The sequence below is a fragment of the Serratia sp. KG1D genome, from assembly GCF_037150675.1.
GTDB classification, from domain to species: Bacteria; Pseudomonadota; Gammaproteobacteria; order Enterobacterales; family Enterobacteriaceae; genus Serratia; species Serratia nematodiphila.
This window is the reverse complement of sequence record NZ_JBAGIH010000004.1, coordinates 398,350-456,020: the sequence shown is the minus strand read 5'-3', so window position 1 is coordinate 456,020 and position 57,671 is coordinate 398,350. Positions and strand designations below refer to the sequence as shown.

The 57,671-nt window shown below is 60.6% G+C and carries 48 protein-coding genes and 1 riboswitch (2 of these 49 only partly in view); of the genes, 20 read left to right on the top strand and 28 right to left on the bottom strand.

Annotation, left to right across the window (positions count from 1 at the left end):
• On the bottom strand, nt 1-827 hold the 5' end (the start) of the coding sequence (secA, locus tag WFM45_RS20220) for a preprotein translocase subunit SecA (protein ID WP_046898126.1). It extends 1,882 nt beyond the left edge of the window; the window shows 827 of its 2,709 coding nt (coding positions 1-827); its start codon is at nt 825-827; the stop codon falls past the left edge of the window.
• Nucleotides 828-909: 82 nt separating this feature from the next.
• A complete protein-coding gene (gene secM, locus WFM45_RS20215) occupies nt 910-1,440 on the bottom strand; it encodes a secA translation cis-regulator SecM (protein ID WP_004932747.1) in 531 nt (176 codons plus the stop codon).
• 26 nt (nt 1,441-1,466) lie between these two features.
• Between secM and WFM45_RS20210 the strand changes: the two genes are divergently transcribed.
• A complete protein-coding gene (locus tag WFM45_RS20210; RefSeq protein ID WP_004932751.1) occupies nt 1,467-1,982 on the top strand; it encodes a DUF721 domain-containing protein in 516 nt (171 codons plus the stop codon).
• Between the two features lie 104 nt (nt 1,983-2,086).
• Here WFM45_RS20210 and lpxC read toward each other — a convergent pair whose 3' ends face one another.
• From lpxC to mraZ, 16 genes are all read right to left on the bottom strand, one after another.
• Nucleotides 2,087-3,004: a UDP-3-O-acyl-N-acetylglucosamine deacetylase gene (lpxC, locus tag WFM45_RS20205; protein WP_004932754.1), complete on the bottom strand. Its 918-nt coding sequence runs from the start codon at nt 3,002-3,004 to the stop codon at nt 2,087-2,089.
• Between the two features lie 103 nt (nt 3,005-3,107).
• On the bottom strand, nt 3,108-4,262 hold the full coding sequence (gene ftsZ / locus WFM45_RS20200; RefSeq protein WP_004932757.1) for a cell division protein FtsZ: 1,155 nt from the start codon (nt 4,260-4,262) through the stop codon (nt 3,108-3,110).
• Between the two features lie 74 nt (nt 4,263-4,336).
• Nucleotides 4,337-5,593, bottom strand: coding sequence for a cell division protein FtsA (gene ftsA / locus WFM45_RS20195; RefSeq protein WP_004932758.1), 1,257 nt, complete (start codon nt 5,591-5,593; stop codon nt 4,337-4,339).
• Nucleotides 5,590-6,441, bottom strand: coding sequence for a cell division protein FtsQ (gene ftsQ / locus WFM45_RS20190; protein WP_004932761.1), 852 nt, complete (start codon nt 6,439-6,441; stop codon nt 5,590-5,592). Before ftsQ ends, ftsA begins: the two co-directional genes overlap by 4 nt.
• A gap of 1 nt (nt 6,442) precedes the next feature.
• Nucleotides 6,443-7,363, bottom strand: a complete 921-nt coding sequence (locus WFM45_RS20185) for a D-alanine--D-alanine ligase (RefSeq protein ID WP_004932764.1) — start codon at nt 7,361-7,363, stop codon at nt 6,443-6,445.
• Nucleotides 7,356-8,831, bottom strand: coding sequence for a UDP-N-acetylmuramate--L-alanine ligase (gene murC / locus WFM45_RS20180; RefSeq protein WP_028127852.1), 1,476 nt, complete (start codon nt 8,829-8,831; stop codon nt 7,356-7,358). The genes WFM45_RS20185 and murC overlap by 8 nt, the downstream gene beginning before the upstream one ends.
• An 84-nt stretch (nt 8,832-8,915) precedes the next feature.
• A complete protein-coding gene (gene murG / locus WFM45_RS20175) occupies nt 8,916-9,980 on the bottom strand; it encodes an undecaprenyldiphospho-muramoylpentapeptide beta-N-acetylglucosaminyltransferase (protein ID WP_004932773.1) in 1,065 nt (354 codons plus the stop codon).
• Between the two features lie 3 nt (nt 9,981-9,983).
• Entirely contained in the window at nt 9,984-11,186 is a 1,203-nt protein-coding gene (ftsW, locus tag WFM45_RS20170) for a cell division protein FtsW (protein ID WP_004932776.1), read from the bottom strand.
• Complete coding sequence (gene murD / locus WFM45_RS20165; protein ID WP_033651671.1) at nt 11,183-12,502, bottom strand: UDP-N-acetylmuramoyl-L-alanine--D-glutamate ligase; 1,320 nt, start codon at nt 12,500-12,502, stop codon at nt 11,183-11,185. Before murD ends, ftsW begins: the two co-directional genes overlap by 4 nt.
• Before the next feature lie 2 nt (nt 12,503-12,504).
• Complete coding sequence (gene mraY / locus WFM45_RS20160; RefSeq protein WP_004932782.1) at nt 12,505-13,587, bottom strand: phospho-N-acetylmuramoyl-pentapeptide-transferase; 1,083 nt, start codon at nt 13,585-13,587, stop codon at nt 12,505-12,507.
• Nucleotides 13,581-14,942, bottom strand: a complete 1,362-nt coding sequence (gene murF / locus WFM45_RS20155) for a UDP-N-acetylmuramoyl-tripeptide--D-alanyl-D-alanine ligase (RefSeq protein WP_049277355.1) — start codon at nt 14,940-14,942, stop codon at nt 13,581-13,583. Before murF ends, mraY begins: the two co-directional genes overlap by 7 nt.
• Entirely contained in the window at nt 14,939-16,426 is a 1,488-nt protein-coding gene (murE, locus tag WFM45_RS20150; protein ID WP_015376646.1) for a UDP-N-acetylmuramoyl-L-alanyl-D-glutamate--2,6-diaminopimelate ligase, read from the bottom strand. The genes murF and murE overlap by 4 nt, the downstream gene beginning before the upstream one ends.
• Complete coding sequence (locus WFM45_RS20145) at nt 16,413-18,176, bottom strand: peptidoglycan glycosyltransferase FtsI (protein ID WP_004932790.1); 1,764 nt, start codon at nt 18,174-18,176, stop codon at nt 16,413-16,415. The genes murE and WFM45_RS20145 overlap by 14 nt, the downstream gene beginning before the upstream one ends.
• A gap of 42 nt (nt 18,177-18,218) precedes the next feature.
• Nucleotides 18,219-18,539 carry a cell division protein FtsL gene (gene ftsL, locus WFM45_RS20140; protein ID WP_015376645.1) on the bottom strand — a complete coding sequence of 107 codons (321 nt, stop codon included), beginning with the start codon at nt 18,537-18,539 and terminating at the stop codon, nt 18,219-18,221.
• A complete protein-coding gene (rsmH, locus tag WFM45_RS20135; RefSeq protein ID WP_004932794.1) occupies nt 18,536-19,477 on the bottom strand; it encodes a 16S rRNA (cytosine(1402)-N(4))-methyltransferase RsmH in 942 nt (313 codons plus the stop codon). The genes ftsL and rsmH overlap by 4 nt, the downstream gene beginning before the upstream one ends.
• 2 nt (nt 19,478-19,479) lie before the next feature.
• Nucleotides 19,480-19,938 (bottom strand): division/cell wall cluster transcriptional repressor MraZ, encoded by a 459-nt coding sequence (mraZ, locus tag WFM45_RS20130; protein ID WP_031300396.1) that lies wholly within the window; start codon nt 19,936-19,938, stop codon nt 19,480-19,482.
• Nucleotides 19,939-20,800: 862 nt separating this feature from the next.
• Here mraZ and WFM45_RS20125 point away from each other — a divergent pair.
• Complete coding sequence (locus WFM45_RS20125) at nt 20,801-21,241, top strand: L-alanine exporter AlaE (protein ID WP_004932798.1); 441 nt, start codon at nt 20,801-20,803, stop codon at nt 21,239-21,241.
• Between the two features lie 37 nt (nt 21,242-21,278).
• On the opposite strand, the gene cra is transcribed toward WFM45_RS20125, so the two are convergent.
• From cra to leuO, 5 genes are all read right to left on the bottom strand, one after another.
• Nucleotides 21,279-22,283: a catabolite repressor/activator gene (gene cra, locus WFM45_RS20120; RefSeq protein ID WP_004932801.1), complete on the bottom strand. Its 1,005-nt coding sequence runs from the start codon at nt 22,281-22,283 to the stop codon at nt 21,279-21,281.
• A 217-nt stretch (nt 22,284-22,500) separates the two neighbouring features.
• Nucleotides 22,501-22,992 carry an acetolactate synthase small subunit gene (gene ilvN / locus WFM45_RS20115; protein ID WP_004932806.1) on the bottom strand — a complete coding sequence of 164 codons (492 nt, stop codon included), beginning with the start codon at nt 22,990-22,992 and terminating at the stop codon, nt 22,501-22,503.
• A 2-nt stretch (nt 22,993-22,994) separates the two neighbouring features.
• Nucleotides 22,995-24,713 (bottom strand): acetolactate synthase 3 large subunit, encoded by a 1,719-nt coding sequence (gene ilvI, locus WFM45_RS20110; RefSeq protein WP_028127857.1) that lies wholly within the window; start codon nt 24,711-24,713, stop codon nt 22,995-22,997.
• Nucleotides 24,714-25,029: 316 nt separating this feature from the next.
• On the bottom strand, nt 25,030-26,838 hold the full coding sequence (locus tag WFM45_RS20105; RefSeq protein ID WP_033631781.1) for an AMP-dependent synthetase/ligase: 1,809 nt from the start codon (nt 26,836-26,838) through the stop codon (nt 25,030-25,032).
• 465 nt (nt 26,839-27,303) lie between these two features.
• Nucleotides 27,304-28,251, bottom strand: coding sequence for a transcriptional regulator LeuO (gene leuO, locus WFM45_RS20100; RefSeq protein WP_004932811.1), 948 nt, complete (start codon nt 28,249-28,251; stop codon nt 27,304-27,306).
• Between the two features lie 874 nt (nt 28,252-29,125).
• On the opposite strand from leuO, the gene leuA reads away from it, so the two are divergent.
• Genes leuA through leuD form a run of 4 tightly spaced genes read left to right on the top strand, consistent with a single transcriptional unit; the run spans nt 29,126 to nt 33,808 of the window.
• Nucleotides 29,126-30,700, top strand: coding sequence for a 2-isopropylmalate synthase (leuA, locus tag WFM45_RS20095; RefSeq protein ID WP_004932820.1), 1,575 nt, complete (start codon nt 29,126-29,128; stop codon nt 30,698-30,700).
• Nucleotides 30,701-30,702: 2 nt separating this feature from the next.
• Nucleotides 30,703-31,794, top strand: a complete 1,092-nt coding sequence (gene leuB, locus WFM45_RS20090; protein ID WP_004932823.1) for a 3-isopropylmalate dehydrogenase — start codon at nt 30,703-30,705, stop codon at nt 31,792-31,794.
• A gap of 1 nt (nt 31,795) precedes the next feature.
• The gene (leuC, locus tag WFM45_RS20085) at nt 31,796-33,196 is read left to right on the top strand and encodes a 3-isopropylmalate dehydratase large subunit (RefSeq protein WP_048326158.1); all 1,401 of its coding nucleotides are present in this window, start codon (nt 31,796-31,798) and stop codon (nt 33,194-33,196) included.
• Nucleotides 33,197-33,205: 9 nt separating this feature from the next.
• Nucleotides 33,206-33,808, top strand: a complete 603-nt coding sequence (gene leuD, locus WFM45_RS20080) for a 3-isopropylmalate dehydratase small subunit (RefSeq protein ID WP_049242028.1) — start codon at nt 33,206-33,208, stop codon at nt 33,806-33,808.
• Nucleotides 33,809-33,845: 37 nt separating this feature from the next.
• Here leuD and WFM45_RS20075 read toward each other — a convergent pair whose 3' ends face one another.
• The 3 genes from WFM45_RS20075 to sgrT all read right to left on the bottom strand — a co-directional run bounded on the left by WFM45_RS20075 (nt 33,846) and on the right by sgrT (nt 36,987).
• Entirely contained in the window at nt 33,846-35,318 is a 1,473-nt protein-coding gene (locus WFM45_RS20075) for a DASS family sodium-coupled anion symporter (protein ID WP_197798700.1), read from the bottom strand.
• A 144-nt stretch (nt 35,319-35,462) separates the two neighbouring features.
• Nucleotides 35,463-36,659 carry an MFS transporter gene (locus WFM45_RS20070; protein WP_033631778.1) on the bottom strand — a complete coding sequence of 399 codons (1,197 nt, stop codon included), beginning with the start codon at nt 36,657-36,659 and terminating at the stop codon, nt 35,463-35,465.
• Nucleotides 36,660-36,813: 154 nt separating this feature from the next.
• Nucleotides 36,814-36,987, bottom strand: coding sequence for a glucose uptake inhibitor SgrT (sgrT, locus tag WFM45_RS20065; protein ID WP_004932838.1), 174 nt, complete (start codon nt 36,985-36,987; stop codon nt 36,814-36,816).
• Between the two features lie 90 nt (nt 36,988-37,077).
• On the opposite strand from sgrT, the gene sgrR reads away from it, so the two are divergent.
• The 7 genes from sgrR to ilvN (WFM45_RS20030) all read left to right on the top strand — a co-directional run bounded on the left by sgrR (nt 37,078) and on the right by ilvN (WFM45_RS20030) (nt 44,518).
• Nucleotides 37,078-38,739: an HTH-type transcriptional regulator SgrR gene (gene sgrR, locus WFM45_RS20060; protein ID WP_015376637.1), complete on the top strand. Its 1,662-nt coding sequence runs from the start codon at nt 37,078-37,080 to the stop codon at nt 38,737-38,739.
• A 37-nt stretch (nt 38,740-38,776) separates the two neighbouring features.
• Nucleotides 38,777-38,895, top strand: a riboswitch (TPP riboswitch).
• A gap of 57 nt (nt 38,896-38,952) precedes the next feature.
• On the top strand, nt 38,953-39,939 hold the full coding sequence (gene thiB, locus WFM45_RS20055; RefSeq protein ID WP_033641247.1) for a thiamine ABC transporter substrate binding subunit: 987 nt from the start codon (nt 38,953-38,955) through the stop codon (nt 39,937-39,939).
• Nucleotides 39,915-41,522 carry a thiamine/thiamine pyrophosphate ABC transporter permease ThiP gene (thiP, locus tag WFM45_RS20050; protein WP_336957019.1) on the top strand — a complete coding sequence of 536 codons (1,608 nt, stop codon included), beginning with the start codon at nt 39,915-39,917 and terminating at the stop codon, nt 41,520-41,522. Before thiB ends, thiP begins: the two co-directional genes overlap by 25 nt.
• Nucleotides 41,509-42,213, top strand: a complete 705-nt coding sequence (thiQ, locus tag WFM45_RS20045; protein WP_336957017.1) for a thiamine ABC transporter ATP-binding protein ThiQ — start codon at nt 41,509-41,511, stop codon at nt 42,211-42,213. The genes thiP and thiQ overlap by 14 nt, the downstream gene beginning before the upstream one ends.
• A gap of 88 nt (nt 42,214-42,301) precedes the next feature.
• Entirely contained in the window at nt 42,302-42,415 is a 114-nt protein-coding gene (gene ivbL / locus WFM45_RS20040) for an ilvB operon leader peptide IvbL (protein WP_154747116.1), read from the top strand.
• Nucleotides 42,416-42,526: 111 nt separating this feature from the next.
• Nucleotides 42,527-44,221 carry an acetolactate synthase large subunit gene (gene ilvB, locus WFM45_RS20035; protein ID WP_336957015.1) on the top strand — a complete coding sequence of 565 codons (1,695 nt, stop codon included), beginning with the start codon at nt 42,527-42,529 and terminating at the stop codon, nt 44,219-44,221.
• A 3-nt stretch (nt 44,222-44,224) separates the two neighbouring features.
• Nucleotides 44,225-44,518, top strand: coding sequence for an acetolactate synthase small subunit (ilvN, locus tag WFM45_RS20030; RefSeq protein WP_004932856.1), 294 nt, complete (start codon nt 44,225-44,227; stop codon nt 44,516-44,518).
• 27 nt (nt 44,519-44,545) lie between these two features.
• Here the strand turns inward: ilvN (WFM45_RS20030) and WFM45_RS20025 are convergent, their stop codons facing one another.
• Complete coding sequence (locus WFM45_RS20025) at nt 44,546-45,316, bottom strand: DedA family protein (protein ID WP_016929111.1); 771 nt, start codon at nt 45,314-45,316, stop codon at nt 44,546-44,548.
• A 215-nt stretch (nt 45,317-45,531) separates the two neighbouring features.
• Between WFM45_RS20025 and WFM45_RS20020 the strand changes: the two genes are divergently transcribed.
• The 3 genes from WFM45_RS20020 (at nt 45,532) to rluA (ending at nt 51,760) form a co-directional block, all read left to right on the top strand.
• A complete protein-coding gene (locus WFM45_RS20020; protein ID WP_336957012.1) occupies nt 45,532-47,898 on the top strand; it encodes a DNA polymerase II in 2,367 nt (788 codons plus the stop codon).
• Nucleotides 47,899-48,145: 247 nt separating this feature from the next.
• Nucleotides 48,146-51,052 carry an RNA polymerase-associated protein RapA gene (gene rapA, locus WFM45_RS20015; protein WP_015376629.1) on the top strand — a complete coding sequence of 969 codons (2,907 nt, stop codon included), beginning with the start codon at nt 48,146-48,148 and terminating at the stop codon, nt 51,050-51,052.
• Between the two features lie 57 nt (nt 51,053-51,109).
• Complete coding sequence (gene rluA, locus WFM45_RS20010; protein ID WP_004932866.1) at nt 51,110-51,760, top strand: bifunctional tRNA pseudouridine(32) synthase/23S rRNA pseudouridine(746) synthase RluA; 651 nt, start codon at nt 51,110-51,112, stop codon at nt 51,758-51,760.
• A 143-nt stretch (nt 51,761-51,903) separates the two neighbouring features.
• Here rluA and djlA read toward each other — a convergent pair whose 3' ends face one another.
• Nucleotides 51,904-52,725, bottom strand: coding sequence for a co-chaperone DjlA (gene djlA, locus WFM45_RS20005; RefSeq protein ID WP_015376627.1), 822 nt, complete (start codon nt 52,723-52,725; stop codon nt 51,904-51,906).
• 228 nt (nt 52,726-52,953) lie between these two features.
• Here djlA and lptD point away from each other — a divergent pair, with 228 nt between their 5' ends.
• From lptD to rsmA, 4 genes are all read left to right on the top strand, one after another.
• On the top strand, nt 52,954-55,314 hold the full coding sequence (gene lptD, locus WFM45_RS20000) for an LPS assembly protein LptD (protein WP_048326136.1): 2,361 nt from the start codon (nt 52,954-52,956) through the stop codon (nt 55,312-55,314).
• A 65-nt stretch (nt 55,315-55,379) separates the two neighbouring features.
• Nucleotides 55,380-56,681 (top strand): peptidylprolyl isomerase SurA, encoded by a 1,302-nt coding sequence (gene surA, locus WFM45_RS19995; RefSeq protein WP_033631769.1) that lies wholly within the window; start codon nt 55,380-55,382, stop codon nt 56,679-56,681.
• Nucleotides 56,659-57,660: a 4-hydroxythreonine-4-phosphate dehydrogenase PdxA gene (pdxA, locus tag WFM45_RS19990; RefSeq protein WP_370531233.1), complete on the top strand. Its 1,002-nt coding sequence runs from the start codon at nt 56,659-56,661 to the stop codon at nt 57,658-57,660. The genes surA and pdxA overlap by 23 nt, the downstream gene beginning before the upstream one ends.
• On the top strand, nt 57,653-57,671 hold the start of the coding sequence (gene rsmA, locus WFM45_RS19985) for a 16S rRNA (adenine(1518)-N(6)/adenine(1519)-N(6))-dimethyltransferase RsmA (RefSeq protein ID WP_004932881.1). 800 nt of this gene lie beyond the right edge of the window; 19 of the gene's 819 nt are visible here — the first part of the coding sequence; it begins with the start codon at nt 57,653-57,655; the stop codon falls past the right edge of the window. The genes pdxA and rsmA overlap by 8 nt, the downstream gene beginning before the upstream one ends.

The window sequence follows — 57,671 nt, the reverse complement described above, 5'->3', positions numbered from 1 at the left end:
TCGGTCAGGTGGACCTGGCGCGCCTTCTCATCCACCGAGAAGTGCCCTTCACCCTTGAAGGTGTCGGAGTCTTCTTTTTCCTGGCGGATCAGTTTAGGGATCAGCTTGTTGACCTTGATGTACATCTCGGAGCTGTCTTCGGCCGGGCCGGAGATGATCAGCGGCGTACGCGCTTCATCGATCAGGATGGAGTCCACCTCATCCACCAGCGCATAGTGCAGTTTGCGCTGCACGCGCTCTTCCGGGCTGAACGCCATGTTGTCGCGCAGGTAGTCGAAGCCGTATTCGTTGTTGGTGCCGTAGGTGATGTCGGCGGCGTAAGCTTCACGCTTGGCCGGCGCCGGCATGCCCGGCAGGTTGATGCCGATGCTCAGGCCGAGGAACTCGAACAGCGGGCGGTTGTTTTCGGCGTCACGCTGCGCCAGATAGTCGTTGACGGTCACCACGTGCACGCCGCGGCCGCTCAGGGCGTTCAGGTAGGCCGGCAGCGTCGCGGTCAGGGTTTTACCTTCACCGGTACGCATCTCAGCGATGCAGCGGTCGTTCAGCACCATGCCGCCCAGCAGCTGCACGTCGAAGTGACGCATGCCGAACACGCGCTTGCTCGCCTCGCGCACCACGGCGAAGGCTTCCGGGATCAGGCTTTCCAGCGACTCGCCTTTTTCCAGGCGTGCGCGGAACTCGTTGGTTTTCGCTTTCAGCTCGTCATCGGACAGTTTTTCCATGTCCGGTTCCATGCGGTTGATCTGCTCAACCACTTTGCGCATGCGGCGCAGGGTACGATCGTTACGGCTGCCAAAAACTTTGGTTAATAATTTCACTAACATGATGTTTGATATCTCTGTCATGACGGCCGAATGCGGCAGTCAACTTGCTATTATTTATGGTTTTTATGCCCTAAGGGCGGAGTCAGACGAGAACGACGGGCCCGGCGCGAATGCCTTGCACCTGAGCCACCCACAGGCCGGTCTGGTGCCGCGCCAGCGTTGGCAGCACCTCAAGGTGGGTGTGGCGAATGATGGTCGGCGGCTTCGGCTCATGCGTCAGCAGCGCATTGAGGGTAGACAGCAACGCCAGTTGCGCTACCTGCAAAGGCGGTTCCGCTTCGGCTTCGCTCTCCTGTACCCGCGCATAAACCGCCTGCGGCGCCAGCGCGAAAGAGAGGTGACGAATGACGGTGCGCAGTGCATGCTGCTGCCAATAATCTACGCTGAAGGTAGGGCGGCGGTGCGCGTCCTGCAGCAGGGCCAGGCTGTTGAAGGTGCCGTTGGCCGAATTTTGCCGGTTAAGGCTGGACGACGTATTCGGCAGCGCGGCCTGATCGGGAGCGCCGGACAAATTGGAAGACGCGCCAAGCGTGGCCGCAACCATCCCTAACAGGAGATGGGGCCAGAAATAACGTCTGCCAAATTGTCGCCAACGATTTAGAATACCGATCACGAGTTTATAATCCGCCGGAGCCCATTATGCGCGATAGCCGTCCACAATTATTAGATGTCCTGTTCGACGACGCGTCTGCCGGCAGCAAAGGGCCGCTGCATAACGTCCAGCAACGCGCGGTGGCGCTGCTCAAGCTTAACCGTGCAGTGAAGGGCCTGTTGCCCGCTCCCCTGCATCCCTGGTGCCGCGTCGCGAATTTCCGACAGGGTATTTTAGTGCTCGAAACGGCAAATGCCAGTTGGATGATGCGCTTGCGCTACGAACAACCCGCTTTGCTGTCTGCACTACGAGCGCAAATTCTACCATCATTGTCGTCGATCGACATCAGGATTAATCCGGCCTTGATGGCGAAAGGCAGCAACCAGGTGCAAAACGCCGAGAAAGCGCCGGAAAAACCCGTGCCGATGCGGCATTTGAGTCTGGAAAGTGCGGAAGAGCTGAGAGGATTGGCGAGCCGTAGCCCGGAGAAACTGCGCAAGATATTGGAACGGCTGGCTGCATTGGCCGGAGAGGGTACCAACACAACCAGTCGTGATAAGTAATCAGCGACACAACTGCAAAACATCAGACGGCATCACGAGCCTGAATTCTCAGGCTCTCAGAGGATGCGCCTGCCGTTATTCGCAGCAGGCGAGGAATTCAGACCTTACGCCAATACGGTAGACGGTGCCTTGAATGCCAACGGCATTTCGGCTTCGTCCTGGAAGGTCACGTATTCCCACGCTTCCTGCTTGGCCAGTACGGCCTGCAGCAGTTTGTTGTTCAGCGCGTGCCCAGACTTGAACGCGGTGAACGCGCCAATGATGTTGTGGCCGCACATGAACAGGTCGCCGATGGCGTCCAGCATTTTGTGACGTACGAACTCGTCTTCGAAACGCAGACCGTCTTCGTTCAGCACGCGGTAGTCATCTACCACGATGGCGCAATCGAAGCTGCCGCCCAGGGCCAAGCCGCGGGACTGCAGATATTCGATATCGCGCATGAACCCGAAGGTGCGCGCGCGGCTGATTTGACGCACGAACGACTCAGCCGAGAAATCAAGACGGTAGCGCTGAGAGCTGGCGTCGATAGCCGGGTGGTTGAAGTCGATGGTGAAGTCCAGGCGGAACCCGTTATGCGGGGACAGCTCGGCCCATTTGTCGCCATCTTCAACACGCACGGTCTCTTTCAGACGCAGGAATTTCTTCGCCGAGTTCAGTTCTTCGATGCCGGCATCCAGCAGCAAGAACACGAACGGACTGGCGCTGCCGTCCATGATTGGGATTTCAGCGGCGTCGACTTCGATGACGATATTGTCGATGCCCAGCCCAGCCAGCGCGGCGTTGAGGTGCTCAACGGTCGAAATACGCACGTCATGCTCATTCACCAGGCAAGTACAGAGCATGGTATCACGCACGGATTTTGCATCAGCCGGAAAATCAACCGGTGGATTCAAGTCAGTGCGACGATAGATGACCCCGGTATTAGCCGGCGCTGGGCGCATTGTCAGCGTGACTTTCTTGCCGGTATGCAAACCGACGCCAGTCGCCTGAACAATACGTTTTAATGTCCTTTGTTTGATCATCGTTTTATCTCGCAATGTTATCCATCCTACCAGCCAAGCATACAGCATGGCCGGCGGGACAGTTTAGCACAAAGAGCGGAGATTCCAAATTCTCAGGATATTCTTAGTCTGCCTGTTTACGCAGGAAGGCTGGAATATCAAGATAGTCGGGCTCTTTATTCGGCTGCGCAGCTTGGTCGTTGACCACCTTGGCGGCAGGTTTCACTTCCTGCGGCAGAGGCGACATGCCGTGCTGCTGATAACGGTGATCCATCACTGGCTGGCTGGCCTGCTTATTGGTCACCAGAGTGATTTCAGGACGCTTGTCCATACCGATACCGGTTGCAACCACGGTAACGCGCAGTTCGTCGTTCATTTCCGGATCCAGCGAGGTACCGATAACCACGGTAGCGTTGTCGGAAGCGAACGCACGGATGGTGTTACCCACAGTTTCGAACTCATCCAGACGCAGATCGAAGCCAGCGGTAATGTTGACCAGCACGCCGCGCGCGCCGGACAGGTCGATGTCTTCCAGCAGCGGGCTGGAGATCGCCATTTCGGCCGCTTCTTCGGCACGGTCTTCACCGCAAGCCACGCCGGAACCCATCATCGCGTAGCCCATTTCGGACATCACGGTGCGCACGTCGGCGAAGTCGACGTTCATCAGGCCCGGACGGGTGATCAGCTCGGCGATACCCTGCACCGCGCCTTTCAGCACGTCGTTGGCCGCGCCGAACGCGTCCAGCAGAGAGATGCCGCGCCCCAGAACTTTCAACAGCTTGTCGTTCGGGATGGTGATCAGCGAGTCCACGTGTTTGGACAGTTCAGCGATACCCTGCTCCGCGAATGCCATGCGCTTCTTGCCTTCGAAGTTGAAAGGCTTGGTCACCACGGCCACGGTCAGAATACCCAAATCTTTAGCCACTTCAGCCACCACTGGCGCCGCACCGGTACCGGTACCGCCGCCCATGCCGGCTGCGATGAAGACCATGTCTGCGCCGTCCAGCGCTGCGCGCAGGGCTTCGCGGTCTTCTTCCGCTGAATTGCGACCCACCTCAGGGTTCGCGCCCGCCCCCAGACCTTTGGTAATACCGCTACCAATCTGGATGGTTTGGCCAACCGCCGTTTTGCGGAGCGCCTGGGCGTCCGTGTTCACAGCGAAGAATTCAACACCTTCGATGCGCTCGCGCACCATGTGTTCAACGGCGTTGCCACCGCCGCCGCCGACGCCGATGACTTTAATCACCGCGTCATTGGTTAGTTCCATTGGTTCAAACATAGTTTCTCTCCGTTTTGTGCCTGTCGCTGCGAGATCATAAAAAGATTACTCAGCATGATCTCTTTGTTGAAACATTAAAACTCTTTTCTCAGCCAGCTATTGATGCGTTTAAACCAATTGCCCACCGAGGCGCGTTTTTCTACTTCTGTCTCACCGCTCAGGTGAGACTCTTTTCCATAGTGCAGCAGACCTACCGCCGTCGAGTAGTAAGGCTCCTGCGCATAATCCGTCAGACCCGTGATGTTCAAGGGTTGGCCGATGCGTACCTGAGTGTGGAACACCCGTTGCGCACAGGCTGCCAGGCCATCAATCTGGGCGGCGCCACCGGTCAGCACGATACCTGCCGCCAGATGATGCTTCACCCCTTGCTGACGCAGTTGCTCCTGCAATTGCAAAATTTCATCGTTAACCAGATTCAACAGTTCGGTGTAGCGTGGCTCAATGACTTCAGCCAGCGTCTGTCTTTGCAGACTGCGCGGAGGACGTCCCCCGACGCTAGGCACCTCTACATTCTCATCCTTGCTAACAATCGACCCAAGCGCACAACCGTGTCGAACTTTAATCGCTTCCGCGTCGGTCGGCGGCGTGCCGAAGGCGTAGGCGATATCGCTGGTGACCACGTTCCCGGCATAAGGGATCACTTTGGTGTGGCGCAGCGCACCGCCGGTATACACCGCCATATCCATGGTGCCGCCGCCGATATCCACCACGCAAACGCCGAGTTCGCGTTCATCTTCGGTCAGCACCGCGTAGCTCGCGGCCAGACCGGCGAAAATAAGTTGGTCAACTTTCAGGCCGCAACGTTCCACGGCCTTGACGATGTTCTTCGCCATATCGTTATGGCAGGTAATCAGATGCACCTTGGCCTGCATGCGCACGCCGGACAGCCCAACCGGGTTTTTGATGCCTTCCTGATAATCGATGGCGTATTCCTGAGGGATCACGTGCAGGATACGGTGTTCGTCGCGCACGCGCACCGATTTGGCGGTGTGCACCACATTCTCCACGTCATCCTGCGTCACTTCCTCTTCCGAGATCGGCACCATGCCGATTTCGTTCTGGCAGCTGATGTGTTTGCCCGACAGCGCCAGGTACACCGAAGAGATCTGGCAGTCCGCCATCAGCTCGGCCTGATCGATGGCGCGCTGTACGCACTTCACCACCGATTCCAGGTCGTTTACGCCACCCTTATCCATACCGCGAGACGGGCAGCTGCCCACCCCGATAATGTTGACCATGCCATCGGGCAGAACTTCCCCTACCAACGCGGAGACTTTTGCAGTACCGATCTCCAGTCCAACTACCAGTTTTCTGTCCGTCGACTTGATCATTGTTGTTTTGCCTGTGCCTGATTCTGTTGCTGATTACTGTTTTGCTGACCGCCAAGCGCCTGCGGATCGACCAACACCGGAGCCCACCCTACCGAAGCGCCGGACTCGTAGCGCAGATCGACATAGCTGACACGCTTGCTCTCCGCCTGGCCCTGCTGCTGCAATACCGGGTAAAGCTCGATAAACCGCTGCAAACGCCCGTTGCGGTCATCGCGCCCCAGCTCAAGCCGGACATCGTTGTCCAGCGCCAGCTGCCAGGAATGGCGCGCGGTCATCGCCGCCATTTTCAGCGTATATTTGCTGGCCGCCAACGTGGCGCTCATCGCCCGATAGCCTTCCAGCACATCCTGCTCGCTCCCTTCCGGCCCGTAGAGCAGCGGCAACTTCTGCTTGCCCGCCCGCTCCGCCGGCACGCTGAACGCTTTGCCCTCGGCGTCCACCATGTGCAAATCGTTCCAGCGCGCCACCGGGACGTACTCCACCAGATGGATCTTCAGCTCATCCGGCCATTGTTTGCGCACGCTGGCCTGCTTGATCCACGGCAGACGTTCGATCTGCTGCTGGATGACGTCCACATCCTGCGTCATAAAGGTGCCGGGTGCGCCCAGCGCCAGGATCGCCTGACGAATATCATCGTTGGTGGTGTAATGGCGTTCGCCGGTCACCACCAGCCTTGAGAGCGGCAGGCGGCTGGCGTCTTTCATCCAGCCAAGCACCGCCCAACCGCTCCACACGACCGTTCCCAACACCATCAGCAGGAAAATCATTCCCGCCAACTGGGTTCCATTGCTGCGACGCGGGCCGTTATCCACCTCGCGATCGCGCGCATTCAGGGCAGCTTGCGACATATCAGTCGGCCAACTCCAAAATTCTCGCCACCAACTGCGAGAAGCTTAATCCAAACTGGCGCGCCGCCATCGGCACCAGGCTATGACTGGTCATGCCCGGAGAGGTGTTCACCTCAAGCAGATAGAAGCGGCCATCGCTGTCTTGCATCACGTCGACGCGGCCCCAGCCGCTGCAGTCCAGACCGCGGTAGGCGCGCAGCGCCAACGCCGCCATCTCGGCTTCCTGCTCGGCGCTCAAACCGCTCGGGCAGAAGTACTGCGTATCGTCCGAAATGTACTTGGCCTGATAGTCGTAAAACACGCCGGCCGGCTGGATGCGGATCGATGGCAGAACCTGGTCGCCCAGCATCGCCACGGTGTATTCCGGGCCGCTCAACCACTTCTCCACCAGCACATCGTCGTCATGGCGGAAGGCCTCTTCCAACGCCGCTTCCAACGCAGCGCTTTCGGTGACCTTGCTCATGCCGACGCTGGAGCCTTCACGGCTCGGCTTGACGATCAGCGGCAAACCGAGATCCGCCACACGCGCCAGCAGCGCCGCTTTTTCGGCGCCGAGGTACAGCTGGCGATTCAGCGCCACGTAAGGCGCCACCGGCAAGCCCATCGACTGCCACACCATCTTGGTGCGCCATTTGTCCATGGTCAGCGCCGAGGCCATCACGCCGCTGCCGGTATAAGGCAGTTCGAGGAACTCCAGCAGCCCTTGCAGGGTGCCGTCCTCGCCGCCGCGCCCGTGCAGCGCGATAAACACTTTGGTGAACCCCTGCTCTTTCAGCTGGGTCGCCGGGAAATCGCGGGTATCGACGCCGTGCGCATCGATACCGGCTTCGCGCAGCCCGGCTAGCACCGCGGCGCCGGACTGCAGGGAAACTTCGCGTTCGGCGGAGGTGCCGCCCAGCAGAACTGCAACTTTATCAGCCATGGTGCTCCTCCTCTTTCTTCGGCGGCTGCAGCTTCAGCTCGGCCAGTTTACGGGCGATTTTGCCCACGTTGCCGGCGCCCTGCACCAGCACCAAGTCTTCATCCTGCAGCAGCTGCGCCAGGGTTTCCGGCACGCTATCGGCATCGGAAACCAGGATCGGATCCAGCTTGCCGCGGCTGCGGATGGTGCGGCACAGCGAACGGCTGTCCGCGCCCGGGATCGGCGCTTCGCCGGCGGCGTACACGTCGAGCATCAGCAGCACATCCACCTGCGACAGCACGTTGGCGAAATCGTCGTACAGATCGCGGGTGCGCGTATAACGGTGCGGCTGGAAGATCATCACCAAACGCTTGTCCGGCCAACCGGCGCGCGCCGCCTTCAGCGTGGCGTCCACCTCGGTCGGATGGTGGCCGTAATCGTCCACCAGCATCGCGCTGCCCGCTTTGCCGTTGACCGGTTCCAGCGGGAACTCGCCGAGGAAATCGAAGCGGCGCCCGGTGCCCTGGAAGCCCGCCAGCGCGCGCAGGATATCTTCGTCGTCGATGCCTTCTTCGGTCGCTACCGCCACCGCCGCCGCTGCGTTCAACGCATTGTGGCGGCCCGGCGCGTTCAGCGTCACCGTCAGCAACGGCTTATCCTGGCGGCTCAGGGTAAAATGCCCCTGCGGCCCAATCTGCCGGTAGTCTTCGATGCGCACGTCGGCATCCTCACTGAAGCCGTAGGTGGTGATATGGCGACCCACGCGCGGCAACAGCTCACGCACCACCGGATCGTCAATGCACATCACCGCGCGGCCGTAGAACGGCAGGTTGTGCAAGAAATTGATAAACGTCTGTTTCAGGTTCTCGAAGTCGCCCTGGTAGGTGTCCATATGGTCGGCTTCGATGTTGGTGACCACGGCCACCATCGGCTGCAGATGCAGGAACGACGCATCGCTCTCATCCGCTTCCGCGATCAGATAACGGCTGGACCCCAGTCGCGCGTGGGTGCCCGCCGCCTTCACCAGCCCGCCGTTGACGAAGGTCGGGTCAAGGCGGGCTTCGGCATAAATGCTCGAGACCATCGCCGTGGTGGTGGTTTTGCCGTGCGTGCCGGCAATAGCGATGCCGTGACGAAAACGCATCAGCTCCGCCAGCATTTCAGCGCGGCGGATCACCGGGATGCGCGCTTCACGAGCGGCGACGATCTCCGGGTTGTCGGCGGAGATGGCGGTAGAGACCACCACCACGCTCGCATCCAGCACGTTTTCCGGGCGGTGATTGAAGTAAATCGTCGCTCCGAGCGCGCTCAACTGTTGGGTCACCGGATTCGGCGCCAGGTCGGAGCCGCTGATCTGATACCCTTCGTTTGCCAACACTTCGGCGATACCACCCATGCCGGCGCCACCGATGCCGACAAAGTGAATGTGCCGGACGCGACGCATCTCGGGCACGATAGTACGTAGTTTCGCCAGTTGTTGTGTATTCATCACTCTCTCTAATCCGGACCCGGTACCCCGGCCCTACATCACATTGCTTTTATTCAGGTTCGGCGCACCGAACCCCTGCACTCGTTACTTGGCGAGCCGCACCAGCTCCGCCGCCACGCGCTCGGTGGCGTCCGGAATGGCGACCGCGCGCGCTTTCTCGGCCATGGCCAGCAGCGTCTTGCGATCCCAGCTCGCCAGCAGTTCGGCCACCACATCGGCGTTAAACTGCGGCTGTTCGATAATTTTCGCCGCGCCGGCTTCTTCCAGTGGACGCGCATTCCAGTACTGCTGACGATCCTTATGCATGAACGGCACGAAGATCGCCGGCAGCCCCGCCGCCGCGATTTCGCTGACGGTCAACGCGCCGGAGCGGCAGACCACCACGTCGGCCCAGGCATAGGCGGCGGCCATGTCATCGATGAACTCGGTCACCTTGTGCTGCGTCTGCCCTACCCTTTCGTAGTCGCGCAGCACCGTTTCCAGCGCGCCCTTGCCAACCTGATGCCAGAGCGTAATTCTATCGCCCAAACGCGCCGCGACTTCAGGAACTGTCTGATTCAGCACGCGCGCGCCCTGACTTCCGCCAATCACCAACACACGGATCGGGCCTTCGCGCCCTTGCAACCGCTCCGCCGGCAGTGGCAGCGCCAACACGTCGGTGCGCACCGGGTTGCCCACCACCTCGGCGTTCGGGAACGCGCCGGGGAAGGCCTGCATCACTTTGGCGGCGATGCGCGCCAGCCAGCGGTTGGTCAAACCGGCGATGCCGTTCTGCTCGTGCAGCACCACCGGAATGCCGCACTGCCAGGCCGCCAGGCCGCCGGGGCCGGAAACGTAACCGCCCATCCCCAGCACCACATCCGGCTGATAACTGCGCATAATGGCTTTCGCCTGACGCACCGCCTGCCAGATCCGCAGCGGCGCCGTCAACTGGGCCTTCAGGCCCTTGCCGCGCAGGCCGGAGATGCGGATAAAATCAATCTCGATCCCGTGCTTCGGCACCAGATCGGCTTCCATTCGGTCTGCGGTTCCGAGCCAGCGCACCTGCCAGCCCTGCGCCATCAGATGATGCGCGACCGCCAGCCCCGGGAACACGTGCCCACCGGTACCGCCTGCCATCACCATTAAACGCTTAGGTTTCCCGCTCATTCCTTACCTCTTCACAAACGCCTGAGCCTTGGTCAGGCGCGTTTCATAATCAATTCGCAGCAACAGCACGATCGCCGTCGACATAATCAGCAGGCTCGAGCCGCCGTAACTGATCAGCGGCAGCGTCAGACCTTTGGTCGGCAGCATGCCTGCGGCGGCGCCGACGTTAACCAGCGCCTGGAAGCTGAACCACACGCCGATCGCGCAGGCCAGGAAGCCGGAGAAGCGTTGGTCGATCTCCAGCGCGCGGCGCCCGATGGACATCGCGCGAAAAGCGACGAAGAATACCATTAACAGGGCTAAAACCACACCGATATAGCCCAGTTCTTCACCCAAAATGGAGAAGATGAAGTCGGTGTGCGCTTCCGGCAAATACTCCAGTTTCTGCACCGAGTTGCCGAGCCCCTGCCCCCAGAACTCACCGCGGCCGAATGCCATCAGCGACTGGGTCAGCTGGTAGCCGCTGCCGAACGGGTCGGCCCACGGGTTCCAGAACGAGGTCACGCGGCGCATACGGTAGGGTTCCGCGATAATCAGCAGCACCACGGCGAACACGCCGGAGCCGATGATCGCCAGGAACTGCCACATTTTCGCGCCGGCCAGGAACAGCATCGCCAGCGTGGTGATGAACAGCACCACCACGGTGCCGAGATCCGGTTGCGCCAGCAGCAGCACCGCCAGCACCACCATGACGCCCATCGGTTTACAGAAGCCCCAGAAGTTGCTGCGCACCTCTTCCACCTTGCGCACCAGATAGCTCGCCAGATAGCAGAACAGCGACAGCTTGGACAGCTCCGCCGGCTGAATACGCAGCGGGCCGAGCGCGATCCAGCGCGAGGCCCCGTTTACCGAGCTCCCCACCACCAGGACGATCAGCAGCATCACGATCGACATCAGCAGCATCACGTTGCTGTAGCGCTGCCAAACTTCCATCGGGATGCGCAGCGTCACCAGCGACAGGCCGAACGCCAGGCCGAGGTACAACGCATCACGCTTGGCGAACAGGAACGGATCGTCCGCCAGGCGTTGGCCGATCGGCATCGACGCCGAAGTCACCATCACGAAGCCGATGATCGCCAACCCGAAGGTCAGCCACAGCAGAGTGCGATCGTACAGCACCATGTTGACCGCGTCGTTATCGCGCGCGCCGGTCACCCAGTCTTTCATCCGTTCTGTCAGCCCGAAGTTCGGCAAGCGTAGTTTCATCCGCCAAGCTCCTGCGCCAGGCGGGCGAACTCATCGCCGCGCACTTCAAAATTACGGAACTGATCGAGACTGGCGCAGGCCGGCGACAACAACACCATATCGCCGGGCTGTACGCGGCCGGCGATGGTGCGCATCGCCTGCTCCATGGTCTCGGTCAGCGTCGCCACTTCCGGCCGCAGCTGCGCCAGCTGGGCGCCGTCGCGGCCAAAGCAATACAGACGCACGTTGTCACCCTGCAGATAGCGCGCCAGCGGTGAGAAATCGGCGGATTTGCCGTCGCCGCCCAGCAGCAGATGCAGCGTGCCGTCCACCTGCAGGCCGTTCAACGCCGCTTCGGTGCTGCCGACGTTGGTGGCTTTGGAATCGTTGATCCAACGCACGCCGTTGTTCTCCCAGGCCAGCTGGAAACGGTGCGCCAGGCCGGTAAAGGTGGTCAGCGCCTTCAGGCTGGAGGCACGCGGGATATTGACCGCATCCGCCAACGCCAGCGCCGCCAGGGCGTTGGTGTAATTGTGGCGGCCGGTCAGCTTCATCTCGCGCGTATTCAGCACCTTCTCACCGCGCACCCGCAGCCAGGTTTCCCCCTGCTGACGGTTCAGGTGATAGTCGCCCACGTCCGCGCCGAAGCTCACGCAGCGCTCGTCGGCGCCGCGCACCGGCATGGTCAGCGCATCGTCCGCGTTCACCACGCACACCGCGGCGTTTTCATACACGCGCAGCTTGGCGCCGCGATACTGCTGCAGGCCAAATGGATAACGATCCATATGATCTTCGGTCACGTTCAGGATGGTCGCCGCCGCCGCCCGCAGGCTATGCGTCGTTTCAAGCTGGAAGCTGGACAGCTCCAGCACGTACAGCTGACATTCCTGACGCAACAGGCTCAGCGCCGGCAGGCCGATATTGCCGCCCACGCCTACCGCCCAACCGGCGGCTTTCGCCATTTCGCCCACCAGGGTGGTGACGGTGCTTTTGCCGTTGGAGCCGGTGATCGCCACGATCGGCGCCTGCGCCTCGCGGCAGAACAGTTCGACGTCGCCGACGATTTCCACGCCAGCGTCCGCTGCGGCGCTCAATGCCGGGGTCGCCAACGCGACGCCCGGGCTGGCGACGATCAGATCCGCCGCCAGCAGCCAGTCCTGGTTCAAATCGCCCAGATGGCGCTCCACGCTTTCAGGCAGTTTGTCCAACCCTGGCGGCGCGATACGGGTATCCATCACGCGCGGCGTTACGCCGCGCGCCATGAAGAAATCGACACAGGACAGGCCGGTGAGGCCCAACCCGATGATGACGACTTTTCTACCCTGATAGTCTGCCATGATTAACGCACCTTCAGCGTTGCCAGGCCAATCAGCACCAGCATCAGCGAAATGATCCAGAAGCGCACGATCACGCGCGGTTCCGGCCAGCCTTTCAATTCATAGTGGTGGTGAATCGGCGCCATGCGGAAAATGCGTTGTCCGCGCAGCTTGAACGATCCCACCTGCAGGATCACCGACAGCGTCTCTACTACGAACACGCCGCCCATGATCACCAACAAGAACTCCTGGCGCAGCAGCACCGCGATGGTGCCCAGCGCGCCGCCCAGCGCCAGCGAACCGACGTCGCCCATAAACACCTGAGCCGGGTAGGTATTGAACCACAGGAACCCGAGGCCGGCGCCGACGATGGCGGTGCAGACGATCACCAACTCACCGGCATGACGCAGATACGGAATATGCAGGTAGTTGGCGAAGTTCATGTTACCGGTCGCCCAGGCCACCAGCGCGAAACCGGCCGCCACGAATACCGTCGGCATAATCGCCAGGCCGTCCAGGCCGTCGGTCAGATTGACCGCGTTGCTGGTGCCGACGATGACGAAATAGGCCAGCAGGATGTACAGCAGACCCAGCTGCGGCATCACGTCCTTAAAGAACGGCACAACCAGCTCGGTGGCTGGCGTGTCTTTTCCTACGGCGTACATGGCGAATGCGACAATCAGCGCAATCACCGACTGCCAGAAATACTTCCAGCGGGCGATCAGTCCTTTGGTGTCCTTACGCACCACCTTGCGGTAGTCGTCGACGAAACCGACGATGCCGTAACCCACCAGCACAAACAGCACGCACCAGACATACGGGTTGGACGGGTAAGCCCACATCAGCACCGAAATGGTGATGGAGGTCAGGATCATGATGCCGCCCATGGTCGGCGTGCCGCGCTTGCTGAAGTGCGACTCGGGGCCGTCGTTGCGCACCACCTGACCGAAGGACATTTCTTGCAGGCGCTTGATCACCCGCGGGCCCATCCACAGCGACAGGAACAGCGCGGTCAGCAGGCTGACAATGGCTCGGAACGTCAGATAAGAAAAGACGTTGAAGCCTGAGTAATATTTGACCAAATGCTCGGCCAGCCAAACTAACATGGTGCTTTCTCCTGTAACGCGCGTACTACCTGCTCCATTGCGGCACTACGTGAACCTTTGATTAACACGGTGATGACCGCATGTTCCGACAGTAATTCCGCCACGCGCGCGATCACTGCTGTCTTGTCCTGATAATGTTCGCCGTTGCCGGAGGCTTCGCTCAGCACGCGGCTCAACCCGCCGACGCTGATCACTTTGTCGACCCCGGCCAGACGGGCGGCTTCGCCCACCTGACGGTGGCACTCTTCCGCTTCTGCGCCCAGCTCGGCCATATCGCCGACCACCATCACGCGGTAGCCCGGCATCTCCGCCAGCACCTGCGCCGCCGCGGTCATCGACCCGACGTTGGCGTTGTAGCTGTCGTCCAGCAGCAGCTTGCTTTCGGCCAGCGCCACCGGGAACAAACGTCCCGGCACCGCCTGCAATTGTTTTAACCCCTGACGCACCGCTTCCAGGGTGGCGCCTACCGACATCGCCAGCGCCGTGGCCGCCAGCGCGTTGGCCACGTTGTGGCGTCCCGGCAGCGGCAGTGCGATCTCGGCGCTGCCGAACGGGCTGTGCAGCGTAAACTGCGTGCCTGCGCCGTTCACCCGCACGTCGTCCGCGAAGAAGTCCACGCCTTCGGCGGCCTGTGGCGAGAAGCGCCAGACGGTTTTGCCGCCCAGCATGCTCTGCCAGTGCGGCCAGTCGTTGTTATCGGCGTTGATGATCGCCACGCCGTCGGCCGGCAGGCCGGTAAAGATTTCACCTTTCGCCTGGGCGACGCCGGCCAGCGAGCCGAAGCCTTCCAGGTGCGCGGCCGCCAGGTTGTTCACCAAAGCGGTCTGCGGACGCGTCAATGCGGTGGTGTAAGCAATTTCGCCAATGTGGTTAGCGCCCAGCTCTATCACGGCAAAATCATGCTGCGGCTCCAGACGCAACAGCGTCAGCGGCACGCCGATGTCGTTATTGAAGTTGCCGGCGGTATACAGCACTTCGCCGCATTCACGCAGAATGGCGGCGGTCATTTCTTTCACCGATGTCTTGCCCGAGGAACCGGTCAGCGCTACCACGCGCGCCGGCACCTGTTGACGCACCCAGGCGCCAAGCTGGCCCAGCGCCAGACGGGTGTCTTGCACCACCAGCTGCGGCGCGTCCACTGATAAGCGCTTACTGACCAGCAGCGCCCCGGCGCCTGCGGCTACGGCATCCGCCGCGAAGTCGTGCGCGTCGAAACGCTCGCCTTTCAGCGCCACAAACAGGCAACCGGCGGTCACCTTGCGGGTGTCTGTCGTCACCTCGACAATTTGGCAATCGGCGCCCACCAGTTCAGCGCTCAATACCTCAGCCAGTGTCTGAAGAGAGACAGGGATCATGCCAGCACCCCCAGCAGTCGGGCGACCGTCGTGCGGTCGGAGTAATCCAGGCGGCGGTTGCCCACCAGCTGATAATCTTCGTGGCCTTTGCCCGCCACCAGCACCACATCCTGCTCCTGCGCCTGCATGATGGCGCTGGTCACCGCTTCGGCGCGGCCGTGGATCACCAGCGCCTGCCCGGCGTCCAGCAATCCGGTCAGGATGTCGTTGATAATCGCGCGCGGCTCTTCGGTGCGCGGGTTGTCATCGGTGATCACCACGCGATCGGCGAACTGCTCGGCGATGCCGCCCATCAGCGGACGCTTGCCCTTGTCGCGATCGCCGCCGCAGCCGAACACACACCACAGCTGCCCCTGGCAGTGCAGACGCGCGGCTTCCAGCGCTTTCTCCAGCGCATCCGGCGTGTGGGCGTAATCCACCACTACCGTCGGTTTGCCCGGCGCGTTAAACACTTCCATGCGGCCGCAGACCGGCTGCAGACGGCTGCCGGTTTCCACCAGCGCCTCCAGCGGGTAGCCCAACGACAGCAGCGTCGCCAATGCCAACAGCAGGTTGCTGACGTTGAACGCGCCCATCAGGCGGCTTTCGATCTCGCCGTCGCCCCAGCTGGAGCTGAAACGAACAGTCGCGCCGTTGTCGTGATAGTCGACCGCCGTGGTTTTCAGCCAGCGGCCGTGGCAGCCCGGCTGCAGGTTGTCCTGCATCGTCACCGCTACCGCATCCGGCAATTTGCCGAGCCAGCGCTGACCGACTTCATCGTCGGCGTTGATGATCGCCTGCCCCACGTTGTGGGCGGCGAACAGCGACCATTTGGCCGCTTCGTAATTGGCCATATCACCGTGGTAATCCAGGTGATCGCGACTCAGGTTGGTGAAGACCGCCGCAGCGAACGGCAGCGCCGCTACCCGGTGTTGCACCAAACCGTGGGAAGAAACTTCCATGGCGGCGAAGGTCGCGCCCTGTTCCGCCAACTCGTTTAATACGTGTTGAACATCCACCGCAGAACCGGTGGTATTCTCGGTCGGACACACCTGGCCCAGCAGGCCGTTGCCGACGGTGCCCATCACCGCGCTGGTTTCGCCCAGCAGTTGGCTCCACTGCGCCAGCAGCTGCGTGGTGGTGGTTTTGCCGTTGGTGCCGGTCACGCCGACCAGGCGCAAGCGCTCGCCCGGCTGATGGTAAAAACGCCCGGCCAGCGCGGAAAGGCGCTGGTTCAGTTGGCTCAGGTAGATCACCGGCACGCCGTGCATCTCAACGATGGCGCCGTCTTCGGCCTGACCGTCAGCCTCGGCGATCACAGCGGCGACGCCCTGCGCGATGGCCTGCGGAATATAGCGGCGCCCATCCGTTTGATGGCCGACCACGGCGACAAACAGATCCCCGGCAGCCGCCACACGGCTGTCTAATGTCATTTCCCGCAGCGCGCGCCCGGGTGCCGTCGGCACCCACGGGGCGAGTAAGTCGCGCAAATTACGATCTGCCACCTGAACCCTCTTTCTTGTTAATCACTAATTCGCTTTTGTCACCGGTGGGCAACGCGTCAGGCTCGACGTTCATGGTGCGCAATACGCCGCCCATGATGGCGCCGAACACCGGCGCGGAGATTGCGCCACCATAGTATTTCCCACCCTGCGGGTCGTTGATGACGACCACCAGGGCAAAACGGGGGTTACTTGCCGGCGCGACGCCGGCGGTATAAGCGATGTATCGGTTGACGTATTTGCCGTCCGGGCCCACTTTTTTCGCAGTACCGGTTTTGATGGCGATACGGTATCCCTTGATGGCGGCTTTTACGCCGCCGCCGCCCGGCAAGGCCACGCTTTCCATCATGTGCACCACGGTGCGCACCAGAGGTTCAGGGAAAACGCGCTCGCCGGCGACCGGAGGGTCAACCTTGGTGATCGACAATGGGCGATACACGCCCAGGCTGCCGATCGTTGCATAGACTCGCGCCAACTGTAACGGAGTTACCATCAGCCCGTAGCCGAAAGAGAAGGTGGCCCTCTCTATGTCAGACCACCGTTGTTTTTTTGGGTATATGCCACTGCTTTCTCCGACCAGCCCCAAATTGGTCGCTTTTCCCAGCCCAAAACGAGAGTAAGTATCTACTAACGCTGAGGACGGCATCGCTAACGCCAGCTTTGAAACACCGACGTTACTCGACTTCTGCAAGATCCCGGTCAATGACAGCTCCGAGTACCGCGCCACGTCTTTGATCTCGTGGCCCTGAATGCGATACGGGATGGTGTTCAGCACGCTGTTTTCTCTCACCACGCCGTTTTGCAGCGCGGTCATCACCACCATTGGCTTCACGGTTGAACCGGGTTCAAAAATATCGGTGATGGCGCGGTTACGCATGGTTTCTTTCGGCGTACCGGCCATGTTGTTCGGGTTGTAAGACGGGCTGTTGGCCATCGCCAGCACTTCGCCGGTGTTCACATCGATCAGCACCGCAGTGCCCGATTCGGCCTTGTTGAACGCCACCGCATTGTTCAGCTCGCGATACACCAGCGCCTGCAGGCGCTCATCGACGCTCAGCACCAGGTTGTGCGCCGCCTGGCTGTCGACGGAGGAGATGTCTTCGATCACCCGGCCGAAACGATCCTTACGCACCGTTCTCTCGCCCGGTTGCCCGGTCAGCCAGCGGTCGAAGCTCTTCTCGACGCCTTCGATGCCTTGCCCGTCGATGTTGGTCACGCCGATGATGTGCGACGTCACCTGCCCTGCCGGATAGTAACGGCGCGACTCCTGCCGCAGGTAGATCCCCGGCAGCTTGAGTTTGTGGATGTAGTCGCCGATCGCCGGGTTAACCTGGCGCGCCAGATAAACGAAGCGCCCTTTCGGGTTGGCGTTGATGCGGTTGGAGAGTTGGTCCAGCGGGATGTTCAGCGCATCGGAAAGCGCTTTCCAACGGCTGTCCAGCGTGATGCCGCCGCGCTCGTTCAGCTCTTTCGGATCGGCCCACACCGCATTCACCGGCACGCTGACCGCCAACGGACGGCCGGCGCGATCGCTGATCATGCCGCGCGCGGTCGGCACTTCCTGCACGCGCAGCGAACGCATGTCGCCTTCTTTCACCAGACGATCGGGGTTGATGACCTGCAGGTACGCGACGCGCAACATCAGGCCAACCATCGCCAGCAAAATGCAGCCGCACAGCAACGCAAAACGCCAGCTGACAAAGCTGGCCTGATCTTCCTGGCGTCTCAACTTACCGGGGCGCGCTGCTTTCATGCGTTTCCTTTCTACTCCGTGTCATTATTCCGGTTAAACCATTCATTGTTTAACGATGATATTTTCCTGCGATGGATCAACGTGTTGCATCTGCAGTTTTTCTGTCGCGATACGTTCAACCCGGCTGTGATCGCCGAGGGCGTTCTCTTCTAAAATCAGGTTGCGCCACTCGATATCCAGCGCATCGCGCTCCAGAACCAGCTGTTCACGCTCGGCGGTCAGCAGGCGGGTGCGGTGCGCGGTAGTCACCACGAAAATCGCGGAGACCAGTGACGCAATCAGTAAAATCAGGGGGATCTTGGCGTTGCGCAGCAGATCGCCGCCAATCACCCCGACCAGGCCGTGACGTTCGTTGCCAATCACGCGGGCATCCTCTCAGCAATACGCAGCACCGAGCTGCGCGCACGCGGGTTGTCCGCCACTTCCGCTTCCGACGGCATCATTTTGCCCAGCGCTTTCAGCGTCCGGCCGCCCATGCCGCGCAGCTGCTCTTCGGTCAACGGAATGCCGGCCGGCACCTGGGCGCCGCGGCTGTGGTGACGCATAAAACGTTTGACGATGCGGTCTTCCAGCGAGTGGAAGCTGATGATCGACAAACGGCCCTGCGGGGCCAGCACTTCCAGCGCGCCGTCGAGCGCACGCTCGATCTCTTCCAGCTCGCTGTTGATATAGATGCGGATCGCCTGGAAGCTGCGCGTCGCCGGGTGCTTGTGCTTTTCCCGGAACGGACTGGCATCGGCGATCAGATCCGCCAGCTCTTTGGTGCGCGTCATCGGCTCCACGCGGTTTCTTTCCACGATGGCGCGCGCGATGCGCTTGGCGAAACGCTCCTCGCCAAAGGTTTTCAGCACCCAGGCGATGTCGTCCGCTTCGGCCTTCATCAGCCATTCCGCGGCGGACAGGCCGGTGGACGGATCCATGCGCATGTCCAGCGGGCCATCGCGCATAAAGGAGAACCCGCGCTCCGCGTCGTCAAGCTGCGGCGAGGAAACGCCCAGATCGAGCAGAACGCCGTCGATCTTGCCCACCAGCTCGCGCTCCCGCACATAGTGCGACAACTCGGAAAATGGGCCGTGTACGATGGTAAAACGAGGATCTTCAATAGATTTGGCGGCTGCAATCGCCTGAGGGTCACGGTCAATCGCCAGCAAACGCCCTTCCGGCCCCAGCTGGGACAGAATCAGACGAGAATGGCCACCGCGACCAAAAGTACCGTCGATATATATGCCGTTACTGCGGATGTTGAGGCCGTTGACGGCTTCGTCCAGCAGGACGGTGGTGTGTTTATAGTTTTCCAACATGCTTATAGCGACAAGTCCTGTAGCCGCTCAGACAACGGTTCCTGAGCCGACTGTTCAGCGTCAATATCATCCTTGACTTGTTGATACCAGGTCTGTTCATCCCACAGTTCAAACTTGTTGAACTGACCGACCAGCATCACTTCTTTCGTGAGCCCGGCGTGTTGCCGCAGCGTACTGGCTAACAGCAAACGACCGGCACTATCCATCTGACACTCACTGGCATGCCCCAACAGCAGGCGCTGAACGCGGCGCTCGGCGGGATTCATGCTCGACAGACGTGATAATTTTTGTTCAATAATTTCCCATTCGGGCAAAGGATAAAGCAGCAGACAGGGCTGATGGAGGTCAATGGTACAGACCATTTGGCCTTGCGATTCCTCGTTGAGCAATTCCCGATATCGGGTAGGTACGGCGAGCCGCCCTTTGCTGTCGAGGTTGACCATCGTCGCTCCACGGAACATTCCTGAGCTACCCCTTAGTGACCGTTTTCACCACTTTACCCCACAAATTCCCACACAATGGAGTTTACGGAGGGTATGAAAACCTTGTCAAGCCAGAGCGCCAGCGCTTTGGCAATATTTCTCTGGTCATTTTGGGAGCTGACTCGCGAAAGAAACTCTGATTATTCGACGATTAAAAATTAACACCATGATAAACGGAGAGAATTTTCTAAGCGGAAAGAATCTGATTAAAAACCTGACGAACTGGCGATTAATTAACTCATTACTTCCTTCTGCAAGCCATGTCTCATTTTTCAGCTCGGCAATCTCAGGGCGGTAACCGCTGGCGAGCCGCGCCCGCCAAGGCTCGGCGCCAGGCGAACCGATCGCGGAATAAGGCCATAACTCCTTGAGTTAATAACGCTCAATCGTTATTCACCGTAAAACCGGGCGCTATTTTACTTCAATTTGCACCGCCGTGATGAGGCCGCGATAAAAATAAATGGCTCGGATATTACGAGCAGAAGTAATTTCGATTCAAATCAACTTGGTAAGATTATTCCCAAAATACCTGTTTACAATTATGGTTTCATTTTCTTACACCTTTATTTCCACAATTTTTGCCGGAAAAAATCCCCTTCAAAAACGAAAAATCGCAACCTTATGTTTTTAATCGATTTATTTAAAAACGCCGATTTTAATCTCTCCGCTCCATCCTACGCCCCTGTTCTGCGGGACAAAAAGCGAACAAATGTTAAAAATAAAAATATAAACCTAGTTAAAAAACATAATCCAGATGAGTACACTATAAAAAAGGCAAAAAACCAGCCTTAACATCCAACAACGAATGATTTAACAGAGTTTTAACCATAAGGGGTGACACATGCTTTCGCCCGCTACTCACTGGCGTAGCGCCGCTGCCGATACGTTCGCACTGGTGGTGTATTGCTTTATCGCCGGCATGGCGATAGAAGTGTTGATCTCAGGCATGAGCTTCCAGCAATCCCTCTCTTCACGCCTGTTGTCGATCCCGGTCAACATCCTGATCGCCTGGCCTTACGGCCGCTATCGCGATCTGTTTATCCGCACGGCGCGCCGCTGCCCGCGCGGCCAGTTCCTGCTGCGCAACCTCGCCGATCTGCTGGCCTACGTCAGCTTCCAGTCGCCGGTTTATGCCGCCATTCTATGGAGCGTAGGCGCCGACGGCCAACAAATGCTGGCGGCGGTAACCAGCAATGCGCTGGTATCCATGGCGATGGGCGTGGTGTATGGCTATTTCCTGGAATACTGCCGGCGGCTGTTCCGGGTGGCGGACTACGTCTAAAGCAGGAGCCCGCCAACGCGGGCCCCTGTCAGGCAAACTACTTGCGGCTCAGGCTGCCGCGGCGGAACAGATTGCGGCGAATGCGCGTCAGCCCCGGCTTGGGTTTACGCGGTTCGTCCAGGCTGGCCAGCACCAGTTCCAGCACGCGCTCGGCCACGTCGCGATGGCGCTGCGCTACCGCCAATACCGGGCACTCCAGGAAATCCAACAGTTCATGATCGCCGAAGGTGGCGATCGCCAGATCGGTCGGCAAGCGGCCGCGTTGCTTCAGCGTCACGTCCATCACGCCCTGCAATAAAGAGAACGACGTGGTAAACAGCGCCTGCGGCATCGGGTGCGTTTTCAGCCATTCGGCAAACAGCGCGCCGGCGGCTTCGCGTTCATAGCTGTTGGCGTACAGGTAATCGACGTGGCGGGGATCCTCTTGCCAGGCCTGACGGAAGCCCTGCTCACGCAGGAAGCTCACCGAAAGCTCCGGCAAGGCGCCCAGATACAGCACCGATTCAGCCGGGAAGGTGCGCAGCTCCTGCGCCAGCGCAAAGGCATCTTCCTGATCGGCGCCCACAACGCTGATGAAATGCTCGCGATCCAGCGCACGGTCCAGCGCGATGATCGGCAGCGGATCGTTGGCCCAGCGTTGATAGAAAGGATGTTCCGGCGGCAAGGCGGTGGAGACGATAATGGCATCCACCTGACGCTGCAGCAGGTGCTCAATGCAGCGCATTTCGTTGTCCGGCTGATCTTCGGAACAGGCGATCAGCAATTGGTAACCCCGCTGGCGCGCCTGGCGCTCCAGGTAGTTGGCGATGCGGGTATAGCTGGTATTTTCCAGATCCGGGATCACCAGGCCGATAGAACGGGTGCGCCCGGCGCGCAGCCCCGCCGCGACGGCATTCGGGTGATAGTTATGCTCCCTGACCACGGCCATCACTTTCTCGACGGTTTTATCGCTGACACGATACTGCTTCGCCTTGCCGTTGATGACATAACTGGCCGTCGTGCGCGAAACGCCCGCGAGACGCGCGATTTCATCCAGTTTCACATTAACCCCTTAATGACGCTGAAAATAGAAGTGAAGGCTGTGCTCGGATTAACCATGACATCCCGTACGGTTATTCAATCCAGCCTCTGCGATCTAACAGCAGAAAACACTGCCTAGCAACCGCTTTTGCCGAAAGGTGCCAGCAATCGGGCAAAAAATACCGAAAAACAAAGGGCGCAGCCACGCCGCGCCCCGATTATTCGCCGCCAGATCGCGCTCAGCGCATGATTTTGTCGCCGCGCGACACGCCGACCACGCCGGAACGCGCCACTTCCACGATCTCCGCCACTTCACGCACCGCGCTCAGGAAGGCGTCGAGCTTGTCGCTGGTGCCGGCCAGCTGCACCGTATACAGCGTCGCCGTCACATCAACGATCTGGCCGCGGAAAATGTCGGCGCAGCGCTTCACCTCTTCACGGCCGTAGCCGCTGGCCTGCAGCTTCACCAGCATGATCTCGCGCTCGACGTGGGCGCCCTGCACCAGTTCGCTGACGCGCAGCACGTCCACCAGCTTGTGCAACTGCTTCTCAATCTGCTCCAGCACTTTCTCATCGCCGACGGTCTGGATAGTCATGCGCGACAGCGTCGGATCGTCGGTCGGCGCCACCGTCAGGCTCTCGATGTTGTAACCGCGCTGGGAGAACAAGCCCACCACGCGCGACAGGGCGCCGGATTCGTTTTCCAGCAAGACAGATAAAATACGGCGCATGATCAGGTCCTCTCCGTTTTGCTAAGCCACATTTCGTCCATGCTTCCGCCGCGGATCTGCATCGGGTAGACATGTTCGGTTTCATCGACGGTCACGTCGACGAACACCAGCCGCTCTTTTTCCGCCAGCGCCTGCGCCAGCTTGCTTTCCAGCTCATCCGGCGTGCGGATGGCGATGCCGACATGGCCGTAAGCCTCGGCCAGCTTGACGAAGTCCGGCAGTGAATCCATGTAAGACTGCGAATGACGGCCGGAATAAATCATGTCCTGCCACTGCTTGACCATGCCCAGATAGCGGTTGTTGAGGTTCACCACCACCACCGGCAGGTTATATTGCAGCGCGGTGGACAGCTCCTGAATATTCATCTGAATGCTGCCGTCGCCGGTCACGCACACCACGGTTTCCTCCGGCAGCGCCAGCTTGACGCCCAATGCCGCCGGCAGGCCGAAGCCCATGGTGCCGAGGCCGCCGGAGTTGATCCAACGGCGTGGTTTGTCGAACGGATAATAGAGCGCGGCGAACATTTGGTGCTGGCCGACGTCCGAGGTCACATAGGCGTCGCCTTTGGTCAGGCGATGCAGGGTTTCAATCACCGCCTGCGGCTTGATGGTGCCGCTGTTTTTGTCGTAGCCCAGGCAGTCGCGGGCGCGCCACTGCTCGATAGACTGCCACCAATCGCGCAGCGCATCGTGATCCTGCGCTTTCTCGTCCTGCGCCAGCAGCTCCAGCATCTGCACCAGCACCTGTTTGGCATCGCCGACGATCGGGATATCGGCGTCCACCGTTTTGGAGATCGAGGTCGGATCGATATCGATGTGCAGCACGGTGGCATCCGGGCAGTATTTGGCCAGATTGTTGGTCGTACGATCGTCGAAACGCACGCCGACGGCGAAGATCACGTCGGCATGGTGCATGGTTTTATTGGCTTCATAGGTGCCGTGCATGCCGAGCATGCCAACGCTCTGGCGATGAGTGCCGGGGAAGGCCCCCAACCCCATCAGGCTGCTGGTCACCGGCAGGTTCAACTGCTCCGCCAACGCCAACAGTTCGGCTTCGCAACCGGCGTTGATCGCGCCGCCGCCGACGTACATCACCGGCTTTTTGGCCGCCAGGATGGTTTGCAACGCGCGTTTGATCTGCCCGCGATGGCCCTGCACCGTCGGGTTGTAGGAACGCATGCTCACGTCCTGCGGATAGGCATAAGGCATCCGCACCGCCGGGCCGACGATGTCTTTCGGCAGATCGATCACCACCGGGCCGGGGCGGCCGCTGGAAGCCAGGTAAAAGGCCTTCTTCAACACCGCCGGGATGTCTTCGGTACGTTTCACCAGGAAGCTGTGTTTCACCACCGGCCGAGAAATCCCCACCATATCGCACTCCTGGAAGGCGTCGTAGCCGATCAGTGAGCTGGGCACCTGCCCCGACAGGACGACCATCGGGATCGAGTCCATATAGGCGGTGGCGATGCCGGTAATGGCGTTGGTGGCGCCGGGGCCGGAGGTCACCAGCACCACGCCCACTTCGCCGGTGGCGCGCGCGTAGCCGTCGGCCATGTGCACCGCACCTTGCTCGTGGCGCACCAGAATATGATCGATCCCTCCGACCGTATGCAGGGCGTCGTAGATATCGAGCACCGCCCCGCCGGGGTAGCCGAATACATGTTTAACGCCCTGATCGATCAACGATCGGACGACCATCTCGGCTCCTGACAACATCTCCATGGGTTTGCCTCCAGGCTTGCTTATTCTTCTCTGGCGCCGGAACGTAGCGCCTGCTGCGGGGCAATGCCCCAAAGTTTTTATGGGTTGTCGCTATCGAATTAACATAACGTCAGAATTTGGGGCAGGCAAACGGCAAAATGGCTTAACGGTGGCGGGGTTATTGCCAAGCGGCTGGAGATCGCAGCTTTATAAAAACAATGCGCTAGCCTCAGGGTTGTCGGGCTAGGCATTGTTTCGAACAGGAGGGAAATTACAGAACTAAATCAGGTGATGGATATGCCGCTTTTTTCGCCGGGCACATGGCCCGGCGGCGGCGTCAGGCCTGTTCCTGGTACATCGAGTCGATTTCGCGCTGATAGCGCTGCAGGATCACTTTGCGGCGCAGCTTCAGCGTGGGCGTCAACTCCCCCAACTCCATGGAAAAAGCCGCCGGCAGCAGCGTGAACTTCTTCACCTGCTCGAAACGCGCCAGCTCCTTTTGCATCTCGCGCAGACGCTTTTCGAACATCGCGAGGATCTCACCGTTGCGCAGCAGCTCCAGGCGATCCTGGTATTTCAGGTTGACTGACTTCGCGTACTCTTCCAGCGACTCAAAGCACGGCACGATCAGCGCGGAAACGAACTTGCGCGCATCGGCGATGATTGCCACCTGCTCGATAAAGCGGTCCTGCGCCAGCGTGCCTTCCAGCATCTGCGGCGCTATGTATTTGCCGCCGGAGGTTTTCATCAAATCTTTCAGGCGCTCGGTGATGAACAGATTGCCCTCTTCATCGATCGCCCCGGCGTCGCCGGTTTTCAGCCAGCCATCGGCGGTAAAGGTCGCGGCGGTTTCCAACGGTTTGTTGAAATAGCCGCGCATCACGATCGGCCCGCGCACCTGAATTTCATTTTCTTCACCGATGCGCACCTCGACCTCCGGCAGCGGTTTACCGATAGAGCCGAAGCGGAAATGCCCCTCTTCCCAGCAGGACACGGTCGCACAGGTTTCGGTCATGCCGTAGCCGTACTTGATGTTGACGCCCATCGCCTGGAAAAACAGGATCACATTGTCATCCAGCTTGGCACCCGCTGCCGGCAAGAAACGCACCCGGCCACCGAGAATGCCGCGCAGCTTGCTCAATACCAGCTTGTCGGCCCAGCGGTGAGAGAGTTCGAACAGTTTGCCCAACGGTTTGCCGGCCCGCTCTTGCAGGAACTTGCGCTCCCCGCAGACGATCGCCCAGTGGAACAGCGCACGGCGCAACCAAGGGGCACGCGCCACTTTTTCATGCACCGCGCTGAAAATCTTCTCGTAGAAACGCGGTACCGCGCACATTAACGTCGGCCGCACCTGCCCCATCGCTTCCCGTACCCAGTCGGTGTTCGGCAGGAAAACATTCTGCGCGCCGGAATGCATGACAAAGAAGCTCCAGGCACGCTCGAACACGTGCGACAGCGGCAGGAAACTGAGCGACACATCCTCTTCGCCGACCGTCAGTCTCTCATCATGCAGGTAGAGCTGCGCCGCCAGGTTGCGGTAGTCCAGCATTACCCCTTTCGGTTCGCCGGTGGTGCCCGAGGTATAGATCAGGGTAAAGAGATCCTGCAGGTCGCACTCTTCAATGCGCTGCCGACGTTGAGCGACAAAAGCCGCCGGATCGGCAGCGCGCTCGAAGGCGCCCAGGTGTTGTGCGATCTCGCAGCCGCGCAGATCGGTGCCCTCGTCGAACACGATGATATGACTCAGCTGTGGGCAGACGCCACGCAGTGCGATGGCGGCATCCAGCTGCGCCTGCTCGCCGACGAACAGGATGCGAATGTCAGCGTCGTTGATGACGAAGGCCGCCTGCGCCGGCGTATTGGTGGAATAGAGCGGTACGCTGACGCCACGCAGGTGCAGGATCGCGAGATCGGTCAACGACCAGGCCATCGTGTTATTGGCGAAGATACCGATACGTTCTTGCACTTCGGCGCCCAGCGCCAGCAGCCCGGCGGCAATGCGATCAATGCGGGCAGCCGCCGCTCCCCAGGTCAGTTGAAACTCGCCGTTGGGCGACCATTGGCGAAATGCTGTGCGATCGGCTCGGTGGGTGATTTGATGCTGTATACGATGGATCAAATGGTATTGCAGCAGATTAGTGATCATAGTGCTCTAAGCCTGAAATGAATCATACAGTTAAGCCTGAACGATGCCTTGCGGCCCTCATCTCAGCTTACACGTGTTTACTTTTTTCCGCGCAGTCTACCTACTCTCAGGCAGGGGGAAAAGCAATTTCAGCGTAGAAGTGTGAGCCAAAACTCAGGCCGGCTTTCGCGCTTTCATGGGTTGGACAAAACGGGAAGGAAAAGGTTTGATGGCGGCCATAAAACGCGGCCCGTTCGGGCCGCCACATCGAGTTAGTTTAAAATTCCAGCTGGAAAGTAAAAATCAGAATATTAATTTATATTAATTGTTTTCGCTAAATGAACAAATTTATCCTGAGAATAAGTTATTCTATCGCCGCAAAACCAAGAAATATCTTAATAAAAACGCAGATAGTTCTTAGTTTTTATCATGAGAAAAAAACGCTCAGTTGAATATTATCTTTATATAGTTCCCATTTTTATCGCTTTACTTTGGGTTACCCGCCTCAATCAGGACAGATTTCATCCACTGGTGGCCTTTATCCCGCTCTGAGGATTCATGCCAGGAGAGGTAGCAGGTGGCTTTATTATCGTTGCCACATAAAGGAACCGCCTTTATTTTCAACGCCTCCGTCTGCTGTCGCACCAACCAGGCGGGCGCAATCGCTACCATTTCCGTTTGCGACACCATATTCAACACGCTGTAAAGATCCGTGCACTGCTGCGTCACGGCGCGCAGCATCGGTTCGTCTAAATAAAAAGGTTTACTGAACGATCCAAAACTTTCCAGGGAAACTGCAGCATGCTGCTCGGCCAGCATGTGTTCCGGCGTCACCTCCTCGCCTATTCTCGGGTGCGCCTGCGCAACCGCCAGCACTAATTCGTCGTCGAACATCGCCAGGCTGCGAAACTCCGCCGACTCGAAACGGCTGTAGCCGATGACAAACTCCACGTCCTGATAACGTAATTGACGTTCAATATTATTGTTAATGTATGACTTTATTTGCAGGTTAAGCTGCGGCGCTATCTGTTTGACGTGATTGATTATCCCGGCGCCCAGACGCAAATCGAGCGGGCTGCACAGCGACAGGGAGAACGCTCGCGTGCTGGTCAGCGGCTCAAACTCAGATCCCGGCAACTCATTCTGCACCAGCTGCAGCGCTTGCCGCACCGGCCCGAACAGCTGCCTGGCCCGCATGGTGGGCTGGATCCCGCGGCCGCAGCGCACGAACAGTTCGTCGTTGAACATCACCTTCAGGCGCGCTACCGCGTTGCTCACCGCCGGCTGCGACATCCCTAACGAATTAGCGGCTCGCGTAATATTTTGCATTTGCATCACGGCGTCAAACACCGTCAGTAAATTAAGATCGACGCTGCGCAAATGGATGTCCGCCGGTTCTTTGACCATGGCGATTTCTGAATCATATTCAGCCATATTTCACTCCACTAAATCCTGTGTAAATAATCTAATCCTTATGCTCGACAAACAATGAAACGCCGCATTGTCTTATCTTTGCACGACAAATCCTGCCATTACCGTCATCAATCGATAAAAAACCTCGTGTTATCGACACGATATAAGTCGTATATGGAATACATGTCAGCAGCTTCCCCCGTCAGCGAGAAGAATGCCACCTGGGTAGTACTAATAATTAGGTATCAACAATGATTAATACAATTGAACAACGTCGCCGCACTGTATGAGACAAACTATAAAAACACATCATAAGCAATCAAACCATCTAAAAACACCGCTCACTTTGTGTAAAAACGCATTATTTTGTTATATTATGACTAAAACAATCAATTATTCATATGAGTTAAATTTAAACCATTTGTATTGAAAATGTTATTTTATTGCTCCCCGTGATTAATCCCTCTTGCTTTTTTCATCACAAATCTTAACGCAACGAAATCCAGAAGCAATTAGCGCAGTATATATTCGATTCGTTTATGCTAAGCAGCACGCAAACTGGCCCCATTTTTTTCTCTAAGGCGTCGTTTTTTTGCCGAATGATCCTCTGTTTAGCTAATGGGATGATGCATTGTCCCCGCATTCAATCAGGTGTTGACATCGCCAGGCCAATCACGTATCAAATTAGGCAGACACCCAATTTAAGAGAAGCTGAACCCTTATGAACCGTACTCACCGTCTACTAGGCCTACTACTCAACGCATCTTGTTTGCGCGGTATGCCTGTGGACGACGTTCGGAGCTGACTCAGCCGATCACCCATAAGAAACCCGCGCTACTGCGCGGGTTTTTTTTTGCCCGCTTAGCGTGAAATCAACACGATAAGGAATGCACCGATGAGCCAACAAGTCATTATTTTCGATACCACGCTGCGTGATGGCGAGCAGGCGCTGCAGGCCAGCCTGAGCGTAAAAGAGAAGATTCAGATTGCGCTGGCGCTGGAAAGAATGGGCGTTGACGTGATGGAAGTCGGCTTCCCGGTCTCTTCGCCGGGCGACTTCGAGTCGGTGCAAACCATCGCGCGCCAGATCAAGAACAGCCGCGTCTGTGGCCTGGCCCGCTGCGTGGACAAAGACATCGACGTGGCCGCCGAAGCGCTGCGCGTCGCCGAAGCGTTCCGCATCCACGTATTCCTGGCCACCTCAACCCTGCACATCGAATCGAAGCTGAAGCGCTCGTTCGACGAAGTGCTGGAGATGGCGGTACGATCGGTAAAACGCGCCCGCAACTACACCGACGACGTGGAGTTCTCCTGTGAAGACGCCGGCCGCACGCCGATCGACAATCTGTGTCGCGTGGTCGAAGCCGCCATCAACGCCGGCGCTACCACCATCAATATCCCGGACACCGTCGGCTACACCACCCCGAACCAGTTCGGCGGCATCATCACTACCCTGTATGACCGCGTGCCGAACATCGACAAAGCCATCATCTCCGTGCACTGCCACGACGATTTGGGCATGGCGGTCGGCAACTCCATCGCCGCAGTGCAAGCCGGAGCCCGCCAGGTGGAAGGCACCCTGAACGGCATTGGTGAACGCGCCGGCAACTGTTCGCTGGAGGAAGTGATCATGGCGATTAAAGTGCGCCAGGACATCATGAACGTGCACACCAACATCAACCACCAGGAAATCTTCCGCACCAGCCAGATCGTCAGCCAGCTGTGCAACATGCCGATCCCGGCCAACAAGGCGATCGTCGGCTCCAACGCCTTCGCCCACTCCTCCGGCATTCACCAGGACGGCGTGCTGAAGAACCGCGAAAACTACGAAATCATGACCCCGCAGTCGATCGGCCTGAAAGACGTGCAGTTAAACCTGACCTCCCGCTCCGGCCGCGCGGCGGTGAAACACCGCATGGAAGAGATGGGCTACCAGGAGCAGGACTACAACCTGGATACCCTGTACGCCGCCTTCCTGAAACTGGCCGACAAAAAGGGCCAGGTGTTCGACTACGATCTGGAGGCGCTGGCCTTCATCAACAAACAGCAGGAAGAGCCGGAGCACTTCAGCCTGGGTTACTTCAGCGTGCAATCCGGCAGCAGCATCATGGCCACCGCCTCGGTGAAACTGATCTGCGGCGGCGAAGAGAAAGCCGAAGCCGCCACCGGCAACGGCCCGGTCGATGCGGTTTATCAGGCGATCAATCGCATCACCGACTACCCGATCGAGCTGGTGAAGTACCAATTGACCGCCAAGGGCCATGGCCGCGACGCGCTGGGCCAGGTGGATATCGTGGTCTCTTACAACGGCCGCCGCTTCCATGGCGTGGGTCTGGCGACCGACATCGTCGAATCCTCCGCCAAGGCGATGGTGCACGTGTTGAACAATATTTGGCGCTCACAGCAGGTAGAAAAAGAAAAGCAGCGCCTGCAGCAAAACAAACATCAAAATAATCAGGAAACGGTGTGAACATGACGAAGACTTATCACATTGCCGTCTTGCCCGGAGACGGCATCGGCCCGGAAGTAATGGCTCAGGCGCGCAAAGTGTTGGACGCAGTGCGTCAACGCTTTGACATTCGCATCACCACCGCCGAGTACGACGTCGGCGGCATCGCCATCGATCGCCACGGCAGCCCGCTGCCGGCGGCGACCGTCGCCGGCTGCGAGCAGGCCGACGCCATCCTGTTCGGATCGGTGGGCGGCCCGAAATGGGAACATCTGCCGCCGGCCGAGCAGCCGGAACGCGGCGCGCTGTTGCCGCTGCGCAAGCACTTCAAACTGTTCAGCAACCTGCGCCCGGCGCGCCTGTATCAAGGGTTGGAGGCGTTCTGCCCGCTGCGCGCCGACATCGCCGCCCGCGGCTTCGACATTCTGTGCGTGCGCGAATTGACCGGCGGCATCTACTTCGGCCAGCCGAAAGGCCGCGAAGGCCAGGGCATGCAGGAACGCGCCTTCGATACCGAGGTGTATCACCGTTTCGAGATTGAACGCATCGCGCGCATCGCCTTCGAATCCGCCCGCAAGCGCCGCCACAAGGTGACGTCGATCGACAAGGCCAACGTGCTGCAAAGCTCCATCCTGTGGCGTGAAGTGGTCAATCAGGTCGCCAGGGATTACCCGGACGTGTCGCTGTCGCACATGTATATCGACAACGCCACCATGCAGTTGATCAAGGATCCGTCCCAGTTCGACGTGCTGCTGTGCTCCAATCTGTTCGGTGACATCCTGTCCGACGAGTGCGCGATGATCACCGGTTCGATGGGCATGCTGCCGTCCGCCAGCCTGAATGAGCAAGGCTTCGGCCTGTACGAACCGGCGGGCGGTTCCGCGCCGGATATTGCCGGCAAAGGCATCGCCAACCCGATTGCGCAGATCCTGTCCGCCACTCTGCTGCTGCGTTACAGCCTGGGCGCCGATGAAGCGGCCGACGCCGTGGAGCGCGCCATCAACCAGGCGTTGGAACAGGGCTACCGCACCGCCGATCTGGCCGGTGACGGCAAAGCCGTCAGCACCGATGAAATGGGCGATATCATCGCCCGCTTTGTAGCTCAGGGGGCATAACATGGCCAAGACCTTATACCAGAAGCTGTACGACGCCCACGTGGTGCACGAAGCGCCGAACGAAACGCCGTTGCTGTATATCGACCGTCACCTGGTGCACGAAGTCACCTCGCCGCAGGCGTTCGACGGCCTGCGCGCCATGGGCCGTAAGGTGCGCCAACCCGGCAAAACCTTCGCCACCATGGATCACAACGTGTCGACCCAGACCAAAGACATCAACGCCAGCGGCGAAATGGCGCGCATCCAGATGCAGGAGCTGATCAAGAACTGCGCGGAATTCGGCGTTTCGCTGTATGACCTGAATCACCCGTTCCAGGGCATCGTGCACGTGATCGGGCCTGAGCAAGGCATGACGCTGCCGGGCATGACCATCGTCTGCGGCGACTCACACACCGCCACCCACGGCGCTTTCGGCTCATTGGCGTTCGGCATCGGCACCTCCGAAGTGGAACACGTGCTGGCGACCCAGACCCTGAAACAGGGCCGGGCCAAAACCATGAAGATTGAAGTCACCGGCGACGCCGCCGAGGGCATTACCGCCAAAGACATCGTGCTGGCGGTGATCGGCAAAACCGGCAGCGCAGGCGGCACCGGCCACGTGGTGGAGTTCTGCGGCAAGGCGATCGAGGCATTGAGCATGGAAGGGCGTATGACCCTGTGCAACATGGCGATCGAAATGGGCGCCAAAGCCGGGTTGGTCGCGCCGGACGACACCACCTTCGCCTACCTGAAGGGGCGTCAGTTCGCACCGACCGGCGAAAACTGGGAGCAGGCGGTCGCTTACTGGCGCACGCTGAAGTCCGACGCCGACGCCCAGTTCGATACCGTGGTGACGCTGCGCGCCGAAGAGATCGCGCCGCAGGTCACCTGGGGCACCAACCCTGGCCAGGTGATCGCCGTCAATCAGGCGATCCCGGCGCCGGAATCGTTCAGCGATCCGGTTGAGCGCGCCTCCGCCGAAAAAGCGCTGGCCTACATGGATTTGAAGCCGGGTATCAAATTGACCGAAGTGCCGATCGACAAGGTGTTCATCGGTTCCTGCACCAACTCGCGCATCGAAGATCTGCGCGCGGCGGCGGCGATCGCCAAGGGGCGCAAGGTCGCCAACGGCGTGCAGGCCATCGTGGTGCCGGGCTCCGGCCCGGTGAAGGCCCAGGCGGAAGCCGAAGGGTTGGACAAAATCTTTATTGAAGCCGGTTTCGAATGGCGCTTGCCGGGTTGCTCGATGTGCCTGGCGATGAACAACGACCGTCTGAATCCGGGCGAGCGCTGCGCGTCCACCAGTAACCGTAACTTCGAAGGGCGCCAGGGCCGCGGTGGGCGCACCCACCTGGTCAGCCCGGCAATGGCCGCCGCGGCCGCCGTCGCCGGTCACTTCGCTGACATCCGTGATATTCACTAAGGGGCTAACGTGGCTAAATTTACTCAACATACCGGCTTAGTGGTGCCTTTGGATGCGGCCAACGTCGACACCGACGCCATTATTCCCAAGCAGTTTTTACAGAAGGTGACCCGCACCGGTTTCGGCCAGCACCTGTTCAACGACTGGCGCTTCCTCGACGACGCCGGCCAGCAGCCGAACCCGGCGTTCGTGCTGAACAAACCGCGCTATAAAGGCGCCAGCATCCTGTTGGCGCGCGAAAACTTCGGCTGCGGCTCTTCGCGCGAACACGCCCCCTGGGCGCTGACCGACTACGGGTTCAAAGTGGTGATTGCGCCGAGCTTTGCCGATATCTTCTATGGCAACTCGTTCAACAACCAGCTGTTGCCGGTGACGCTGAGCGAGCAGCAGGTGGATGAGCTGTTCAAGCTGGTGGACGCCAACGAGGGCATGGAGTTCGTGGTGGATCTGGAGAACCAGACGGTCAACGCCGGCGGCAAAAGCTATCCGTTCGAAATAGACAGCTTCCGCCGCCACTGCATGATCAACGGGCTGGACAGCATCGGCCTGACGCTGCAGCACGAAGCGGACATCTCCCGCTACGAAGCGCAGCAGCCGGCGTTTCTGAATTAATCCCCTTCACCCGCCGCCCGGCGGGTGAATTTTTTCCTCACCAGTAGCCCAGCAGCTTCCACCATGCGCCGCCGATCACTATCCAGATCAGCAGGTTAACCACACTCATCACCCATCCCGCTTTCCACCACTCCCCCAGCGTCACGTAGCCGGAGCCAAAGATGATCGGCGCGGTGCCGGTGCCGTAATGCGTCAGCGACATCATCAGCGAGGAAGAAAACGCCAGGATCAGGCCCAGCAGTGCCGGTGGCGCGCCAAGCGCGATGCCGGCAGCGAAGAAGGCGGCGAACATCGCCGTCACGTGCGCGGTGGTGCTGGCGAAGAAATAGTGTGAATACAAATAGATGAGTGTCAGCAAGATCGTGCCGCCCACCCAGCTCATGCCCATACGGTCGATGCCGTTGCCGACGGTTTGCGACAGCCAGCCGATCAGCCCCAGCTTGCCGAGGAAGCTGGCCATCATCACCAGCGCCGAGAACCACACCACGGTGTCCCAGGCCCCTTTATGCTTCAGCACATCCTCCCAGCTCAGCACGCCGGTGGCCAGCAGCACCGCCAGGCCTATCAGCGCCGCGGTGGTAGGATTGACCGCCAGCGCCGGGCCGAAGATCATCGCCGGAATGCCGGCCCACAGCACCAGCAGCAGCGCAAATACCCCGAGAGTAATTTTCTCCGGCAGCGTCACCGGCCCCAGCGCCTGCAGCTTTTCGCGGGCGAAACGCGGCGCATCCGGCGTACTTTTCACCTCCGGGGGGTACAGCAGATAAATCACCAGCGGCATCACGATCAGCGAGCACAGCCCTGGCACCAGGGCGGCGACCGCCCACATCGACCAGGACAGCTCGAAGCTGCCGTGGGTGCCTTTGGCGATCAGGCTAACGATCAGCGGGTTAGGCGCGGTGGCGGTGATAAACATCGCCGAGGTGACCGGGTTGATGTTGTAGTTCACCAGCGACAGGTAGCGGCCAATCTTGCCGGAGGTATTGAGCTCGGGTTTGGAGCCGAAGCTGTCGGCGATCGACTTCATGATCGGGTGAATGATGCCGCCGCCGCGCGCGGTATTGCTCGGCGTCACCGGCGCCAGCGTGGTTTCCGCCAACGTCAATGCGTAGGCGATGCCGAGCGTTTTTTTACCGAACAGCGAGATAAAGTAGTAGCCGATGCGCGCGCCCAGCCCGGTTTTGTTCAGGCTGAGGGAGATCATGATAGAAAAGCCGATCAGCCAGATCAGTTGGTTGGAAAAGCCGCTGAGCGCGTCGTCCAGCGCGGCGCCCGGCTTGCCGGGGTTGGTGACGCCGGTCACCGCCACCAGAGCGATGGCGATCACCGAGACCGCACCGATCGGCATCGCCTTGCCGATGATGGCGATGATGGTGCCGATAAACAGCGCCAGCAGCTGCCAGGCATTGGGCGCAACGCCCTCCGGCACGGGAATGAGGAACCAGATAATCAGCGTGGCGCCAAGGGCGCACAGGGAAGGAAGCGGTTTGAGCGGTGTGAGTTTATCCATAACGTTCCCACTGTTCTAAACGACAGGGCGGCATCTCAATAGCGAGACGGGCGTGGGCGCAACGATCGCGCGCCATATGCCTTCAGCTTGAGCGCCCGGCTTAGCCTTCTCAATGACTTGCATCAAGAATGCCGTCGTTTAACCTCACACTTCACGCACTTTGGCGCTCATCCCGAGCGCCGCCAGCGCCAACAGCGCCGCCATCCAATACACCGAACCATGACCGAAATTCTCCACCAGCGCGCCCTGCAGCACCCCGGCCAGGATCACCCCGGTAGAGATGCTGTTGGTGAACAGCGTGGTGGCGGCGCCCGGCCGGCCCGGCATCAAATCCTGAAAATAGAGCATGCCGATACCGGCGACGATGCCGATAAACACCGCGTTGAGCAGCTGCAGCGCGATCAGGGCCGGCTTGGCCGCCAACACCGTCAGCCCGAGATAAAACAGCACGCCCGCCGCCACCGCCAGCAGCATCATGTTGCGTTTGCCGAAGCGTTTGACGTAATAACCGGCCAGCAGCATTGCCGGGATTTCCAACCCGGCGGCGGTGCCCATCAGCACCCCGGCCAGCCCTTCCGGCAGCCCGAGATCGGCGGTGATATACAGCGGCATATCGATGATATACAAGGTATTGCAGGTCCACATCAGCATCGAAGCGATGAACAGCAGCCGCACATCGCGATTGCGCCAGGCGCTGGCGGGCGCGATCGGCGCAGACATCCCGCCCTGCAGCTCCCCATTCTCCGCCGCACGCGGCACCGAAGGCAGCATAACCCCTACCAGCAGCACGCAAACCGCGAAGGTGGCGGCGGCGATCAGGAACATCACGGTGAACCCATAGTTCAGCGCCAGCGCAAACGACAGCGGCGGGCCGATCACCCACGCCAGCGAAAGCTGGGCGCGCATCACCGAGCTGAACATCACCACCTCACGCGCCTCGCTGTCGGCGTATTCCCGCGCCAACGCGAAAATCTGCGGCATGGCGGTGTTGGCAACGGCGGACATCAGCACCCCGGCGGTGATCAGCGTCAGGTAGTCGCGGTTAAAGGCGAACAGCAGGCAGTTACCGACCGCCATCAGGCAGCACAGCAGGATCAGCCTGCGCCGATCGCCGCGGGTATCGGAGCGCTTGGCGAGCAGAAAACTGACCACGATGCCGGCCACGGCGTTGGCGGTGTAAAACAGCCCTACCCACAGCGGCCGCACTTTGACCTCGGTGGTCAGAAACAGACTGAGCGTCGGCGTCAGCAACGCGCCGGCGATGCCGGAGAGAAAAGCGATCAGCAGGAATGCGGCAAAGATGGGGTTAATACGCAGTGACAACCGGCTCAGGCGTTGCATATCGTCTTCCCTGACCTCAAAGCAGAAGAAAGAACCTTAGGCCACGGCGAGAAAAATGCAAGCGCATCGCCATGACCGCGCATAAAAAAACCAGTGGGTCGCCCCACTGGCTGGTGAAACAGCACCATTACTCAGAAACTTGTTGCCGCAGCCCCTACAGGTGCTCGCGATACTGCTTATCGGTCATCTCTTTAATGTCCCATTGCGTCAGGTGCGCCAGCATCGCCAGCCGCGCCTGTTCGGGCACCACGCTCAGCCAGTCGGCTCGCTGGCGGCGCACCGCGCTGAAATAGCGCTGATAGAACTGCCTGGATAAGAAAGCTTTCATGATTACGCCCTCCCCTTTCATTGATGAAAATTATCGGCGTAATATAGGGAAAGAAAAATTGACGAGTTGAAGCGGGAGCGTTCCTCTTTTATGTCCACGTCCAGATTGCAGCAGCAGTTCATCCGCCTGTGGCAGCGCTGCCACGGTGAAACCACCGACACCACGCTGCAGGATCTGGCGGAGGTGCTCAGCTGCTCGCGGCGCCACGTGCGCTCCCTGCTGAGCGCCATGCAGCGGGAAGGCTGGCTCACCTGGCAGGCGGAGTCGGGGCGCGGCAAGCGTTCGCGGCTAACCTTCCACTACACCGGCCTGGCGCTGCAGCAACAGCGGGCCGAGGAGCTGCTGGAACAGGATCGCATCGATCAACTGGTGCAACTGGTGGGCGACAAAAACGTGGTGCGCCAGATGCTGCTGTCGCAGCTGGGGCGTAGCTTCCGCCAGGGGAAACACATCCTGCGGGTGCTCTACTACCGGCAGTTGTACAACCTGCTGCCCGGCTCGGCGCTGCGGCGTTCGGAAACCCATCTGGCGCGCCAGATCTTCAACGGCCTGACACGCATAAATGAGGAAAACGGGGAACTGGAGTCCGATCTGTCTCACCATTGGCAGGCGTTGACGCCACTGCACTGGCGTTTTTACCTGCGCCCGGCGATCCATTTTCATCACGGCCGCGAGCTGGAGATGGCGGACGTCATTACTTCTCTCTCGCGTCTGACCTCGCAACCGCTGTTCTCGCATATCGAGAGCGTCACCTCGCCGACGCCATTCGTGATTGATGTGCATCTGCGCAGCCCCGACCACTGGCTGCCCTGGCTGCTGGGCAGCGTGCACGCCATGATCCTGCCGCGCGAATGGCGCGAACTGCCGGATTTCGCCCGCCATCCGATCGGCACCGGCCCCTATCGCGTAGTGCGCAATCTCCCCAGCCAGATGAAGATCCACGCCTTCGACGACTATTTTGGCTACCGGGCGCTGATCGACGAGGTGAATATCTGGGTGCTGCCGGAGTTCTCCGAAGAACTGGTGCATTCCGGCGTACAGCTGCAGGGCGATGAAACCGGCAACAACGAACTGGAAAGCCGGCTGGAAGAGGGCTGCTATTTCCTGCTGTTCGACCGGCGCTCCCCGCTGGCCGCCGATCCCGCCATTCGCAGCTGGCTGTGCGAATTGATCAATCCCATTTCGCTGCTGAGCCACGCCGGGCCGCTCTACCAACGCTACTGGTCGCCGGCGTACGGCCTGCTGCCCCGTTGGCACCACAACCGCGCGCTGGCGCAGCAGCCCAAGCCGGCGGGGCTGACCGAACTGACGATGACCCACTTCAATGAGCATTCGGAGTTTCACGCCATCCGTCAGGCGATCGAGCCGCTGCTGGCGCAGCACGGCATCCGCCTGATCGTGCAAAGCGTGGATTACGCCACCTGGCACCAGGGCGACGCGCGCAGCGATCTGTGGCTCGGCAGCGCCAACTTCTATCTGCCGCTGGAGTTTTCGCTGTTCGCCACGCTGTACGAACTGCCGCTGATGCAGCACTGCATGAACGAAGATCTGGCGCAGGACGCAGCGCTGTGGCGCGCCAACCGCTTGCCGCTGGCGGAGTTCTGCCAGCGTCTGGTCAGCAACCACCAGCTGCATCCGCTGTTCCACCACTGGCTGCAGCTGCACGGCCAGCGCAGCATGCGCGGCGTGCGGATGAACACCCTCGGCTGGTTCGACTTCAAGTCCGCCTGGTTTGCCCCGCCGGAGACATAAGCGCCTTTCGCCCAAGTCGGTTAATCTTTACAATAGCGCCGTCTCAACGGGGTGCGGAGAGCCGGGCCGCCTAATAAGCCCGATTTTCCGCTGAGAGCACACCCGTCGAACCTGATCCGGTCAATACCGGCGGAGGGATTTGAGCCCAGCGAACCGGCGACGCCGCCTCGCCCCCTCAGATGCCCTTGCCCCCTTATTTTTCAGGAGTGCAACGTGGTCAAAAAATATCTGCCCTGCTTATTGCTGCTGTGCGCCGCGCCGGCGTTCGCCAAGCCGACGCTGACGGTTTACACCTATGATTCCTTCGCCGCCGACTGGGGCCCTGGCCCGGCGGTGAAAAAAGCCTTCGAAGCCGAATGCGGCTGTGAACTGAAGTTCGTCGCGCTGGAAGACGGCGTCTCGCTGCTGAACCGCCTGCGCATGGAAGGCAAAAACAGCGCCGCCGACGTGGTGCTGGGGCTGGACAACAACCTGCTGCAGGCGGCGCAGCAAACCGGCCTGTTCGCGCCGAGCGGCGTCGACACCGCCAAGCTGACGGTGCCGGGCGGCTGGCAGGACGCGACCTTCGTGCCTTACGACTACGGGTACTTCGCCTTCGTCTACAACAAAGAAAAACTGAAGAACCCGCCGAAAAGCCTGCAGGAGCTGGTCAGCGGCGACCGCAACTGGAAAGTGATCTACGAAGATCCGCGCACCAGCACGCCGGGGCTCGGCCTGCTGCTGTGGATGCAAAAAGTGTATGGCGACGAGGCGCCGGCCGCCTGGCAGCAGCTGGCGAAGAAGACCGTCACCGTCACCAAAGGCTGGAGCGAGGCCTACGGCCTGTTCCTGAAAGGCGAAGGCGACCTGGTGCTCAGCTACACCACGTCTCCGGCCTATCACCTGATCGAAGAGAAAAAAGACCTTTACGCCGCCGCCACGTTCAGCGAAGGCCACTACCTGCAGGTGGAAGTGGCGGGCAAGCTGAAAGCCGCCAAACAGCCTGAGCTGGCCGAGCGCTTCATGCAGTTCATGGTGACGCCGGCATTCCAGAACACCATCCCGACCGGCAACTGGATGTACCCGGTGATCAACACCCCGCTGCCCGTCGGTTTTGAGCAGATGAACGTGCCGCAGACCGCGCTGCAATACAGCGCCGAAGAGGTGGCCAAACAACGCGGCGGTTGGATCCGGGCATGGCAAACCGCCGTCAGCCGCTGATCCCCCGCTGGCTCTGGCCGGGGCTGCTGGCCGCCGGCGTGATCCTGCTGGTCGCCGCACTGGCGATGGGCTCGCTGTGGCGTCACGCGCCGGACAGCGACTGGCGCGTCCTGTGGCAGGACAGTTACCTGTGGCACGTGGTGCGCTTCACCTTCTGGCAGGCGCTGTTGTCGGCGCTGATTTCGGTGCTGCCCGCCGTTCTGCTGGCGCGTGCGCTCTATCGCCGCCGTTTCCCCGGCCGGCAGCTGCTGCTGCGGCTGTGCGCCATGACGCTGGTGCTGCCGGTGCTGGTGGCGGTGTTCGGCCTGCTCAGCGTCTATGGGCGCCAGGGCTGGCTGGCGACGCTGTGCGGCTGGCTGGGCGTCGAGTATGGCTTCTCGCCCTACGGGCTGCAGGGCATTCTGCTGGCGCACCTGTTCTTTAACCTGCCGCTGGCCACCCGCCTGTTGCTGCAGGCGCTGGAGAACATTCCGGTGGAGCAGCGCCAGCTGGCCGCCCAACTGGGTATGAACGGCTGGCAGCAGTTCCGTTTCGTCGAATGGCCGGCGCTGCGTCGCCAGATCCTGCCGAGCGGCGCGCTGATCTTCATGCTGTGCTTCGCCAGCTTCGCCACCGTGCTGTCGCTGGGCGGCGGGCCGCAGGCCACCACCATCGAACTGGCGATCTACCAGGCGCTGAGTTACGACTACGATCTGGGGCGTGCCGCCATGCTGGCGCTGATCCAGCTGGGCTGTTGTCTCGGGCTGGTGTTGATCAGTCAGCGCCTGAGCCAGGCATTGCCGGTGGGGCATACCCACGCCCAGCGCTGGCGCAATCCGGAAGACAGCCTGTGGCGGCGCATCAGCGATTTTCTGCTGATCGCCGCCGCCCTGCTGCTGCTGCTGCCGCCTCTGCTGGCGGTGATCGCCGACGGCGCCAATCAGGCCATTGTCAGCGTGCTGCGCCAGCCGGTGCTGTGGCAGGCGCTGTTCACGTCGCTGCGCATCGCCCTCGGCGCCGGGCTGCTGTGCGTGGCGCTCACGATGATGCTGCTGTGGAGCAGCCGCGAGCTGAAACTGCGGCAGCAGCTGCACGGCGGCCAGGCGCTGGAGCTGAGCGGCATGGTGATCCTGGCGATGCCGGGCATCGTGCTGGCCACCGGCTTCTTCCTGCTGCTGAGCGATACAATTGGGTTGCCGCAGTCGCCCTATGCGCTGGTGATCCTCACCAATGCGCTGATGGCGGTGCCCTACGCGCTAAAGGTGTTGGAGAACCCGATGCGCGACCTCGCCGAACGTTACAATCCGCTGTGCCTGTCGCTGGATATCCGCGGCTGGCAACGGCTGCGGCTGATTGAGCTGCGCGCCCTGCGCCGCCCGCTGGCGCAGGCACTGGCCTTCGCCTGCGTGCTGTCGATCGGCGACTTCGGCGTGGTCGCCTTGTTTGGCAACGAGCATTTCCGTACCCTGCCTTTTTACCTGTATCAGCAGATTGGCGCCTACCGCAGCAACGACGGGGCGGTGACCGCGCTGCTGTTGCTGCTGCTGTGCTTCCTGTTGTTTACCCTGATTGAACGCTTACCGGGCCGCCATGCTGACGCTTGAAAAACTGACCTACCTGTATGAACACCTGCCGATGCGCTTTGATCTGCGCATCCAGCCGGGCGAGCGCGTCGCGGTGCTCGGCCCCAGCGGCGCCGGTAAAAGCACCTTGCTGAGCCTGATCGCCGGTTTTCTGCCGGCGGCCAGCGGCCGGCTGCTGCTGAACGGCGAAGACCACACCGCCACCCCGCCGGCCAAGCGGCCGGTGTCGATGCTGTTTCAGGAGAACAACCTGTTCGCGCACCTGACGGTGGCGCAGAACATCGGGCTGGGGTTGGATCCCGGTCTGCGCTTGACTGAACAACAGCGCCAACAGCGGGCGCACATCGCCCGTCAGGTCGGCCTGGAAGAGCGCCTGGAGCGCCTGCCGTCGCAACTTTCCGGCGGCCAGCGTCAGCGCGCCGCGCTGGCGCGCTGTTTGATTCGCCAACGGCCGATCCTGTTGCTCGACGAACCCTTCTCGGCGCTCGATCCGGCGCTGCGCAACGAGATGCTGCAGCTGCTGCAGACGGTATGCGAACAGCGCAACCTGACGCTGCTGATGGTGTCGCACAACCTCGACGACGCCGCACGCATCGCGCCGCGCACGCTGCTGGTGGTCGACGGCCGCATCTATTACGACGGCACGACGCAGGCCCTGATGGACGGCAGCGCGCCCGAAGCGCGCGTGCTGGGCATTTCGGGCAAAGCGTGATCTGACGCGCGTTTTTTATGCTGCGCCAATAAACCTGTTGTGCGAATTTTGCGCCTGTGTTTTTATAAAAACCTGACTTTTTTTACTGATGATAAGGTTCCCTGTGATCGCATCCTCGCTGACTTCGACCCTACTAGTTACCGCGCTACCAGCCGCGGTGGTCGTCGTGCGTGTGGTGGTGGTCGTCGGCAATGCGCCGTAGGGTCCGAATCAACGCATCGATTCCCAAACCCCGCCGGCGCAAACCGGGCGGGGTTTCTTGTTTTAGCACCCTGCCCAGCAAAGCTCACCGGCCTTGAGAAAGGACAGGAACATGGCAACTTCGGGCACGCCTCAACCGAGCACCCGCTTCACCGGCGCACAATTGATCGTTCATCTGCTGGAGCGTCAGGGCATCACCACCGTCGCCGGCATTCCCGGCGGCGCCGCGCTGCCGCTGTATGACGCGCTGAGCCAAAGCACCCGCATTCACCACGTGCTGGCGCGCCACGAACAGGGCGCGGGCTTTATGGCGCAAGGCATGGCGCGCGCCAACGGCAAGGCGGCGGTGTGCATCGCCTCCAGCGGGCCGGGCGCCACCAACCTGGTCACCGCCATCGCCGACGCCAAGCTCGACTCCATTCCGCTGGTGTGCATCACCGGTCAGGTGCCCTCCTCGATGATCGGCACCGACGCCTTCCAGGAAGTGGATACCTACGGCATTTCCATCCCGATCACCAAGCACAACCATCTGGTGCGCGATATCCGCGAACTGCCGCAGGTGATTGGCGACGCCTTCCGCATCGCCGAGTCCGGCCGCCCCGGCCCGGTCTGGATCGATGTGCCGAAAGATGTGCAAACCGCCACCATCACGCTGGAAGAGCTGCCGCCGATCGCCGTGCCGGACGCCGCTCCGAGCTTCGATCCGGCGCTGGTTTCGCAGGCCGCCGCGATGATCAACCGGGCAAAGCGCCCGATCCTCTATCTGGGCGGCGGCATCATCTGCGCCGACGCCCACCGGCAAGCGGTGGAACTGGCCGAACGCGCCGGTCTGCCCACCACCATGACGCTGATGGCGCTGGGCGCGATGCCGGTGGAACACCCGCTGTCGCTGGGCATGCTGGGCATGCACGCGGCGCGCAGCACCAACTTCATTCTGCAGGAAGCCGATCTGCTGATCGTGCTGGGCGCGCGCTTCGACGATCGGGCAATCGGCAAAACCGAGCAGTTCTGCCCTAACGCCGCCATCATTCATGTGGATATCGACCGCGCCGAGCTGGGCAAGGTCAAACAGGCCAACGTGGCGATCCATGCCGACGTCGGCCAGGTGCTGCAACAGCTGCTGCCGCAGATCGACACGCAGCCGCGCAGCGAATGGCTGAACACCGTCAATGACCTGAAGCGCGAATTCCCGTTCAACATGCCGAACGCCGACGATCCGCTGAGCCATTACGGCCTGGTGCTGGCCGCCGCGCGCTGCGTGGACGACAGCGCTATTATCACCACCGACGTAGGCCAGCATCAGATGTGGGTGGCGCAAGCCTATCCGCTGAGCCGGCCGCGCCAGTGGCTGACGTCGGGCGGCCTGGGCACCATGGGCTTCGGTCTGCCGGCGGCGATCGGCGCGGCGCTGGCGGAGCCCGAGCGCAAAGTGCTGTGCTTCTCCGGCGACGGCAGCCTGATGATGAACATTCAGGAAATGGCCACCGCGGTCGAGCACGATCTGGACGTGAAAATCATTTTGATGAACAACCAGGCGCTGGGGCTGGTGCACCAGCAGCAAACCCTGTTCTACCAGCAGCGCATCTTCGCCGCCGCCTATCCGAAGCGTACCGACTTCCTGAAGATCGCCGCCGGATTCGGGCTGGATACCTGCGATCTGAACGCCGCGGAAGATCCGCAGGCGGCGCTGGCCGAGGCGATCCAACGCCCGGGTCCCTGCCTGATCCACGCGCTGATCGATATCAACGAAAAAGTATTCCCGATGGTGCCGCCGGGCGCCGCCAACATCGACATGATTGGAGAATAAGCCATGCTGCAACCACAAGATAAACCCCAGGTGATCCTGGAGCTGGCGGTGCGCAACCATCCCGGCGTGATGTCGCACGTTTGCGGGCTGTTCGCCCGCCGCGCGTTCAACGTCGAAGGCATTTTGTGCCTGCCATTGAAAGACGGCCAGCAAAGCCGCATTTGGCTACTGGTCGCCGACGATCAGCGGCTGGAGCAGATGATAAGCCAGGTGGAAAAGCTGGAAGACGTGCTGCAGGTGAGGCGCCACAGCGAGGACGTGCGGGTATTTGAACAACTGGAAGCGTTCTTCCAATAAAGCGAACGGGGGCTTACGCCCCCGCAATCATTGCCCGGACAACACCTGCCACAGCAGGTGGCGATACACCGGCATCAGCGGCTGCTGACTCAGCGCATAACCGACCGCCAGCGCCGCCAGCCAACTCAATCCGCAAACCACGCGCAGCCGCAGCGGCGTCAGCCAACGGCTCAGTCGATCGGCGTTGCGCTTACCCTCACGCCACCAACGCCAGCTCAACCATACCGCCAGCCAGACCAGCAGCGCCGCCGCGAGCAGCAGCCACTTGAACATCGCGCTGTCGGCGCCGGCGGGAATATCGATCGCCACGCCCGCCAGAATGCCGGGGAAGAAATAAACCGGCGGCCAGGTCAGGCAACCGATGATGTTCGGCAGCGCGAACTTGTACGGCGGCAAATCGAGCATCCCGGCCACCATTGGCACCAGCGGGCGCGTCGGGCCGACGAAGCGGCCGATCAGAATGGTCGCCATGCTGTGCTGGTGCAAGGCATGCTCGGTTTTGTCGAGCAGCGCCTTATTCTTCTTCAGGAATGACCAACGGTGTAAAGGCCCCTTGAACGCGCGGCCGACGAAATAAGAGATCCAGTCGCCGAGCAGACAGCCGACGATGCCCGCCGCCCAGGCGTAGTAAAAGTCCACCTTGCCGCTGCCGATCAGCGCGCCGATGCTGGCCATCATCACCGTGCCGGGCAGCAACAGCCCCACCAGCGCCAGCGACTCCAGAAAAGCGACCAGCAGGACGACCATCAGGGTGAAAGCCAGTGACTGGGTGATCAAATCTTGTAAATAGGCTTCCATTACACCTCTGCGGATTATTCGGGCCAAACGGGGCGGAGGATTTTCCAGCGCCGCCGCTGGCGAGTCAATCGATGAATTGTATGCGTATTTGGCAACGCCGCGCGGCGATGGACAATCACTGTATAAAAACCCATACTATAATTTATCTATATTAGCGCCAAAACCGACATCACGCTGAACGTCGCGCACGCCGCCCGGTGGAAAACGAAGGGGTTATGACTGCACTGCAACAGGGTTTCCTGCTCACTCGCCACTGGCGCGACACGCCTGCCGGCACCGAGGTCGAATTTTGGCTGGCGACCGACGCAGGCCCGCGTCAGCTGCGTCTGCCGCCGCAGACCTCGGTGGCGTTTATCCCCGCCGAACAAAGGCAGCGCGCGGAACTGCTGCTGCGGGAAGAGCGGCAAGTCGAACTAAAACCGCTGGCGCTGACGGATTTTCATCACCGGCCGATGCTGGGGCTGTACTGCCGCCAGCACCGTCAGCTCATCAAGCTGGAAAAACTGCTGCGGGAAGGCGGCGTTGCGGTCTACGAGGCCGACATTCGCCCGCCGGAGCGCTACCTGATGGAACGCTTCATCACCGCGCCGGTATGGTTCAACGGCCAGGGCGACGGCAATGGGCCGTTGCTCAGCGGCCAAATGAAGCCGGCGCCAGAGTACCGCCCAACGCTAAAACTGGTGTCGCTGGATATCGAAACCACCGCCCACGGCGAGCTTTACTCCATCGCGCTGGAAGGCTGCGGCCAGCGGCAGGTCTACATGCTGGGGCCGGCCAACGGCGGCGATGCGCCGCTGGATTTCGATCTGGAGTACTGCGCCAGCCGCCCTCAGCTGCTGGAACGGCTGAACGCGTGGCTGGAACGTCACGATCCCGACGCCATCATCGGCTGGAACCTGGTGCAGTTCGATCTGCGGGTGCTGCAAAAGCACGCCGAGCGCTACCAAATCCCGCTGCGACTGGGGCGCGGCGGCAACCTGATGGAATGGCGCGAGCATGGTTTCAAGCAGAATCACTTTTTCGCCGCCGCCGCCGGCCGCCTGATCATCGATGGCATCGAGGCGCTGAAATCCGCCACCTGGAACTTTCCCTCCTTCAGCCTGGAATACGTTTCGCAGGAACTGCTGGGCGAAGGCAAGGCGATCGACAATCCTTATCAACGCATGGCGGAGATCGACCGGCGCTTCGCGGAAGACAAGCCGGCGCTGGCTCGCTACAACCTGAAGGACTGTGAGCTGGTGACGCGCATCTTCGCCAAGGCCGACCTGCTCAACTTCCTGCTGGAGCGCGCTACCGTCACCGGGCTGGCGGCCGACCGCAGCGGCGGATCGGTGGCGGCCTTCAGCCACCTCTATATGCCGCGCATGCATCGCCTGGGCTTTGTCGCCCCCAACCTCGGCGAACAGCCGGAGGAGCATAGCCCCGGCGGCTTCGTGATGGACTCCCAACCCGGCCTGTACGATTCGGTGTTGGTACTGGACTATAAAAGCCTGTACCCGTCGATCATCCGCACCTTCCTGATCGATCCGGTCGGGTTGGTGGAAGGCATGCGCCACCCAAGCGACGCCGACTCGGTGCCCGGCTTTCGCAACGCCCGCTTCTCGCGCAGTAAACACTGCCTGCCGGCGATCGTCGAGCAGATCTGGCAGGGGCGCGAGGCCGCCAAGCGCCAGCACAATAAGCCGCTGTCACAGGCGCTGAAGATCATCATGAACGCGCTGTACGGCGTGCTGGGATCGAGCGGCTGCCGCTTCTTCGATCCGCGGCTGGCGTCGTCGATCACCCTGCGCGGCCACGAGATCATGCGCCAAACCCGCGAGTTGATCGAGGCCGAAGGCTATCAGGTGATTTACGGCGACACCGACTCCACCTTCGTGTGGCTGAAACAGCCGCATGACGAGCAGCAGGCGGCGCAGATCGGCCGGGCGCTGGTGCAGCGGGTCAACGCCTGGTGGCAGCAGCATCTGCAGCAGCAGTTCGGGCTGGAGAACGCGCTGGAACTGGAGTTCGAAACCCACTATTCCCGCTTCCTGATGCCGACCATTCGCGGCGCCGAACAGGGCAGCAAAAAACGCTACGCCGGCCTGATCGCGCGCGCCGACGGCGAGGAAGAGATGGTGTACAAAGGGCTGGAAACGGTGCGCACCGACTGGACGCCGCTGGCGCAGCAGTTCCAGCAGCAGCTCTATCAGCGTATCTTCAAACAACAGCCCTACCAGGACTATGTGCGCGATTACGTCGGCAAAACCCTGAACGGCGACTTCGACGATCAACTGGTGTACCGCAAACGGCTGCGCAGAAAGCTCGATGACTATCAGCGCAACGTGCCGCCGCATGCCCGCGCCGCGCGCATCGCCGACGACTACAACCGCCAACAGGGGCGGCCGCTGCAGTATCAGAACGGCGGCTGGATCAGCTACGTGATGACCGTGGCCGGGCCGGAACCGCTGGAAACCCGCCATTCGCCCATCGACTATCAGCATTACCTCGAACGCCAGCTGCAACCGGTGGCAGACGCTATACTCCCTTTCTTGCACGACGATTTCACCACGCTGGTCACCGGGCAAATGGGGCTGTTTTGAGATTGCGCCAGGTTAAGAAAAATCATCGGGTTTTGCAGGTGACGAACGCGCCGCCTTCCATTACCATAGCGCCCTTCCCAAAACTGAACCACGCTTAGCCCTGCCGTCTCACGACGTCTGCATGGCGTGAACGGCTATTGCCCGCCAAATTTAAAACAAACCGGGATTAGCTGACGTTCAGTACAGGTGCCGCGGCCCTTCCCGCCCGGTAACAAGACTTACTTACAAAGAATCGAGCCGACAATATATGCCTTTTACTCTTGGTCAACGCTGGATCAGCGACACGGAAAGCGAATTAGGATTGGGAACCGTCGTGGCGCTGGATGCGCGCATGATTACCCTGCTTTTCCCCGCCACCGGTGAAAACCGCCTCTATGCCAGAAACGATTCGCCGATCACCCGCGTGATGTTCAACCCGGGCGATACCGTCAGCAGCCACGAGGGCTGGCAGCTGCAGGTGGAAGAGGTGAAAGAGGAAAACGGTCTGTTGACCTATATCGGCACCCGCCTGGACACTCAGGAAAGCGGCGTGGCGATGCGCGAGGTGCTGCTGGACAGTAAGCTGACCTTCAGCAAACCACAGGATCGCCTGTTCGCCGGCCAAATCGACCGCATGGACCGTTTCGCGCTGCGTTTTCGCGCCCGCAAATACCAGAGCGAGCAGTATCGCCTGCCGTTCGCCGGCCTGCGCGGCATGCGCGCCAGCCTGATCCCGCACCAGCTGCACATCGCTCATGAAGTCGGCCAGCGCCATGCGCCGCGCGTTCTGCTGGCGGACGAAGTCGGCCTCGGCAAAACCATCGAAGCCGGCATGATCATCCACCAGCAACTGCTGGCGGGACGCGCCGAGCGCGTGCTGATTGTGGTGCCGGAAACGCTGCAGCACCAGTGGCTGGTGGAGATGATGCGCCGCTTCAACCTCTACTTCTCGCTGTTCGACGACAGCCGCTACGCCGAAGCCAAGCTCGACAGCAGCAACCCGTTTGAGACCGAACAGTTGGTGATCTGCTCGCTGGACTTCGTGCGCCGCAACAAGCAGCGCCTGGAAGAGCTGGCGGACGCCCAGTGGGATCTGCTGGTGGTCGATGAAGCTCACCACCTGGCCTGGAGCGAAGAGGCGCCAAGCCGCGAATATCAGGTGATCGAACAGCTGGCCGAGCATATCCCCGGCGTGCTGCTGCTGACCGCCACCCCGGAACAGCTCGGTCAACAGAGCCACTTTGCGCGCCTGCGCCTGCTCGACCCGAACCGTTTCCACGACTACGGCGAGTTCGTCGCCGAGCAGCAGAAATACCGTCCGGTGGCCGACGCCGTCACCCTGCTGCTGAGCGGTGAACGCCTGGCCGACGACAAGCTTAACCTGCTGGGCGAGCTGATCGACGAGCAGGACATCGAGCCGCTGCTCAAAGCCGCCAACAGCGAAGGCGACAACGCCGAGCAGGCGCGTCAGGAGCTGGTTTCGATGCTGATGGATCGCCACGGCACCAGCCGCGTGCTGTTCCGCAACACCCGTAACGGCGTGAAGGGCTTCCCGCACCGCAACCTGCACCAGATCAAGCTGCCGTTGCCAACCCAATATCAGACCGCGATCAAAGTTTCCGGCATCATGGGCGCCAAAAAATCCGTCGAAGCCCGTGCGCGCGACATGCTGTACCCGGAGCAGATCTATCAGGAATTCGAAGGCGAAAACGCCACCTGGTGGAACTTCGATCCGCGCGTCGAGTGGCTGCTGGATTACCTGCTGGCCAACCGCAACGAAAAAGTGCTGGTGATCTGCGCCAAAGCCGACACCGCGCTGCAGCTGGAGCAGGTGCTGCGCGAGCGTGAAGCGATCCGCGCCGCGGTGTTCCACGAAGGGCTGTCGATCATCGAGCGCGACCGCGCCGCCGCCTACTTCGCCTCCGAAGAAGAAGGCGCGCAGGTGCTGCTGTGTTCCGAGATCGGTTCCGAAGGCCGCAACTTCCAGTTCGCCAGCCAGCTGGTGATGTTCGATCTGCCGTTCAACCCGGATCTGCTGGAGCAGCGTATCGGCCGTCTGGACCGTATCGGCCAGATGCACGATATCCAAATCATGGTGCCTTACCTGGAGCACACCGCGCAGGCGGTGCTGGGCCGCTGGTTCCACGAAGGGCTCGACGCCTTCGAACACACCTGCCCGACCGGCCGCACCATCTACGACAGCTGCTACGAGCAGTTGATCGGCTATCTGGCCGCGCCGACCGAGCAGGAGGGCCTGGACGAATTCATCCACGCCTGCCGCCAGCAGCATGATCAGTTGAAAGCGCAGCTGGAACAGGGCCGCGATCGCCTGCTGGAGATGCACTCCAACGGCGGCGACAAAGCCCAGGCGCTGGCCGCAGCCATCGCCGAGCAGGATAACGACGTCAACCTGGTGGGCTTCGCGCTCAACCTGTTCGACATCGTCGGCATCAATCAGGAAGACCGCAGCGACAACCTGATCGTGCTCACGCCGTCCGACCATATGCTGGTGCCGGACTTCCCGGGCCTGCCGCAGGACGGCTGCACCGTCACCTTCGATCGCGATCGGGCGCTGTCGCGTGAAGACGCGCAGTTCGTCAGCTGGGAACACCCGATCATCCGCAACGGTCTGGATCTTATCCTATCCGGCGATACCGGCAGCTGCGCGGTGTCCCTGTTGAAAAACAAAGCGTTGCCGGTCGGCACCCTGCTGGTTGAGCTGGTATACGTGGTGGAAGCCCAGGCGCCGAAGCACCTGCAGCTGACCCGCTTCCTGCCGCCGACGCCGATCCGCATGCTGATGGATCGCAAGGGCACCAACCTGGCGGCGCAGGTCGAGTTCGAAAGCTTCAACCGCCAGTTGAACGCGGTCAACCGCCACACCTCCAGCAAGCTGGTCAATGCCGTGCAGCAAGACGTGCACGCCATGCTGCAGCAGGCGGAAAGCCTGGTGGAAGCGCAGGCGCGCACGCTTATCGAACAGGCGAAGCAAGAGGCGGACGACAAGCTGAGCGCCGAGCTGGCGCGTCTGGAAGCGCTGAAGGCGGTCAACCCGAACATCCGCGACGACGAAGTCGAAGCGTTGGAGTTCAACCGCCGTCAGGTGCTGGCCAACCTCAATGAAGCCGGCTGGCGCCTGGACGCCATTCGTCTGGTGGTGGTCACCCACCAGTAACCGGCGCGACATGGGGAGGCCACCGTCTCCCCGTTCGGCCCTTTTCGCGGAGCCAAGATGGAACCCTACAATCCCCCGCAGGACCCGCTGCACATCCTGTATCAGGATGAACACATCATGGTGGTCAACAAGCCCAGCGGCTTGCTGTCGGTGCCCGGCCGCGCGCCGGAAAACAAAGACAGCCTGATGACCCGCATTCAGGCCGATCATCCGGCCGCCGAATCGGTGCACCGGCTGGACATGGCCACCAGCGGGGTGATCGTGGTGGCGCTCAACAAGGCCGCCGAGCGCGAGCTGAAGCGTCAATTCCGCGAACGCGAGCCGAAGAAATCCTATATCGCCCGCGTTTGGGGGCATATGGAACATGACGAAGGACTGGTGGATTTGCCGCTGATCTGCGATTGGCCGAACCGGCCGCTGCAAAAGGTGTGTTTTGACACCGGCAAAGCGGCGCAAACCGAGTATCTGGTGCTGTCGCGCGACGCCGATGGCAGCACGCGCGTGAAGCTAACGCCGATCACCGGCCGCTCGCATCAGCTGCGGGTGCACATGCTGGCGCTGGGGCATCCGATCCTCGGCGACGGTTTCTACGCCCCGCCGGAGGCTAAGGCGATGGCGCCACGGCTACAGCTGCATGCGCAAGAACTGCGCATCACCCACCCCGCCTTCCAGACGCCGATGCACTTTCGCGCCGAACCGGATTTCTGAGCCCACCACTCAGGGATACCCTAAATAATTCGAGTTGCAGGAAGGCGGCAACCAAGCGCAGCCCCGGGAGCGTACAAAAAGTACGTGACCGGGGTAAGCGCGGGCAGCCAACACACCTGCGGCTCGAAGTATGACGGGTATCGTTATTTGAAGCCTTTCTCGCGTTTGATCAGGTCGTACGCCGCCTGGATCTCCTGCGCTTTCTGCTTGGCCATTTCCATCATCTGCGGCGGCAAGCCTTTCGCCACCAGCTTATCCGGATGGTGTTCGCTCATCAGCTTGCGGTAGGCGCGTTTGATGGTGGCGGCATCGTCGCTGCTGCGCACGCCGAGCACCTTGCAGGCATCGTCGAGCGTCGGGCCGCGCTGAGCCTGCTGATAGCCGCCCTGCGAATACCCGCCCTGCTGACCGCCGCCGAACTGACGCCCGCCCTCCATCATGCTGAGGAACTGATCGAACTGCGCGCGCGAAATGCCCAGCTCTTCGGCGATGACATACAGCACCTGACGTTCGTTCGGGTGCAGCGAGCCGTCGGCAAACGCCGCCTGAATCTGAATTTCCAGAAACATCCGAATCAGATCGAAGCGGCCGAAACAGATGCTGCGAAACTGCTGCAGCGTCTCACGCAGCGGGAACTGGCTCTGTTTGCCCTCGCGGAATGCCTGCTGCGCCGCGGTGCGCGCTTCGCCGTGCAGCTGCAGGCGATCCATAAACAGGCTGGCGATCTGGATATCCGCCTCGGTAACGCGTCCCTTGGATTTGGTCAGGTGGCCCATCACCTGAAAAGTGGTGCGGAAAAACAGCGTTTGCCGCGTTTGCTGGTCGGTGAAAAACCCCCGGCTGCGCTTGTTGCTGCGCGCCGTATCGATCATATGACCGATAATCAGCCCCAGAACTACACCCCAGAATCCCGCGCCAGACCAGATGGCGACGATGACGCCGAGCAGTTTTCCCCAATACTGCATATACTCCTCAATTATCATGCCGAAAGCCGCCCGCTCTCCTTCGCTTCAGGAAAGGGCGCAGGCGATTTTTCCTAGAATTTGGATTATCATACCTGTCATTTATCTTTGCGCCTAACGACGACGCAAGTAAACGGCTGGATTTAGCACTAGCGCAACGCAGATGAGTAATATAGTCTCTGACCGTTTGCCGGACACGACGCCTCTGATGACGGAACACCAAAACCGCGTATGAAAAAAAGTTTCCCAACACTGCTGGCCACGATGATTTGGACGGCACTCTACAGTCAGCATGCGCTGGCTGATCTGGCCGAGCAATGCATGCTTGGCGTTCCCGTTTACGACAAGCCTTTGGTCAGCGGCGATCCGAACAGCCAGCCGGTGACCATCAATGCCGATGACTCGCGCGCCGACTACCCGAAAAGCGCCCTGTTCAGCGGCAACGTGCATATCGAGCAGGGCAACAGCACCCTGACCGCCAAAGAAGTCGAGTTGAACCAGACGCAAAACCCTGGCCAGACGGAACCGGTGCGCACCGTCACCGCCACCGGCGACGTGCACTACAGCGACAATCAGATCAAACTGAAAGGCCCTAAGGCCTGGTCGAACCTGAATACCAAAGATACCGACGTCTATGAAGGCGACTACCAGATGGTCGGCCGTCAGGGGCGCGGCGACGCCGACAAGATGAAAATGCGCGGCGCCAACCGTTACACCATTCTGGAAAACGGCACCTTTACCTCCTGTCTGCCGGGCGACGACAGCTGGAGCGTGGTCGGTTCCGAAGTGATCCACGATCGCGAAGAGCAGGTGGCGGAAGTGTGGAATGCCCGCTTCCGCATCGGCGGCGTGCCGGTGTTCTACAGCCCATACCTGCAATTGCCGGTCGGCGACAAGCGCCGTTCCGGTTTCCTGATCCCGAACGCCAAGTACGGCAGCAACAACGGCTTCGAGTTCATGTTGCCGTACTACTGGAACATCGCGCCGAACTACGATGCCACCATCACGCCGCACTATATGTCCAAGCGCGGCCTGCAGTGGCAGACCGAGTTCCGCTATCTGGTACAGCCGGGCCTCGGCCTGATGGAGTTCGACTGGCTGCCGGACGATAAGGAATACGGCAAAGATCATGACGACAGCAAACGCTGGCTGTTCTACTGGAACCACAACGGCGTCATGGATCAGGTGTGGCGCTTCAACGTCGACTACACCAAGGTCAGCGATTCCAAATACTTCACCGATCTGGACTCCAAGTACGGTTCCACTACCGACGGCTACGCCACGCAGAAATTCAGCCTCGGCTACGCCAACGAAAACTGGAACGCCACGCTGAGCTCCAAGCAGTTCCAGATTTACGACGATACCGATCGTTCACAGTCGGAGTCGTATAAAGTCCAGCCGCAGCTGGATCTGAACTATTACAAGAACGACCTCGGCCCGTTCGATTTCCATATTTACGGCCAGGCTGCCAAGTTCACCAGCGTCAACCCGTACAGCCCGGATGCCACCCGTCTGCATATGGAGCCAACGCTGAGTCTGCCGCTCACCAACGGCTGGGCCAGCCTGAACACCGAAGCCAAAGTGATGGCGACCCACTACCAGCAGGATATTCCTGACGGTTTCGCCGCTAACTACCAGAACCGCAAAGGCGCCGCAGCACCGGATCTTGATGACTCGGTCAACCGCGTATTGCCTCAATTCAAGGTCGACGGCAAGCTGGTGTTCGAGAGGCCGATGATCTGGGCCGAAGGCGCCACCCAGACGCTGGAGCCGCGCGTGCAGTACCTGTACGTGCCGTACCGCGATCAGAGCAACATTTACACCTACGACACCACGCTGCTGCAGACCGACTACTCCGGCCTGTTCCGCGACCGCACCTACAGCGGCCTGGATCGCATCGCTTCGCAGAACCGCGTCTCTACCGGTTTGACCACGCGCATTTATGATGACGCGCTGGTGGAACGTTTTAACGCTTCCGTGGGTCAAATCTACTACTTCAGCCGTTCGCGAACCGGTGACCAGATGACCGGTTACGACAACAACGACGACACCGGCAGCGTGGCCTGGGCCGGCGATACCTATTGGAAAATCGACGATCGTTGGGGCCTGCGCGGTGGCCTGCAGTATGACACCCGCCTGAACAGCGTCTCGCTGGGCAACGGCGTGGTGGAATACCGCCAGGACGCCGAGCGCGTGGTGCAGCTGAACTACCGTTACGCCACGCCGGAATACATCCAGACGGCGTTGAACACCAAAACGGTTCCGGCCTTTCAGGACGGCATCTCGCAGGTGGGCATCACCGGCAGTTGGCCGATCGCCGATCGTTGGGCGGTCGTCGGGGCGTACTACTACGACACCCGCGCCAAACAATCCGCCGATCAACTGGTGGGGCTGAAGTACAACACCTGCTGCTGGGCGGTGACCCTGGGCTATGAGCGCAAGATCACCGACTGGAACAACAGCAACAATACCAGCGTTTACGACAACAGAGTTTCGTTCAACGTCGAACTGCGCGGCCTGAGCAGCGATCATAGTCTCGGCTCCGCAGAAATGCTGCGCTCCGGCATTCTGCCGTATCAGCGCGCATTCTGACGCTTTGCAACACTTTGAAAACGAGAACTTTCACCCGCATTTGCGGATTACATAATGGGAAATGTATGAAGAACTGGAGAACGCTTATTCTCGGATTGGTGGTTTGCGCCAATGCCGCGTTCGCAGCACCCCAAGAAGTGGATAAAGTCGCCGCCGTCGTGGATAACGGCGTGGTACTCGAAAGCGACGTCAACGGTCTGTTGCAGTCAGTCAAGCTCAACGCCCAGCAGGCCGGCCAACAGTTGCCGGACGACAAGACGCTGCGCCATCAGATCATCGAACGGCTGATCATGGATAACATCCAGCTGCAGATGGCCAAGAAAATGGGCATTACCGTGTCCGACGCCGAGCTGGACAAAGCGATCGCCAACATCGCCGCGCAGAACCGCATGAGCGTCGATCAGCTGCGCAGCCGCCTGTCGTACGAAGGGTTGAACTACAACACCTACCGTTCGCAGATCCGCAAAGAGATGCTGATTTCCGAAGTGCGTAACAACGAAGTGCGCCGCCGCGTCACCATCCTGCCTCAGGAAGTGGACGCACTGGCCAAACAGGTGGGCGCGCAGAACGGCAGCGACACCGAAATGAACATCAGCCACATCCTGATCCCGCTGCCGGAAAACCCGTCGCAGCAGCAGGTCGACAAAGCCGAAGAGCTGGCCAAACGCCTGGTGGGTGAGATCAACAGCGGTGCCGACTTCGGCAAGCTGGCGATCACCTACTCCGCCGATTCTCAGGCGCTGAAAGGCGGCAACATGGGCTGGGGCAAGCTGCAAGAGATCCCGACCCTGTTCGCTGAACGTCTGGTTAGCGCCAAGAAAGGCGACGTCGTCGGCCCAATCCGTTCCGGCGTCGGCTTCCACATCCTGAAAGTCAACGATATCCGCGGCGCCAGCCAGTCGGTGTCGGTCACCGAAGTGCACGCCCGTCACATCCTGCTGAAGCCTTCTGTGGTGCTGACTGACGATCAGGCGCGCGCCAAGCTGCAATCCGTTGCGGAAGCGATCAAGAGCGGCCGCGCCAAATTCGCCGACGAAGCCAAACAGCTGTCGCAGGATCCGGGTTCCGCCATGCAGGGCGGCGATCTGGGCTGGGCCTCCCCGGACATCTACGATCCGGCCTTCCGCGATGCGTTGCTGAAGCTGAGCAAAGGTGAAATCAGCGCGCCGGTCCACTCTTCCTTCGGTTGGCACCTGATTCAGCTGCTGGATACCCGTCAGGTGGATAAGACCGACGCCGCGCAGAAAGATCGCGCTTACCGCATGCTGTTCAACCGTAAGTTCGCCGAAGAGGCGCAGACCTGGATGCAGGAACAGCGCGCCCAGGCTTACGTGAAGATCCTCGATGGCAGCGATGCACAGCAATAAACGCGTCGTCATTACCCCCGGCGAACCCGCCGGGGTGGGGCCGGATTTGGTAGCCGCCTTGGCGCAACAGGATTGGCCTGTTGAGCTGGTGGTGTGCGCCGATCCGGCCCTGCTGCTTGAACGCGCCAAGCGTTTGGGCCTGCCGCTGACGCTGCGCGACTACCAACCGCAGCAACCGGCCGAGGCGCAACGCGCCGGCACGCTGACCGTTCTGCCGGTGTCACTCGCTCAGCCGGTCACCGCCGGTGAACTGAATGTCGGCAACAGCGCCTACGTGGTGGAAACCCTGGCGCGCGCCTGCGACGGCTGCCTGAACGGCGAATTTGCCGCTCTGATCACCGGCCCGGTGAACAAAGGCGTGATCAACGACGCCGGCGTGCCGTTTATCGGCCATACCGAATTCTTTGCCGAGCGCAGCCGCTGCGATCGCGTGGTGATGATGCTCGCGACCGAAGAGCTGCGCGTGGCGCTGGCGACCACCCACCTGCCGCTGCTGGCGGTGCCGGGCGCCATCACGCAGCAGAGCCTGTTCGAAGTCATTCGCATTCTCGACCACGATCTGAAAACCAAATTTGGCATCGCTCAGCCGCACATTTACGTCTGCGGTCTGAATCCCCACGCCGGGGAAGGCGGCCATATGGGGCGCGAAGAGATAGACACCATCATCCCGGCGCTCGACGCGCTGCGCGCTGACGGTATCCATCTGATCGGCCCGCTGCCGGCGGACACCCTGTTCCAGCCCAAATATCTGCAAGATGCCGATGCGGTGCTGGCGATGTATCACGATCAGGGGCTGCCGGTGCTAAAATACCAAGGGTTCGGCCGCGCGGTGAATATCACCCTCGGTTTGCCTTTCATACGCACCTCGGTCGACCACGGTACCGCTCTGGAACTGGCCGGCACCGGCACCGCCGATGTCGGCAGTTTCCAAACGGCCCTGAATCTCGCCATTAAAATGATAATTAATTGTAATGAATAACAGAGTCCACC

What these genes read in the sequence shown, in the direction of transcription:
- WFM45_RS20210 (WP_004932751.1), top strand. Translation starts at nt 1,467, where the DNA reads ATGCGCGATAGCCGTCCACAATTATTAGATGTCCTGTTCGACGACGCG.
- lpxC (WP_004932754.1), bottom strand. Translation starts at nt 3,004, where the DNA reads ATGATCAAACAAAGGACATTAAAACGTATTGTTCAGGCGACTGGCGTC.
- ftsZ (WP_004932757.1), bottom strand. Translation starts at nt 4,262, where the DNA reads ATGTTTGAACCAATGGAACTAACCAATGACGCGGTGATTAAAGTCATC.
- ftsA (WP_004932758.1), bottom strand. Translation starts at nt 5,593, where the DNA reads ATGATCAAGTCGACGGACAGAAAACTGGTAGTTGGACTGGAGATCGGT.
- ftsQ (WP_004932761.1), bottom strand. Translation starts at nt 6,441, where the DNA reads ATGTCGCAAGCTGCCCTGAATGCGCGCGATCGCGAGGTGGATAACGGC.
- WFM45_RS20185 (WP_004932764.1), bottom strand. Translation starts at nt 7,363, where the DNA reads ATGGCTGATAAAGTTGCAGTTCTGCTGGGCGGCACCTCCGCCGAACGC.
- murC (WP_028127852.1), bottom strand. Translation starts at nt 8,831, where the DNA reads ATGAATACACAACAACTGGCGAAACTACGTACTATCGTGCCCGAGATG.
- murG (WP_004932773.1), bottom strand. Translation starts at nt 9,980, where the DNA reads ATGAGCGGGAAACCTAAGCGTTTAATGGTGATGGCAGGCGGTACCGGT.
- ftsW (WP_004932776.1), bottom strand. Translation starts at nt 11,186, where the DNA reads ATGAAACTACGCTTGCCGAACTTCGGGCTGACAGAACGGATGAAAGAC.
- murD (WP_033651671.1), bottom strand. Translation starts at nt 12,502, where the DNA reads ATGGCAGACTATCAGGGTAGAAAAGTCGTCATCATCGGGTTGGGCCTC.
- mraY (WP_004932782.1), bottom strand. Translation starts at nt 13,587, where the DNA reads ATGTTAGTTTGGCTGGCCGAGCATTTGGTCAAATATTACTCAGGCTTC.
- murF (WP_049277355.1), bottom strand. Translation starts at nt 14,942, where the DNA reads ATGATCCCTGTCTCTCTTCAGACACTGGCTGAGGTATTGAGCGCTGAA.
- WFM45_RS20145 (WP_004932790.1), bottom strand. Translation starts at nt 18,176, where the DNA reads ATGAAAGCAGCGCGCCCCGGTAAGTTGAGACGCCAGGAAGATCAGGCC.
- rsmH (WP_004932794.1), bottom strand. Translation starts at nt 19,477, where the DNA reads ATGTTGGAAAACTATAAACACACCACCGTCCTGCTGGACGAAGCCGTC.
- mraZ (WP_031300396.1), bottom strand. Translation starts at nt 19,938, where the DNA reads ATGTTCCGTGGAGCGACGATGGTCAACCTCGACAGCAAAGGGCGGCTC.
- WFM45_RS20125 (WP_004932798.1), top strand. Translation starts at nt 20,801, where the DNA reads ATGCTTTCGCCCGCTACTCACTGGCGTAGCGCCGCTGCCGATACGTTC.
- ilvN (WP_004932806.1), bottom strand. Translation starts at nt 22,992, where the DNA reads ATGCGCCGTATTTTATCTGTCTTGCTGGAAAACGAATCCGGCGCCCTG.
- ilvI (WP_028127857.1), bottom strand. Translation starts at nt 24,713, where the DNA reads ATGGAGATGTTGTCAGGAGCCGAGATGGTCGTCCGATCGTTGATCGAT.
- WFM45_RS20105 (WP_033631781.1), bottom strand. Translation starts at nt 26,838, where the DNA reads ATGATCACTAATCTGCTGCAATACCATTTGATCCATCGTATACAGCAT.
- leuO (WP_004932811.1), bottom strand. Translation starts at nt 28,251, where the DNA reads ATGGCTGAATATGATTCAGAAATCGCCATGGTCAAAGAACCGGCGGAC.
- leuA (WP_004932820.1), top strand. Translation starts at nt 29,126, where the DNA reads ATGAGCCAACAAGTCATTATTTTCGATACCACGCTGCGTGATGGCGAG.
- leuB (WP_004932823.1), top strand. Translation starts at nt 30,703, where the DNA reads ATGACGAAGACTTATCACATTGCCGTCTTGCCCGGAGACGGCATCGGC.
- leuC (WP_048326158.1), top strand. Translation starts at nt 31,796, where the DNA reads ATGGCCAAGACCTTATACCAGAAGCTGTACGACGCCCACGTGGTGCAC.
- WFM45_RS20075 (WP_197798700.1), bottom strand. Translation starts at nt 35,318, where the DNA reads ATGGATAAACTCACACCGCTCAAACCGCTTCCTTCCCTGTGCGCCCTT.
- WFM45_RS20070 (WP_033631778.1), bottom strand. Translation starts at nt 36,659, where the DNA reads ATGCAACGCCTGAGCCGGTTGTCACTGCGTATTAACCCCATCTTTGCC.
- sgrT (WP_004932838.1), bottom strand. Translation starts at nt 36,987, where the DNA reads ATGAAAGCTTTCTTATCCAGGCAGTTCTATCAGCGCTATTTCAGCGCG.
- sgrR (WP_015376637.1), top strand. Translation starts at nt 37,078, where the DNA reads ATGTCCACGTCCAGATTGCAGCAGCAGTTCATCCGCCTGTGGCAGCGC.
- thiP (WP_336957019.1), top strand. Translation starts at nt 39,915, where the DNA reads ATGGCAAACCGCCGTCAGCCGCTGATCCCCCGCTGGCTCTGGCCGGGG.
- thiQ (WP_336957017.1), top strand. Translation starts at nt 41,509, where the DNA reads ATGCTGACGCTTGAAAAACTGACCTACCTGTATGAACACCTGCCGATG.
- ivbL (WP_154747116.1), top strand. Translation starts at nt 42,302, where the DNA reads ATGATAAGGTTCCCTGTGATCGCATCCTCGCTGACTTCGACCCTACTA.
- ilvB (WP_336957015.1), top strand. Translation starts at nt 42,527, where the DNA reads ATGGCAACTTCGGGCACGCCTCAACCGAGCACCCGCTTCACCGGCGCA.
- ilvN (WP_004932856.1), top strand. Translation starts at nt 44,225, where the DNA reads ATGCTGCAACCACAAGATAAACCCCAGGTGATCCTGGAGCTGGCGGTG.
- WFM45_RS20025 (WP_016929111.1), bottom strand. Translation starts at nt 45,316, where the DNA reads ATGGAAGCCTATTTACAAGATTTGATCACCCAGTCACTGGCTTTCACC.
- WFM45_RS20020 (WP_336957012.1), top strand. Translation starts at nt 45,532, where the DNA reads ATGACTGCACTGCAACAGGGTTTCCTGCTCACTCGCCACTGGCGCGAC.
- rapA (WP_015376629.1), top strand. Translation starts at nt 48,146, where the DNA reads ATGCCTTTTACTCTTGGTCAACGCTGGATCAGCGACACGGAAAGCGAA.
- rluA (WP_004932866.1), top strand. Translation starts at nt 51,110, where the DNA reads ATGGAACCCTACAATCCCCCGCAGGACCCGCTGCACATCCTGTATCAG.
- djlA (WP_015376627.1), bottom strand. Translation starts at nt 52,725, where the DNA reads ATGCAGTATTGGGGAAAACTGCTCGGCGTCATCGTCGCCATCTGGTCT.
- lptD (WP_048326136.1), top strand. Translation starts at nt 52,954, where the DNA reads ATGAAAAAAAGTTTCCCAACACTGCTGGCCACGATGATTTGGACGGCA.
- surA (WP_033631769.1), top strand. Translation starts at nt 55,380, where the DNA reads ATGAAGAACTGGAGAACGCTTATTCTCGGATTGGTGGTTTGCGCCAAT.
- pdxA (WP_370531233.1), top strand. Translation starts at nt 56,659, where the DNA reads ATGGCAGCGATGCACAGCAATAAACGCGTCGTCATTACCCCCGGCGAA.